Source organism: Azospirillum sp. HJ39 (assembly GCF_041507355.1).
Taxonomy (GTDB): Bacteria; Pseudomonadota; Alphaproteobacteria; order Azospirillales; family Azospirillaceae; genus Azospirillum; species Azospirillum thiophilum.
Genome location: NZ_CP167913.1, coordinates 451,569 through 505,992, shown reverse-complemented (window position 1 = coordinate 505,992; position 54,424 = coordinate 451,569). Strand labels below are relative to the sequence as shown.

The window sequence follows — 54,424 nt, the reverse complement described above, 5'->3', positions numbered from 1 at the left end:
CGGAGGACCTTGCCCGGGAACTCCTGGCATTCCTGGCTACGGAAAGTGGACCATGAGTTGACAGGTTCGACCGAGGACGACGCAACCCACCTTGTCAGGCCCAAGCAGCTGATGAGTTGCGCCTCGATAGACCGCCAACAAGGCACTCAGGCAGTTTGGCGTCGGATAAAGCGCCTGGGAGTCCAATGGAACACAACGAAGCGGTCGGAACCCGGTGGCCTTGGCGCAAACTCCCAGGGAAAACGGCGAAAATCTGCGTTTTTGAGCGCATTTAGGTCGAATGCATACAGGCATACTCACACAATCCATCACCCAGCCCCCGTCGTTTTGCATGCCGAGGGGGCTTTGACACGATAGATGGTTCACGTATCTGCCTAGCCGTCCTTCGCCTCATGGTGCCGCGCCGGTGAATCGGCGGGAAGGGTGCGCCAAGAGGCGATGGCCCTGACCGCCTGCAAGGCGCTGGCGTTGTCAGCGATGTGGACGTGGCGGCGCAGTTCCGCTACGGCGGGCCATTCACCCTGCTCATGGAAGGCCCGCTGCACGGCTTCCGCCATCTCCTTGCTCACGACGAACACCAGCAGACCCCGCGAAAATGCACGTCTGGACAATGAACAGGCCCCGGCAGCCAAGCAAGCGACCTTTCGTCGGGCGCTTGGCGGGAAGGGGAAATTCCTGCATGACGAAGACGTGGCTGTTCGGTAGCATTAAGCATCAGCCGTTCCCTCATGAGTAGGCGCATGAACCTGCCATCCGCAGCGCTCCGCGGATTTCACCGGATGGCCCTGGTGGCCCTGCTGATGCCCTTGGGCGGTCATGGAGCCATGGCCGCGGAGGTCTCCGTAGTCGCCGGAGACCGGATCGAAGTGCAAGGAAGGGAAATCCATCTCTGGGGTGTCCGGGCACCGGAGGCCGATGCCCTGTGCAATGGGAATGGCCAAGGGGAGCCGTGCGCCAGGGTGTCCCACCGCCTGCTCGAGACATTGATCGGCAAGGACGAGGTCATCTGCATCGTGAAGGATGGCAGGCCGGACAAGCCGGTCAGCGCCCAATGCTCGGTCGATGGCGCCGACCTCGGCCACCTGATGATCACCTCGGGATGGGCGACGGACGACCGGGCCGAGAGCGCCGGGTTCTACGAACTCCAGGAACAGGCCGCGCGGGCCGAACGGGTAGGGATGTGGAAGTACCGGTGAGGCCAGCACTCGGTCAGCCGTCGATTGGGATCCTGGTCTCGTACTTGACCCGGCTGATCACCGTCAGGGTGATGAACCGCTTGACCAACGGGCTGGCATAGAGCGTTGCCCGGGCGAATTTCTCGAACTCACTCATGTTCCTGACGCAGACCACCAGCACATAGTCGGTAGACCCGGTGACCAGATAGCACTGCATCACGCACTCCTGGGCGTGGATGGTCTTCTCGAAGGCATCCATCAGCACCCGGTCGTCGCCCTTGAGCTCGACGGTCACGATCAGCTGGATGTGGCTGCCGAGCTTGCTGGGATCGACGATCGCGACATCCTTGGCGATCACCCCGGCCTCGCGCAACCGGCGGACCCGGCGCAGACAGGTCGGCGGCGACACCGCAACCGCGTCGGCGAGCTCCAGATTGGTGATCTGGCTGTTCCCCTGAAGCAGGTTGATGATCTTCCGGTCGATTTGGTCGATTTCGATGTCAGGCATGGGGCGACTGCTCGTTTAAGGCGATTTCACACTTATGAGTGTCGCGCCCTGCGCCGTCAATTTTTCCATCGTGACAAACCGGGTGGCAGAATTAGAAATTTCATACCGTCCAGATGGCGCTACAGTCTGCTCATCACGACGCAATGAACTGCGCCGCGGCGCAAACAGCTTCCCAATAATAAACGATTATCCCCGTTAGGCCGGGGACACCCACCTAAACACTAACAATAGAAACTGACTCATTCAGCGAAGAGGATTCGAATGCCCGGAGATGTGATCTCTCGGTTTGCCTCCGTGCGCCTTGGCACCAGGGGAAATCAGCGAAAAGAGCACGGTTTCGGCCACGTCAACGGCCATCACGGCGAGATCCTCCAGGGGGTCTTCCCGGACGATGCAGGCCGCCTGCACCGCGGTCTCGTCACGCTCCCGTGCAACATCGTTTCATCCACCGCCGTCTTCCGCCCGGCACCGGGAAATCTGGTCACCGTCCCGGACGACAAGCTCAAGGCGGCCGAGGCCGCGCGGCTGACGCTGGACAGCCTGGGCCTGCATGACCAGGGCGGTCACCTGACGGTGGAGAGCACCATCCCCGTCGGCCTCGGCATGGGATCCTCGACCGCCGACGTGGTGGCCGCCATCCGCGCCGTCGCCGACGCCCACGGCGCGGCCCTCGGCGCCGACAAGGTAGCCCGGCTGGCGGTTCGAGCGGAGACGGCCAGCGACAGCATCATGCATGGAGACCTCGCCGTGCTCTTCGCCCAGCGCGAGGGCATTGTGCTGGAGCATCTCGGCCCTGCCCTGCCGCCGCTGGAGGTCCTCAGCGTCAACACGGCTCCCGGCGCCCTTGTGGACACCGTGAAGGAGCCTCCGGCCGACTACGACGAGTGGGAGGTCCAGGCCTTCCGGCCACTGCGCGGCATGCTGCGGCGGGCAATCCGCACCGGCGACGCGGCTCTGCTCGGCCGGGTTGCCACGGCCAGCGCTCGCATCTCCCAGCGCCATCTGCCAAAGCCCGCCTTCGAGGAGATCAACGCCATCGCGGCCTCCGCCGGGGCGCTCGGCATCCAGGTCGCCCACAGCGGCACCGTCGTCGGCCTGCTCTTCGACCCCCGCAACCCGGCCACGGTCCGCCGGGTCGCCGAAGCGGCCACCCGCCTCGACACCCTTGGTCTGCCCCCCGCTCTCCATTTCCGCACCGATGTCGCCGAGGTCCGCCATGTCGCTTGAGATGACGATGTCCCAGCCCCTGTCCCGCGAGTCCCGCGGCTTTCCCGACTATGAACTCCCCCGCTTGGTGCGGCTGACGGACAACCTGCACGGCGCCGCCTTCTTCCTGATGAAGCTGCTTCCGGCCCGGCACATGCTGGACCGTGCGGCGGCCGACGGCCGCCTGAAACCCGGCGGCACCATCTGCGAGACGACGTCGGGGACCTTCGGGCTGGCACTCGCCATGCTGGCAGCGGTGCGCGGCTACCGCCTGATCCTGGTCAGCGACCCGGCCATTGACGAGCACCTGCACAAGCGCCTGCTGGAACTGGGCGTTACGCTGGAGATCGTCGAGAAGCCTTATGAGATCGGCGGCTTCCAGACCGCCCGCCTCGACCGGCTGCGCGCCGCGCTGGAGGCCAACCCGGGCAGCTTCTGCCCCTCGCAGTACGGCAACGCCGACAACCCGCGCGCTTATGCCGAAGTCGCCGAGCAGATCGCCGAGCGCCTCGGACACGTCGACTGCCTGGTTGGCACCGTCGGGTCCGGCGGCTCGATGTCGGGCATTGCCCGCTTCCTGCGTCACCTCAACCCGGATCTCCACGTCATCGGCGTCGACACTCCCAACAGCGTCGTCTTCGGCCAGCCCGACGGCAAGCGGCTGTTGCGCGGCCTCGGCAACAGCCTGGTGCCGCCAAACGTCGACCACCGCCAGTTCGACGAGGTCCACTGGGTGGGGGCAGCCGAGGCGTTCCTGGCCACCCGCCGCCTGCACCAGCACCATGCGCTCTATCAGGGTGGCACCAGCGGAGCAGCATACCTGGTGGCCGACTGGTGGGCGCGCACCCATCCCGACCGCAAGGTGGTGACGCTGTTCCCCGACGAAGGCCACCGCTACGTCACCACCATCTACAATGACGACTGGCTCACCACGCTGCCGGGCTGGACCGGCATGCTGCCCGAGGCCCCACAGCCGGTGGCGCATCCCAGCGACGTCCGGCCTAGCTGGAGCAGCTACCACTGGGACCGCCGGACGCTGGACGAGGTGCTGGCGGCGTCCGACCCGGCGGCGCGCGAGCTCGCGGAGGCCGCGTGATGCCGCGTCTCCTGCTATTCATCGAGAGCAATACGTCCGGCACCGGCCGCTTGTTCGTCCAAACTGCCCGTGCCCTCGGCTTCGAGCCGGTGCTGATCAGCCGCCAGCCCGGCCGCTATCCTTATGTCGCCGAGGACGCCGTCCGCAGCATCGAGGCCAATACCGCCGACTTGAACGTCATGCGCTCGCTTGTGCGGCAACTGGCGCACAGCGAGGGGGTGGCCGGGATCACCTCCAGTTCGGAGTATTTCATCGCCACCGCCGCTCGCCTGGCCGCCGAACTCAGCCTGCCGGGGCCGGATGCTGACGCAGTGGCCGCCTGCCGCAACAAGGCGACCCAGCGCCGCCGCCTGGACGAAGCCGGTATCGACCGCGTGCGCCATGCCGAGGTCACTGAGGCCGCCGATGCCGTCCAGGTCGCCATCGGCATCGGATTGCCCGTTGTCCTGAAACCGGTGGCCGGATCGGGCAGTGTCGGCGTCCGGCTCTGCGCCACGATGGCCGAGGTGGCGGCCCACGCCAGAGTGCTGCTCACCGACCCGACCTGTGGCGCACTGCTGGTCGAGGAGGTCGTCCGGGGTGACGAGTATTCGGTGGAGCTCTTCCACGACACCGTCATCGGCGTGACCCGCAAGCACCTGGGCGCCCTGCCACACTTCGTCGAGATGGGCCACGATTTCCCGGCGCCTCTCGCCTCGACAGAGGCAGATCGGATCGCGGGCTTCGCGCTGGCCGCGACGCGGGCGCTCGGCCTCACCTGGGGGCCACTGCATGTCGAGCTTCGCCTCGCCGAGGACGGCCCCCACCTGATGGAGGTCAACCCTCGGCTGGCCGGGGGATTTATCCCCGAGCTTGTCCGCCAAGCCACCGGCATCGACCTCATTCGGGCAACCGTCGAACTGGCCGTCGCCCGGACGCCGGTGGTGACGCCGACCCGGCAGGACCATGCGGCGATCCGCTTCCTCACGCCCCCCGACGACGGGCTGTGGTTCGCCACCGAGGGTCTGGAGGCCGCGCGTGGTGCGCCCTTCCTGCGCGACCTGCGGCTCTACCGTTCATCCCCGCTGCTGATCGCCCGCCGCGGCGATTTCCAGGACCGCCTCGGCCACGCGCTCACCAGCGCCCCCACCCTGGAGGGCGCAGTAGCCGCCGCCGAACTGGCGCGCCGCGCCATCCGCTTCCGTGTCGCGACGGACGGCACCGGATCCCTTGCCACCGTCGCCTGACCGGAACAGCAGCAGGAGCCCCCTTCCATGTCCTCAACCTCCATTGCGGCTGCCGGACCGTCGCGCGCCGGGGCGAACCCGGCGCTGCTCTCCCTGCTGGCGGGCGCGCTCGCCATCGCGCTCGCCCCCATCCTGGTCAGGGTCAGCGAACTGGAGCCGATCGCCACCGCCTTCTACCGGCTGGTCATCGCGCTGCCCTTCTTCTGGCTCGGCATGCTCGCCGAACGGAAGGCCCCCCGGTCCGCCAGCGCGCGTGTCACCGCCGCCGACATGGCGCTGATGGGGGTGGCAGGACTGATGCTGGCGGGGGACCTTGCACTCTGGCATCTCAGCATCACCATGACCTCGGTGGCCAAGGCGACGCTGTTCAACAACTGCGCCCCAGTCTTCGTCGCCCTGCTCGGCTGGTTGCTGTTCGGCGAGCGGATCGGCCTCGGCCTGATCGTCGCCCTGGCGGTCTCGCTGTCGGGCATGGCGCTGCTGATTGGCGACGGGCTGTTCGCGTCGGTGGGAAGCACGGCAGAGGGGCAATGGCAGGGTGACGCCATCGCTGTCAGCACAGCTGCCTTCTACGCGGTCTATTTGATGGCGGTGAAGCGTCTGCGGGCCCGCCATTCGACCAGCGTCATCATGGCGGGATCGAGCGCTGCCGCCGCCCTGGTGCTGGCGGTGGCCGCCTGGATTGAGGGCGGCCCGCTGCTGCCCGCAACCGCCTGGGGCTGGGCCGTGGTGCTGGCGCTGGGCGTTGCCTGCCATGTCATCGGCCAGGGCCTCATCACCCATGCGTTGGCTCACCTGCCCGTCACCTTCTCGTCCATCGGCCTGCTCATCCAGCCGGTCGCGGCGGCGGCACTGGCCTGGATGCTGTTCGGCGAGGCCCTGGGCCCGCTTCAGTGGCTCGGCGGCGCGCTGGCGCTGGTAGGCATCACGCTGGCCCGCCGGACCTCCAGCCGCTGACCCGGCGACCAGCCACGCTCCGACCAGCCATACACCCGAAACCCCTTCTCACCGGGAGCCACCGTCATGGTGATCAGCAACGCCCAGATCCTGGCCCACCTCGGCGACACCGGCCGGGTGGCTGGGACGCTCAACCCGACGGCCCAGTCCATCCTGTTCGGCGACGTCGCCGACGACGCCATCGACCGTGACCTGCCCTGGATCACCCAAGTGGACCGGGCGCACCTGGTGATGATGGCCGAGACCGGCCTGCTGCCGGTGGCACAGGTCTCGCCCCTGCTGCGGCGCATCGACGAGATGGAAGGATCGGGCTTCGCCGTCCTGCGCGGACGTTCGGCCCCGCGCGGCGTGTACCTGCTCTACGAGACCTATCTCATCGCCGACCTCGGCGAGGGAATCGGCGGCGTCCTCCAGACGGCACGCTCGCGCAACGATCTGGGGGCGACCGTGCTACGCCTGCGGTTGCGCAACGTCGTCGCCGACCTGCTGACCGGCCTGTCCAGGCTCCAGACCACGCTCCTGCGCCGCGCTGAGGCCTGCACGGACGCCGTGTTCCCGATCTACACCCACTACCAGCCCGCCCAGCCGGTGACCCTCGCCCACTATTACGCCGGAGTTGCCGCGGCGCTGGACCGCGACGCCGAGTCCCTGCACTCCGTGCTGACCGATCTCGATCGTTGCCCGCTCGGCGCCGGTGCGGTGGGTGGCACGGGACTTCCAATCGACACCCGACGGACGGCCGCCCTGCTCGGCTTCTCGGCGCCCTGGACGCACTCCATCGACGCCGTGGCCTCGCGCGACGCTGTCCTGCGCCTGCTGGCGGCCCTGGGCATCCTCGGCGTGACGCTCAGCCGCCTTGCCCATGACCTTCAACTGTGGACCACCGGCGAGTTCGGTTTCCTGACGGTGGCCGACGATCTGGTCGGCACCAGTTCGATGATGCCGCAGAAGCGCAATGTCTACATGCTGGAGCACGTCAAGGGCTTGGCGGCCGCGCCCATGGGCGCGCTGACGTCGGCCGCGATGGCGATGCATGCCACCCCCTTCTCCAACTCCATCGCCGTCGGCACCGAAGGCGTCAAGTCGGTGTGGTCTGCGGCCTCGGGAATGCTGGACGCGCTGACGCTGGTCCGGCTGATCGTGGCCGGGGCGGAGCCGAACCAGGGCGCCATGCGCCTCAGGGCGGTGTCCGGCCAGACCAACGCCACCGCGCTGGCCGATTGGCTTGTCCAGGCACATGGTATGCCCTTCCGCCGCGCCCACCATGAGGTCGGAGACATCATCCGCTCGATGATGGTCCAGGGAGTGGTCGATCTGGAGACCGCCGCGCGAGAAGCCCGGCCTGAGTGGTTCCGTGGCACCCGGTCGCCCTTGCTGCGGCCGGTCGACATCGCCGCTGCCCAGGAGCATGGCGGCGGCCCCGGGCGCGAATCCACCGCCAGCGAGATCGAACGGGTGCGGGACTCGCTTCGCAGCCGCCGTGGCGCGCTGGTGGAGCAGCGGCGGCGCTGGCGTCAGGCACGCCGGTCGCTGCGTGGAGCGGTCGACGGCGTCCTCGGCATCGCCGTCCTCGACCGGACGGGCCGCGGCCGCTCCGGCCAATCGTAAGCGGGAACGAGAGGTCGATCATGCCAAGCACGGCCAAGGTTGCGTCAAGGGCGAGGGCCGGGAGACCGGCGGCCGCCAACAGCCCCCGGCCGTTTCCGGTGATGAGGACCCCGAGGGTCGGCGGCAGCCTGGAGGGGATGCCGGACGAAGCCCTGCTGTCCTCATTGCTGGCGATGGCTGCGCCGGATGCCGACGGCGATCTCCTGGCCCTGCGTCTGCTGGCCGGACATGGTTCGCTGGAGACGGCGATTGCCGCGGCATCAGCGGGAAAGCTGCCTGGCGGCATGCCGTGGGACGATCATGCCGCCCTCCGCTTCCGGGCCGTCATCGAACTGGCGGCACGGTTGGTGCGCCCTACGCTGGAGCAACGCCCGCTCCTGTCCTCCCACGAGGATTTGGTGACCTATGCCCGCCTCCGTGCCGCCTGCTCGGCCGTCCAGACGCTGCGCCTGCTGTTCCTCGACCGCCAGCGCCACCTGATCGCAGATGAACTCCACAGGACCGGCTCCGTCGGCGATGTCGCCTTGTATGTTCGCGAGATCATGGGCCGCGCGCTGACCATGGACGCCAGCGGCCTGGTGATCGTCCACAGCTGCCCCGGCGATGAACCGGCGAACCCGGCCAGCGTCAGGGTGTCCTGCGCGGACATACAGAAAGCCGGGAGCTTGCTCGGGGTTGAATTGGTTGAGTACCTGCTCATCGGCAGGCGCTCTTACGTCACCCTGCTGGGCGAACCTGTCGTGAAGCGGCTGGCCCGCCTCGTCGCAGCGGAGCGGGACGGTGCCACGGCGTCGCCCGAAGGCGCCGTTGGCTAGGCATCGGAGGCGGCCAGAAAGGCGTCTGCCGGGGCGTCCGCTGCGGCAACAGCGCGGATCAGGTCCAGCAGTCGTCTGCGCAGGCCTCGGTCCTCGATGCGGTAGTAGGCTCGGACGAGCTCGAGCGTCTCCCGCCTTGCCATCGGATCCGGCTCTCCCGGTGTGCAGAGGTCGGGCTCGAGGATCACGTCCGGCAGATGGCCCTGGTCGGCAAGGCCGTCGAAGAAGAAGGACACAGGCACATCCAGCGCCGCCCCGAACTGCCACAGGCGGGATGCCGAGACCCGGTTGGCTCCCTTCTCGTATTTCTGGATCTGCTGGAACGTCAGGCCGACGGCCTGCCCCAGCACCGTCTGGGTCATGCCGAGAAGCGTACGACGCAGCCGGATGCGGCTTCCGACATACCGGTCGACCGCTGTGGTTGCTTCAATCTCGCCCTTGGCTTGGGTTTCATCCCTTACACGTGCCATGCCGCCATAACCAATCTGTTTACATGAGCGAATTCGGATCTTATACAACCGCTTCGCCCGTGCATCCAATTGTACTTTCCTGGAACCTGGATTGAATCTGCTGGGAAAGGAACGTTGCCATAGCTCATGCTGAGGACCGCACGGATGTGCCGGTGGGCTTTGCCTCCTTCTGCTCACCGATCACTGAAACGGGTTCTCGACCGTATCCGTCGGCTTCGGCGGAGGGATCTGATCGGGAAGGTCGGTCTCGTTCTCCAGGGATTTCACGACAGCAGCCAGCAGGTCACGCAGCTTGCGGGCATGCTCCAGTCCCTTCTTATCGCGCGTGAGATCGATCGACCCATAGAGCGCCACCCGATCGGTGCCGTTCTCGACCTCGATGTCCCCGATCTTCATGGCTCCGGCGTCGTCGGCATAAGGCTTGATCATCGCACCAACTCCTTCAGGAACTTCAGGACGTCGCGTTCAGAGAAACCGGGCTCATCCTTCTGCCGCCCCCGCCCCGGCGCCCGGGGTTCCGGCAGGGCCATCGCCGTCGTCCTGGCTGCGGCCGGGATACCCGGAAAGATCGAGATGCCGGTGACCTCCTCTAGCTGTGCAATGGGGATCCGCTGGTAATCGTTCCCTGGCGCGTTGGGCACGAGATAGGCGGCAGCCTCACGGCGGCGCGGATCGTAGATAGCCTTGAAGACATGGGTCGGCACGAGAACCCGGCCGCCGATGCGCTGGAGATTGGCACCCTGGAAGACGGGGCCGGTCACGACGTAGACCTCGCCGCGGGTGTTGGCGAGATGCCGGGTTGCCCCTTCAATGGCGCTCCATATCCCGCGGTTGCTCTCGCCCACCTGGGGAATCATGTTGGCCAAGCTGAAGCTCTCCTGCTGGGCATTCGGAGTTGGTTCGTTAGCTGATGGAACAAGATGGCCGCGGTCGAATCCAGAGCGCTTATAGTCCGCCAACTCGGCACGCTCGTCCGGCGGCAGCCTGGGTTCGGCATGGAATGCGCTGGCTTCCGGACGCTGGAGGCCCTTGGCGGCCGCGACGCTGTCCCGGGTCAGGTGCTCGACCGCATAGAGCGGGGTGCGCGTCACGCCAGAGTGCAGAACAGCGAACGCCGAGTAGCAAAGCTCCCGGGTCTTTGCTGCCAGCTTCGGGTTGATCAGGTCCGGCGCCATGGCCCCGGCATAGTGGGCCGGACAATCGGTCGGCGCGGCATCGACCGTAACTGGAAGGGCGAACAGAACGAGCGCCGGAAGCGCGCAGGCGACCGCCCATCGGGCAACGGCATGTGGTCCGCGAGGCATGTTTTCTCCATTCCCAAGGCAGGCCAAAGCTACGACAGCTTGCGGACGGATGTCATCATCGCCCGCACGCTGAGCGCGCGGCGGGGCGCGCTGGCTCGCGAGGCCGTCTGGATCTGATTCACCCCGAATCCCGGCCGCATGCGGCAGTCCCGCTACGCGCTGGCGGCGCAGTGCCCCGGCCACCGAGCGCGGCAACGTGCCGCTCTCCAACCTGCGCATCGCGCAGCAGGCGCAGATGGCCTTCCGGTTCAACGAGAGCATCGACGACCGCGACCTCAAGCCCGCCCTGCTGGAGCGGCTGCGCCGGGAACTCGACGATCGCGGCCACGCGGTCCCCGGCGAGCGCGACCTGCGGCGCGCGGTCGACCTGGCAATGGCCCGCCCCGATCTGCTGCACGACGCCTGCCGCGCGTGTCTGGCGCAGGTGGTGGAGATCCGGCAGGACGAGGAGATCCCCGCCTTCTACGACGGCCCCGACCTGCTCGATCGCGCCGACAAGGGACTCTACGGCGTCTTTCCGGCTGACCTGAACGAGGAGGAGCTCGCCTTCGCGCGCCTGCTCGACCAGGACCAGACCGGGACGGTGCTCTGGTGGCTGCGCAACGTGGAAAACGCCCGGTGGGCGGTCACCATCGTGCTGCCGAACGGGCGTCGGCACTTTCCCGACTTCGTCGTCGGCATCGACGCCCGGCGGAAGTCCAGGGACGGCATCGCCCTGGCCGAGGTGAAGGACGACGGCCGGACCGGGCGCCTGTTCAGCACGGTGAACACCGACAAGGTGCGCACCGAACACACGAACCGATCCCGAGAGACACGGCCGTGCGGCAGACCTGCCGTCTCTGGGGAATCCTTGGGGTGCTGTCCGCAGCACGAGCAGGTCTGGCTGGTGTAGGCCGGGTTGACCGCCACCAGCTTCCCGCCGTGCCGCTTCACCTTGTACTCGAGCATCCGCCGCACGGTTCCCGGCGCGACGTCGAGCATTGCCCTGTTCAGCCCGGCCTTGGCCTTCACGTTCACGCCGGGTTCCTCGACGGTCCCCGCAGCGGAGGCCGTCATGTTCCTCACCTTCAGATCCTCGACCACGACCAGCCGGTACGACCGGGCGATCATGGCCGTCGCCTTGTGCAGGCCGTCCTGGCGTCTCCACCGCAGCTTCGCCTCGAAGCGGGCCAGCGCCTGTCGGGCCTTGGCCCGGTTGCGGGAGCCCTTCTTCTTCCGGGCCAGGCTCTTCTGGAGGCGGGCCTTGCGGCGCATCTCCTCCGGCGTGACGCGCGGCAGGTCATGCGCGACCCCGTCGGACTGGACGATCGGTTGGGCCACGCCCAGGTCCAGGCCGACGGCGGTGCCGGTCGGCGCCTGCCGGACCCGGCGACGGAGGGAGACGCAGATCGAGGCGTACCAGCAGTCGCCGTCACGGCTGACGGTGATGTTGCGCACCTGCCCCTGGACGGGCCGATGGGCTCGCATGTCGACCTTTCCAACCTTGGGCAGGTCGACGAAGTCCGGGCCGACTTCGAACTGGTTGTAATCGGGGAAGCGGAAGGAGTCCTCGCCGCGATGCTTGGACTTGAACCTGGGGAAGCCCGCCTGGCCGGAGAAGAACCTGGCGAACGCCTTGTCCAGATCGCGCAGGGTCTGCTGGAGGCAGTGGCTGGGTGCCTCGGCCAGCCACTCCACCTCGCGGCGCAGGTCCTTCAGTTCGGCCGCCTGGGCCTTGAAAGAGATGAACCGTCCGCGGCGCCCGTAGGTCTGGCGCTGTTCCAGCGCCAGGTTCCAGACGACCCGGCAGCAGCCCGCCGTAGGCCGGAAGAATTCCTCCTGCGCCGGGGTGGGGTAGAGCCGGAAACGGTGTGCCTGGATGAGCCGCATGTCCTGAGCATGCGGTCGCCGCTTGCAAGGGACGCGCTTTGCGCGGTCTGCCTTACTCCGTCCTGAAGGACCGAGCTTGCGGCGGGCGGCATCGGATCAATTATATCCTCCCTGACTGGGCCTTGTGTTCCGCGACAATCAACCCCCAGACAAAGGATCCTTCAGCCGGAAGCGGACCATAGCACGCTGCCGGTAACAACCCTTTCCAAACGGTCTCCAGTGCCCCGAACTCGGGTTAACTTCCGCGAACGCCAAGGGAACAAATACGGCCAAGCCTGAGCCAGAAAAACAACCAATGGATATGTTGACTTGAACTCATAAGAGTGAGTCACCACCGTGTGGTGCAGCTCGTTAACCCGAGTTCGGAGCCCTGAAACGGTCTCTGAGTGTTATGGCAACACGGAATCCGACTTCTGGTCCAGGCAGATAGGTTCTCATATCGCGACTCGCCGAGCGGAGGTTCCAAGGGGAGCTGTTCCAAGAACCTCCCCGCGCGACGTGGTTCATCGTGTTATCGTCCACCGTGTGGGCAGAGCCGTCCGACGGAGCGCCGTCGTAGTTCCCCCCCTGCCAAGCGTCCTCGCACGCTTCCCTGACATTGCCGTGAACTTGGTACAAACCATAGGGGTTCGGCGAGAAGTTCCGGACCGGCACCGTCCGCTGCCGAAATTCTCCCGTCGACTCACCGTTATAGTACGCGTAGCTCCCATTGTAGTTTGCCTGCGACGACGTGATGGTCCCACCCCACCAGAAGGGTGTGTCCGTCCCGCCGCGGCACCCGTACTCCCATTCCGCTTCCGATGGCAGGCGGTATCGGTCCGAACGGCCGCTTAACCCAAGCCGACCGTTAAGCCAGTCCAGGTATTTCTTAGCGTCAGTCCAGGACACGTTGATAACGGGCCGATCTCCGCGGCCCCATCCCTCGTCATACGGTCGACGCCCGCCGTCCGCTGCGTACGCGTCCCATTCCGAGAAGCTCACTGCACACTCTCCAAGTGCCAGATCGTATCCGATCCGTACCTGGTGGCGGGGACCCTCAGTGGGATCCCGCCCCGGCTCGCGCTCCTCGGAACCCATCCAGAATCCGCCCCGTGGCAACACTACCATCCGGGGCGCAATCTCCGCGTCCTGAAACACACACCCCGGACGCATCCATTTCCCAGAATGAACCCGCCAGGGAACTGGGGAGTTTGGGGAAGACTGAACGACGGCGGCCACGGCCGCCGTTATTCCCGCTCCCGCCAAGCCCGACACCCCTGCCACGATCAGGTCACGGCGACGAAGGCCAGTCGGTGGCGTCACATGGAAAGGAGTCGCCTCTGAGGACTGAGGTTGCGCTTCCTCCGTCACCAGTCGCGCCGTCCAACGCTGCTCCGGGTCCTTCTCCAGGCATCCTCGGACGATTCGCTCGACCGCAGGGGGAAGCGGCGGCAAGGGCAGTGGCTGTGGGCCGTGCAGGGCTTTCGCTCGATCACGAGCATTGAGCCCTGCCATGGGATGCGTGCCGACGGACGCCCACGCCAGGACAATCCCAAGCGCCCACATGTCCCACGCCGGGACCGGCTCGTTCTCGTACGAGCATTCGGGAGGCACGATGTCGGGCGGTTTGATCAGAGCCTCGTAGGGCCCCGACGAGAACGGGTGGGCAATGCTGAAGTCGGACAGCTTCCACTTACCGCCCACGCGAAGAACATTGGGCGGTCGGATGTCACGATGCACGATCTTCTTCTCGTCGTGCAGGTAGGCCAGCCCCAAGGCAAGGGAACGCGCTAGGTCTATGATTTCCGCCTTCGTGATTGCCTCCTTGCCGAGCACGTCTTCGAGCGACGATTCCGCGAGTTCCATCGCGAAGAAGATCGCCTGATGGTTGTAGCCTTTCCAGGCCAGGGTTAGCTTCTCGGGAACGCCCACCATGCGGACGATGCTCTCGTGCGACACCTCGGCAATGCGCCGGACCTCCCGCATCGCGTAGCCGCCGTCATCACCCTCGACGATTAGAATCTTCACCGCCACCGAGGCACCAAAGACCTCATTGTCCATAACAGGCATCGCTCGGTATACAGAGCCGAACGATCCCGAGCCTAGGAACCCGACCAGTTGGTAGTTGCCAGCGTTCGTCCCGACGAGCGACCGCCAGAAATCACTGTCGTCCTGGATGCGGACTTCCTTCATTTCGCTCATCGATCCACTCTCCGCTTGCTGTCCGCTGCTCCGATGCCCACCGCGCAGTGGGCGTTCAAGCTCTACCCCGAGACGCCGAAATCACCGTCCCAGCAGATCCTCGGTCCCGCGCAGGACCGGGGCGGCCGCCGCGGTTTCCGCTGACACCGCCCGCAGCAGAGCGTCCACCCCGGCCTGGATTTTGGCGTAGTCGGCCAGCGCGGCGTCGGCCTCGCGCCGGGCCGCTAGGACTGGCAGGAGTGCACGCTGCGCCTCAGCCTCCGCCCGCCGCGCCCCGGCCGCCCTGAGACGGTCCGACAGATCGCCGCGCACCGCTCGGGTCTGCTCCACCCCTTCGGCCAAACTCAGCCGCTCGGCCTCCATCGCCAGCAGCCGTCCGTCCAGGACCGCCGCCAACGGGAAGGTCTCCCCCGCCACTAGGACCGGGTAGCGCGCCGCCGTCCGCGCCGCTCGCAAGGCCGCGAGCCGCACGTCATGCGCGGTCAGTCGCTGTTCGCGTTCGGCCACCGCCGCGTCCGTGCGCCGCAGCGCGCCGGACAGGCGGGCCGACAGATCGCCGAGCTCGGCCATCCGGACCGACAGGCGGTCCGCCATCGACCGCCCGCAGGCGTCGGGGAAAGCCTCGCACCCGGCTGGCGTCCAGTTGCCGGTCACGAGGTCCGGCACCCCCGGCATGGCGGCCGCCCCCGCCACCGAGGCGGCGATCACCCCGATTGCCGTCAGCACCCGCCACGAGGGCTTGCGCATGGGCGAACGGGCCTGCTCGGGCGTGGGCGAAGGCGCTGACGGCGAGGACGCGGCGGGTGCCTGGCTGTCGGCCCGCCCCGGCTCGGAAACGTTCAGGACGACGCGCCCGATGCGCAGCTCGTCGCCGTCTCGCAGGAGCCGTGGCGGCTCGGTGGGGTCGGGAAGGGCCGTCCCGTTGACCGACGAACCGTTTGCACTGCCGAGATCGCGAGCCGCGTAGCCCGAGGGTACCAGTGCTATCTCGACGTGACGGCGCGACAGGCTGGGCTTGGCGCCGATATCGGACGCAGACAGGTCGATGTCAGGGAAGATGCGGTTCATGGGGTCGGTTCGGCCGATCACGACGACGGCCTGCCGGATCGTGTACTGGGCACCCTTGGTCAGTCCCTCTGCGACCGTCAGCCGGAGCGGGGGTGGGCCATCGGTGCGCGCATCATCTTCACTGCGGGGCATCATCGCGGGCGTCCTTTCGCGCTTTGGCATCGGGTCAGGGAAAGCCGCCCGCTGGGGGCGAACGGCCGAGGGCGATCAGAGGCTAGCGGTTTTGGAAAGCCGGGTGAACGCTGCGCTGATGGCTGCGATCGCGGCCGGGTTCGCCAGGACCGCGCGCGTCGGGTTCCTGGTCGTCTCCGCCAGAGATTTCAGGGCCACTGCCCCATAGTCGCGTTCATCGCCGTCTCCTGCTCGAGGCTTCGGGCCGCTGCCTGGCCCGTCACTCCTATTCCCGTGGGGAAATCGAAAGAGGAGGCGGAGAAAAAATGGGGCGTCGTGGCGCTTGGCGTTGGACACCCCGCCGACTCGAAATCCCGAGCAGGCTTAGATTAGCCTACTGTAGTTCGTGCTGGCGCTGATGCGTGTCTCGCTGGTTAGGATGGCAGTGTTCGGGCAACACGAAATCCACACACCTCAAAGCCGCCATTGGAGCCGGTATCGGGGTGTTCCTGAAAGCGGTACGCTGAATCTACGCTGTGATCAAAGCAGTAAGCTCCTCCACGATAAACCCCAAAGCCGTCAGTGCTTTCGTCTGGAACCATCCACGCCGAACCATCAATCGGCGCTCCATAATAAAAGTCGTGCCAAACATCCTCACACCATTCGCCTATATTTCCAAGAGTCTGGTATAGACCAAAATAGTTTGGCGCATATCTGCGCACGGATACTGTCTTTCTCTCCGACATCGACCCACTAATATTCAATAAATTCGTGTCAAGTCTATTACCCCACCAATATTTAGTATTCGTGCCACTACGACTAGAATATTCCCACTCCGCCTCAGAAGGCAGGCGATAACGATAAGATGATTCCATCATTCCGAGGCGATCATTTAGCCAATCAAGGTAATGTTGCGCATCGGATTTGCTAATATTAATAACTGGCATGTCGCCGCGACCCCAGCCGCTATCATCCCGCTCTGGGCCGCCATCGCTGACAAAAGCGTCCCACTCAGCGAATGTCACTGCGCATTCACCCATCGCTATATTATAGTCGATGTTAACATAATGGTAGGGTATTGCGTCATCACCTAAATAAGATCGTTCGCTTTCAGGCATTCCCATCCAGAATCCGCCGCGTGGCAAGACAACCATCCGAGGCGCGATTTCCGCATCTTGGAAAACACAACCAGGACGCATCCAAATTCCTGCATGAACACGCCATGGCGTAACAGGAGCCTCAGCCTTCATGTGGTGCGGACTTGGCGGGCTGGCCCCCGTTTCCACGGCCCCGTTGGCATCGACCAAGCGTCGGGTCGTCCACCGCCGCCCCGGTTCCTTGTCCAGGCATCCCTGGATCGCGGCCTCCACCCCCGCCGGAAGTGACGGCAGCGGCAGCGGTTCGTCTCCGCCCAGCAGAACGTACAGCTTGCGCTCGGTCAGATTCCGCCAGGGATGCGCGCCCACAACCGCCTCCAACGCCGTCATTCCCAACGCCCATGCGTCCCAGCTCGCCTTCGGAGCCGGATCGTCCAGGCTTTCGGGCGACAGGTATAGCGTCGTGCCCTTCAGCTGCGCGTAGTACCCTTCCACCGTCCGCCTCGTCAGGCCGAGATCGCCCAGCTTCCACACCTCGCCGACCTTCAGGATGTTGCTTGGCTTCACGTCCCGGTGCACCAGATCACGTTCGTGCAACCACGCCAGCGCGGCCCCGATCTGCCGGAGCAGCGTCCGGGTCTCGGCCTCGCTCAGCGGACCCCGAGTCAGGCGGGTATGCAGCGTTTCCGTCCCCAGCTCCATCGCGAACCAATAGACGCGCCCCGATCGGCCGTCGGCATCACGCACCTCCACCTCGCCGGGGTGGCCCAGAACCTCGACCAGATGCGGATGACGCAGGGCGGCCGCGTTCTCCAGCTCCCGCACCGGCTCCTTCGTGTCCAGCTTCACCGGATCGATCACCTTCACCGCCACCGGCTTGGCGATCACCCGATCGCCCACCACCACCTCCGCCCGGTAGACCGCACCGAAGCCGCCCTGACCCAGCAAGGCGCCCAGATGGTAGCTCCCGATCTTCGACCCTGACAGCTTGCCGACATTCACCATCGCCACGAGTCCTCAGACTTATTCGCCGCCGTCGCCCACGCGAACCACCACGATCCCGATGTTGTCAGGCCCGCCGCCGTCGATCGCGGCCTGGAGCCAGCGATCGCGCGCGGCCGTGGCGTCCTCCGAGACGCCGTCATCCGGTTCATCGAGCGCCACCACGCCCCACAGGCCGTCGCTGCACAGGAGCACGGTGTCGCCGGAGGCGAGGCGGCGGAACGCGGGCTGCTCCCCGATGGGGGCGGACACCTTGCCGTCATCGTCCTCCACGGTCTCCCATTCCGGCTCGACCGTGATCTGGCCGTCCTCGCCGCCCAGCGTAGAAAACAGGGTGTTGCGCTGGCGCTGGGTCGCCTCGGCCTCGGACTTGATGCGGCCGGTCTCGAGGTAGATCTGCGCGAGGCTCTGATCGCGGGTCCGGTAGAAGCCCCCGCCAGCCTGGAGATGGTACAGGCGGCTGTCGCCGGTGTAGGCGTGGATGAAGCCGTCCGGCGCCAGCACCGCCGCCACCAGCGTGGTGGCGCCGGGGCGGTGGCCCGCGGCCTGCGCCTCCGCCCGGATGCGGTCGTCGATGGCGCCGAAAGCCGCAACCAAGGCCCGGTGCGCCGCGTCCCAGTCGGCCGGGGCGCCCCTGTCGGCCCAGGTCTCCGCCAGCTCCCGGATACCCGCCGCGGCGACGACCGAGGCAGCACCGCCGTGGCCGTCGCCGCCCAAGCCGTCGGCGACGGCAGCCACCACCGCCTCCGTCCCGTCCCACCACGGCACGATGTGGACCGCCACCGAATCCTCGTTCGCCTCGCGTACCGTCCCCTGGTCCACCACCCAGGCGAAGGACAGGGGACCGCAGGCCCCCTCGTCGATGCGTCGTCCGCTCTCCGCCATCGTCATCAACCCTTCCGTCTGGATGTTTTCCGGCTCCGGGCCGCCTGATAGACGCGGCTCAGCCGATCGTCCGCTGCGAAGCCTCTCGCCTTCAGATCCCCGCTAATCCGGGCCGCGTCCTCCGCAAGGTCCAGGCGTCCGACGCGGCGTGCCAGCTGCTCGATCTCGCTGGCCAGGACCACCGACCGCATCGGATCGTTGCTGCGGCGCAGGTCGTGGGTCATCTCGTTGAGGAGCCACTCCGTATGAGCATCATCCACCTCGCTGTCCTTCTGCTCAATCAGGCTGAACTCGCGGGTGAAGTTGACGGTCGCCGATGCCTCAAAGCGCTTTCCGCAGGCATCGACGGACACGTGGGCGACCTCCCTCGCTTCCTGCCGCCAGCTGTCGCCGGGGGCCGGTACGAACAGGCGCACCAGGAAGTCGTTGTCGCACGCCTCCAGCTCGCCGAGCAGCGCGCTCCATTCGTCGCCGCTGCCGCTGAGCGTCAGCTTCCTGTAGAGCGGCTTGATGCGGCAGGCGCTGTCGATGCGCACATTCTTGTGGACCTCCTTCCGCCCATCCTTGGCCAGGCGGAGCCGTATGGTCGCGCCCGTGTCGACGACGGCCTGCGCCGGAGCCAGGAGCTCCAGGAGCCGCCCGGCCAGCGCGTCGCCGGTCTCCGCCTGGAGGAACGCCCCGCCGCCGAGCTCGCACAGGTCGAACAGCAAGCCGGAGTGGAACGCCGAGGCCGGGCCCAGCCCGATCGCGGCCAGGGTGATGCCGCGCGCCGCCAGCGCGTCGGCTTGCCGCCACAGGCCGGAGAAGTCCGTGACCTGGCGCCGGGCGGCATCGTAAGGATAGCCGTCGGTGACGAGCACCGCCAGGCGCGCCGACGCGGCATGTCCGTCGGTTATCGCCGCCAGGCGGTCAAGGGCCAGGTCGATCCGGGTGCCGTAGCCGGTCGTGATATCGCGCAGCGCGCGGTCGAGCACCGCGGCCACCTCGCTGCCCGGCACCCGGTTCACGATCGGCAGGGTCTCGCCGTGAAAGATGCCGAGGCTCAGGCGGTCCTCCGGCCGCAGGGAGCGGGCGACGATGCCGCAGGCTTCCTTCGCCCGCTCGAACATCGTGCCGCGCATCGAGGAACTGGCGTCGAGCATTACCGCCACCTCCAGCGGCCGACGCGCGCGGGCCGACTCCGGCGTCAGCCGGATGCGCAGGACGCGGGTTTCGTCGGACAGGATGTTCTGGTGGGGGCGGTCGAAGGAGAGCTTCAGCATGGCCTGCCGTCCGTTGGTTTCCGCGGTCTCGCGTTGATTCGCCGGGCTTGCGTAGGTGGAAGGAGGGCCGCCCGCCAGGGGCGAGCGGCCATGTACCATCACAGATTACCGGTTTCGAGGAAGCGGGTGAACGCCGAGTTTTCGGTGAGGGATGCCGCCTGGTTCGCCTGGGACGAGCGCATCAGGTCCTCGGTGGTCCCCATCAAAGTCTTGAGGTCGTTGACCTGGCGCTCGCTCGACAGCAGCGTGTCGTCGATGCTGGAGATCGCCCCGGAGACGTCGGCCAGGACGCCGTTGGCGCTCACCAGGACCAGCTTCGCCGGGATAATGGCCAGGGCAGAGGTCACCTCCCCGCGGCTGATCAGCAGCTCATCAAGGCGCTTGCGCAGGTTCTCGTGCTGGCTGCGGGCCTGGCCGAGGACCGCCGTGAGCGACTCGCGCTCGCGGAACAGCAGGTTCAACTGCGTCAGCAGCGCTTCCTTGTTTGGGTACGTCCGGCCGACGAAGGGGATGGGCTTCGCCGGGTCGGTTGCCTGCTGAACCAGGTTGCGGCCCTCCTTGAGCAGCAAGTCGTTCTGGGCGACCACCACCTGGCGTTCGCTGATGATCGCCGCCACCCGCTCGGTCTGGCCGCGTACAGCCTCGACCGCCGTTCCGATGGCGCCCTTGGCCTTCTCCAGGCTGGCCGCCCGCGCCTTCAGGCAGGGCTCGGGCGAGGCGCGGCAGGCATCCTCCGTCCAGCCACCGGTGGCATCGCGCACCCACGACCCCACCGTCCCCACCACGCCACCGGCGCCGCCCGCCGGGAACACCGCCGCCATGCCCAGCACCGCCGCCGCGGCGACCAGCGCAGGCTTGGCGAAGCGGAGCAGCGCCCCACTCAGCGCGACGCCCGCGACAGCCACGGCCGCCACCAACAAAATCACGTCCATCGTCGTCATCGCCCGTCTCCGTTAGAGGCTCCGGGCCGCCGCTCGGCCCGTTACCCCCTTCCCGTGGGGAATTCGGAGGAGGGAGACGAAAAAAATTCAAAAGCCGCTACGAGCGGCGGTACCGGGTACGGGAGGTGCTTCCTGACGGCCGGTTTAGCTAAGAGATAGAACGGGTTCACGGCAGTTGAAGGCTTACGAGGAAAGTGTTCTGGCAACGCGGAGGCCGTTGACGTAGGCCCGGGGACCGGGTTCACTGGCCCGCCGGAATGCGGACCGTAGGCTCTTTGGATTGCTGTACCAGGAGCCTCCGCGCAGGACGCGGTGGCCGTGCTCGCCACCTGCGACCCAGGCCGAGCCGTCCGCCGGGGCGCCGTTGTAGTGTCCGTGCCAGACATCCTCGCACCACTCGAGGACATTCCCGTGGACCTGGTACAGCCCGTAGGGATTCGGCGAGAAGCTCCGGACCGGGACGGTCTGCTGCCGGTACCTCGCCTTCAGTCCACCGCCAGCATACAGATAGTTCCCATCGTAGTTCGCCTGGGACGGCGTGATTTCCCCACCCCACCAGAACGCTGTTTCCGTTCCGGCCCTCCCTGCATATTCCCACTCGGCCTCCGACGGCAGGCGATACCGATCTGGCCGCCCCTTCAATCCGAGTCGAAGGTTCAGCCAGTCCAGGTACTTCTGAGTGTCGGCCCAGGAAACGTTGATGACCGGCCGATCCTCGCGGCCCCAGCCCTGGTCGCCCGGGCGGTAGCCACCGTCGCGCGCGTAAGCGTCCCATTCCGAAAAACTGACTGCGCACTCGCCTAGAGCCAAGTCGTAACCAATCCGCACCCGGTGACGCGGGGCTTCGTCGGCATAGTGCGATATCTCATCTGCCTTCGACCCCATCCAGAACTCCCCCCGCGGCAGCACCACCATCCGCGGGGCAACGTCACCGTCCTGGAACACGCAGCCGGGGAGCTTCCAGGCTCCGGAGTGAACGCGCCACGGCGAACCGGGCTCTGGGCTCGCCGCCGTTGCCGCTATTGAAGCATGCGGGCCCGACACGCTGGCTCTGTCGGCTGACGTCCCCTCAGCGAGACGCTGCGCCGTCCACCGCCGTCTCGGCTCCTTGTCCAGGCATCCCCGAACCACGTCCTCCACGCCCTTTGGCAGCTTCGGCAGCGGCAGCGGCTCGTCGTCGCCCAGCAGCACGAACAGCTTGCGCTCGGTCAGATGACGCCACGGATGGCTCCCAGTAACCGCCTCCAAAGCGGTCATGCCCAACGCCCACACGTCCCAGCATGCCTTGGGCGCCGGATCGTCGAAGCTCTCCGGGGACAGATACAGCGTCGTACCCTTCAGCTGCGCGTAGTACCCGTCCACCGTGCGGCGCGTCAGACCGAGGTCGCCCAGCTTCCACACATCGCCGACCTTCAGGATGTTGCCCGGCTTCACGTCCCGGTGCACCAGATGGCGGCCGTGCAGCCAAGCCAGCGCGGCCCCTATCTGCCGGAGCAGCGTATGAGTCTCGGCGTCGCTCAGCGCTCCCCGCGCCAGGCGGGCGTGCAGCGTCTCCGTACCCAGTTCCATCGCAAACCAGTAGACATGCCCCGATTGGCCATCGGCATCCCGCACCTCCGCCTCACCGGGATGGCCGAGAACCTCTACCAAGTGTGGATGGCGCAGTTCCGCGGCGTTCTCGAGCTCTCGCAGCGGTGATTTCGAGTCGAGCTTCGCCGGATTGATTACCTTCACCGCTACCGGCTTGGCGATCGCCCGGTTACCTACGACCACGTCCGCCCGGTAGACGGCCCCGAAGCCACCCCGGCCCAGCAGGGTGCTCAGGTGGTAGCTCCCGATTCGCACGCCCGACAGCTTCTCCACATCCACCATTGCGAAATGCCACCCCATCGATCGTTGCAATTTTTTCGCGTCATGCCGCTCCGCTTCCCCACGGTATACGGATGGGTATGCCACCCGGAAGGAGGATTTTGCGATGAATAAGAGAGAGGATGAACGCTTCTGGCTGCATCACTCGCGGGGCTGGAAGACCCTCGGCAGGAAGCTGAGGCGCGCCGCAGAGGACGCGATCGACATCCTGCGCAGCTATTGCAGCCTGTCCAATGACGATACAGCGGGGAAGTGGGTGATTGCTGACCGGTACGTGAAGTCGGTGATGGCGGAAATCGACACCCGCGCGGCGCGGAGCGGGGCCGAGCGTGAACTCGACGGCAAGGCCGGGGAAGCCGCTGACCATGGTCTCGCCAACGAGACGGCCAGGGATGCGGCCGAGCGAGAGAGGTTGCGCAGGCCGTGGGTCTGGGCGCTCCGCCTGTTCGAACGGCCCGGGAAGCTCGTCGAGGCGCTGACGGAAAGCCAGCCCGCGATCTGCGGCCGCAAGGATGGGGTCAAGCCGGAGGCGGCCCTGGCAACCACGTTGCGGACGTGGTCCGAAGATGTGCGCGCGCAGCTTATCTCCCCGAATGCGCCGAACCGGCTGCGGGTATGGAAGGAAATCCTCAAGTCCGACCAACAGGTGGAGGCGCTGTACGGGCCTTCGGAGCATCCGCTCGATGACGGACACCTCTTGCTCGTCCACGATATCAATATGGTCAAGGTCAAGGCGGGCAACAACAACCTGCCGCGGACGATTGAGACGCTGAGTGATTACTACTACGAGTTCGACGAGCGCTGCCGCGCGGCATCCATGACCATGGAAGACGGAAACGGCATCGACGACCCTGAATGGTCGTTCGACGAGGTCCAGGCCACCATCCGCGCCAGCGACATCACCGTCCGGCTGCGGGAAGCGCTGATGAAGTTGCCGACGAAGGTACGCCCTGCCTTCGAGCATTGGATGTCGCTCCAGCTCCGGGACATCAGCAGCGGAGAGTGTACCGATGAAATCGATCGCTTCTGCAAGGAACACGGCTTGAAGAAGGCCGAATACCGCCGACGCGTCGACGAAGCCAAGAACCGGCTGCGCGACGCGCTCGAAGACTTGATCTGAACGGAAGGCAACAGCCATGAACACCGACAAGCAGAACCTGCTCCTCATCGCCGCCGCGTTCGACGCGCAGCCGTGGGACTCCTTCGCCTCGGTCCCGGACGTCGACCGTTACGCCCGCGCCCTGTCTGGCGAGGCCCCGCTGTCGGACGCCGAGAAGCGCCAGCTGATGCGCTCCCCGGCCGCCCGGACGAACTTCCTCGAGGCACGCCAGGAGCGGATCGACGCGACCGCCGCCCACTGGGCCGCCTCCCGCTTCACCACCGAGGGCTGGCGCCAGGCCGCCGCCTCGTCCGGCGCGACGACGGCGATGGTCCAGGCCACCGATTTCACCTTGACCGTCCAGCGCGACGATTCCGACCCCGACGAGCCGGACTGGATCCTCGTGCTCACCCTCAGCGAGCGGCTGCGGACAGCGCTGCCCGCCGGGTCGCGTGTTCGCGCCGTCGATACCGGCGGCGTGACCTGGCTCGAGGGCGAGCCGGACGCCACCCGCATCGTCTCCGGGCTCTGGTCCCACGACGGCACACCAATCGAACGCCTGAAAACGTTCGGCATCCGCATCGAACCCGCGTAATCGGAGGCAGGGCCATGGTGAAGGTGTTCTTCCCGATGACCGGGGACGAGGATCTGGCGACAGTGACTTGCGTGCCCAACGACACGCCCCAGCCGACGGACCCGGTCGCCCAGGTCATCGGACACCTGGACTGGACGAAGGGCGTGCTCACGACGTTGACGGCGGCGCGTTCGGGCACCGGCCACGACATCGGCCGCAAGGTCAAGGTCAAGTTCCGGCAGGCGGAGAACTGCGGCGGTAACAGCTACCAGCTCGCCCTGGCCGTGTCCGACCGCATGCTCCTGGAGGGCGCACCGCCGCCGGGCAATGGCCGCGTGTTCGCGACGGGAGAGATCGACCCGGCGGGCGAAGGCGCCGTCCTGGCGATCGATGGACTCGACGCCAAGATCGAGCTGCTCCTCGAACGGGCCGACCCCGGCGATGTCTTCGCCTTCCCCCTGAAGAATCTCCAGAAGCCCCAGGAGGTCACGCAGAAGACATTGGACGGCTTGGCCGCCCTGCGCGAGCGCGGCCTCATTGTCTGCCCGGTGGGGCACATCGAGGAGCTCGGTTTCCTCTGGGCGGCCGAGAAGTCCGTGGCGTCCGGCGGGTCGGTCGCCACGGGGCCGGTGTGAGCGATGGAGCCCACCGCGGGAGCAGGCGGCCTCGCGGTGGACATCCCGGATGAGAGGAGCCTCCTCGTGGATTCACGGCAAGTTTTCGACACCAGGATGGAAAGCCCGACCGGGCCGGTTCCCGAGCTCACGGCGGGTTCTCATGATGCACAAGAGGGGGCGGGGAAGATGATTGATGTGAAATGGCTCCAGGGCGTGCGGCTGGGGAGCTACGTCCTCGGCGACCGGCTGGGGCATGGGTACTTCGGTGCGGTCTACACGGCCGAAGTGGTGGTCGGCGGCGAGGTCGTCGCGAAACCGGTCGCGGTGAAGGTGCTCAATCCAGCCCTGCTCGACCCCGGCGACCCGATGCGCGAGCTGCGCAACGCCATGCATCTGCGACATCCCCACCTGATCGCGGTGGAAGGGCACCCCGGCGAGACAGTGGTGACCGTGCACGGCGTCACGGGTTCGGTGTTCTGGTTCGCGATGGAACGGGCCGAGAGCACGCTCGCCGCCCGCCTCGAGCGGGAACCGCTTACCGATATGGAGATCGATGCCCTGATCCGGCAGGTCGGCGGCGCCCTGGCGTGGCTGCATCGCGAAGGGTGGGTGCACCGGGACGTGAAACCCGGCAACATCCTGCGGGTCGGCGGCGTATGGAAGCTGGGCGACCTCGGGTTGGCGCGGATGGCGGTCGACGGTCCCTATACCCAGGCCAAGGGCACGACGGTCTACCTCGCCCCCGAGAGCTTCGAGAACCCGGCGCCGCAGCCGTCCTGGGACGTCTGGGCGTTCGGCTTGACTTTGCTCGTCGCCTTTGGCGGACAGCACCCCGCCGACGGGAAGTCGGACCGGGAATGGGTCGAGACGCTGTTCGCGGCGGCCCCGCTGCCGTCGCTCCCCCTCCCCTTCAAGCTGGAGGAAATCGTGGCGGGCTGCCTGGAGAAGGCACCCAGACGCCGATGGACGGCGCAGAGGCTAGCGGCACTGCCATACCACGCGCTGCGCCACCCAAAGCTGGCAGCCTGGGCGTACGAGCGGGGCGGCATCGATCACCCGGACTGGCACGGCAGCCACCTGGCCACCGCCGCGTCACGGTCGCCGGAAGACACCCAGGGTTTCGCCGAGTGGCAGGCGGACGTCGAAGCCCCCACGGGCGCGGCCCTCACCCGTGGCATGTGGATCAAGCAGTCCGACACCGGGCGCCTGTTCGCCGTCCGCTTCCGCCCCGATGGCACCTTCCACGAGGTCGATGTCACTTCCGATGGCCCGACCATCACCGGCCGCTGGTCACGGATCAGCGACCAGCTGCTCACCTACGTCATCTTTCAAGACGTCCACTACCATCTCCACTGGCTCGTCCGGACCTCCGGCACTGGCCATCACGGCATCGAATATCTCGACGACTCCTGCGCCCCGGCCGCTCACTTCACCATCCGCCACTATGAGGACTTCCCCGGCTGACCGGCGCGGCCTCGTTGCGCCCCAGGCAGGAGGGGAAGCGCAGGCGGATGCCGTGCACAAGGCACGCGGTCTGCGTGAGTGCCCTTGCTGGATTGTACGGCAGCGTGGCCCGCGGCGAGGACCGCCCAGACAGCGACCTGGACGTCGCCGTGGTCGCAGTGGAAGAGGGCCTGGAGAAGGCTGTCGGCGCGGTCCGCGACGCCCTCCATCCGGCCGGAGAGACACTCGGCTTCTCGCCCTCGGTCGTCGGCCTCGGAACCGGGGACGTCGAGCGGCTGGCCTGGGAGAATGACCCCTGGTGGACCGGCGTGGCCGCCGACGCCCTCGCTGTCTTCGGGCCGCGCCCCGACGAGATCGAGCGTCCCAGCGGCACCCGCGACGGGAGGGCCGCGGCATGACCATGACGGGGACAGGAAAGAACGTAGACGCCTCCTTCTCCAGCGGGCGGTTGCAGATGGGGCGTGCCTACCTGAAGTGAGGGGGCAGCGTCCCAGCCATCCCAGCCACCATTGAGATCCTGGACGGCCGTCCCAACGCCGTCGCCAAGGTCGTCCGCAACATGCGCGAGGCGTTCCGGGGCGTCCCCGGCAGCACGCCGGTGCGCCAGATGGACGAGGTGCTCGCCACCCTGTTCCCCGAGGCCGCGGAGGCCATCAGGCAGCCCTGGCCGCCGCAGGTGGCCCTGGAGCGCATGCGCGCGCAGGCGGAGGCGTCGGGCTCGGAGCGATAGGGCCGGGGGCGGGCCGACGGTCTATCGCCATCATGCAGGCCGCCAGCGACAGGGGCGTTGCCATGAACAGCGGGGCTTCCGTCGGTTCCGAACGGCGCGCCATCACCAACCGGATGACGGCCGGACTCGCGCGCCGACTGCCCTTGGCCATCAGCTGAACGGATGTCGCAGCGGATCGCCGCCCCATTGCCGCCGCTCACGGGAGTACCCGCCCGGCCGCGAGCATCCTGAGCCACTGGGACAGGTCGAACACAGGCGCCGCGGCGTCGGCCAACCCGTCTCGCAGGGCTTGAAGATGGCGGCTGTCGCGGGGGCAGGCCAGGAGCCGCCAGCAGGTGGGGATCTTATCATTCGGTGCCGTCCTGGACCACGTCTCCAGTACCAGCTGGCAACGGTCCGCCCGGAGCCGCCTCAGGGCACATTCGAGCTTGGCCGCCTCGGCGGCAGGAACCAGGACCGCCCACCATTGCCGGGTGAGCGTGTCGAGCGCCTCAGGGTCGAGGCCGTATCGGGTAATGCGAGCGGGGAGCACGGTCTGCACCAAGCCTCCATGAACATGGAGCCATGCGATCCGGCGTGCCGTCGCATCGTTCCGTGCGATCAGGCGGCCGCTCCAGCCCTCCTCCCAAAGGTCGAACCGACCGTTTCGCATGCAGCCGGAATGTTGCATCACATTATTGAGGATGACCTGATGCTGCTCCTGGAGGGACGACGTCGCCAGGGATTCCGGCGTCGTGTCGATGGTCTTCAGGAGCCTCGGCAGGTTGCCGATGAGCCGCCCCTTGGATATGGCAACCCCGGTTACCTTGCGGATGTCCACCTCCTCGTCCCGTTCACTCCCCTTCACGAGCAGGCCGCCAACGGCCTTGGAGACCGGATGGGAAAGGGTCATCCCCCACCGCAGGGAGAACAGGATGTCCATGGCCGTGGTGAAGTCGGCATCTCCGATGAAGCGGGCAGACTTAGGGTGATCCTCCCCGCCGTAAACGGCGGGGCTTCCGTCAGTTACGCGGCTTTTGGAAGGCCGCTTGGCTGACGCTTCTTTGATTCCTGCTTCATGGCCCGGCCAGTGCCGAGGGCTCCGCAGGCTGCCACCGGCGATCCACCGGCGGTGACGACCAGATCGTCAACATTGTCGTTGATGGCCAGCTTGCCCCTGGCCAGGATGTTGCGCGCCGCGTTCACGTCCGCGTCGCACGCGAAGCTGCATAGCGGGCACACGAACCGATCCCGAAATACACGGCCGTGCGGCAGGTGAGCCGTCTCCGGGGAATCCTTGGGATGCCGCCCGCAGCATGAGCAGGTCTGGCTGGTGTAGGCCGGGTTGACCGCAACCAGCTTCCCGCCGTGCCGCTTCACCTTGTACTCGAGCATCCGCCGCACGGTTCCCGGCGCAACGTCGAGCATCGCCCTGTTCAACCCGGCCTTGGCGCTGACGTTCCGGCCGGGTTCCTCGACGGTCCCCGAAGCGGAGGCCGTCATGTTCCTCACCTTCAGATCCTCGACCACGACCAGCCGGTACGACCGGGCGATCACGGCCGTCGCCTTGTGCAGGCCGTCCTGGCGGCGGCGGCGCAGCTTCGCCTCGAAACGGGCCAGCGCCTGTCGGGCCTTGGCCCGGTTGCGGGAGCCCTTCTTCTTCCGGGCCAGGCTCTTCTGGAGGCGGGCCTTGCGGCGCATCTCCTCCGGCGTGACGCGCGGCAGGTCATGCGCGACCCCGTCGGACTGGACGATCGGTTGGGCCACGCCCAGGTCCAGGCCGACGGCGGTGCCGGTCGGCGCCTGCCGGACCCGGCGACGGAGGGAGACGCAGATCGAGGCGTACCAGCAGTCGCCGTCACGGCTGACGGTGATGTTGCGCACCTGCCCCTGGACGGGCCGATGGGCTCGCATGTCGACCTTTCCAACCTTGGGCAGGTCGACGAAGTCCGGGCCGACTTCGAACTGGTTGTAATCGGGGAAGCGGAAGGAGTCCTCGCCGCGATGCTTGGACTTGAACCTGGGGAAGCCCGCCTGGCCGGAGAAGAACCTGGCGAACGCCTTGTCCAGATCGCGCAGGGTCTGCTGGAGGCAGTGGCTGGGTGCCTCGGCCAGCCACTCCACCTCGCGGCGCAGGTCCTTCAGTTCGGCCGCCTGTGCCTTGAAGGAGATGGACCGCCCGCGGCGTCCGTAGGTCTGGCGCTGTTCCAGCGCCAGGTTCCAGACGACCCGGCAGCAGCCCGCCGTGCGCCGGAAGAATTCCTCCTGCGCCGGGGTGGGGTAGAGCCGGAATCGGTGTGCCTGGATGAGCCGCATGTCATGAGCATGCGGTCGGCGTTTGCAAGGGACGCGCTTTGCGCGGTCCGCCTTACTCCGTCCTGAAGGACCGAGCTTGCGGCGGACGGCATCGGGTCAGTCGAAGCCCCATGTCGGCCTTTCCGATGCTCATCGATCCCTTCCAATCGTTGAATGGTTCGCCAAGTCTCGCGCTTGCCCGTTAGGTCACGGTGCGGCGACAACCTCTCCCAGTCGCATTCGTCCATCCCTGGGGTCCGGAAGGACCTCCACGAGCTTCGCGGGGCCGTGATAGCCGTCGAGGAGCATGAGGGCCCCGTCCGCGGTGCGATACCGCACATCCCGGAGGTCGAGGGCCGAGGGGTCGATCACCACGGCCACCGTGGCGTGCTTGCCCACGTTCCGGACCCAATCGCCCCGCGTCGGGAACCCCGCGAAGGCGTACGCCGCCTTCCTTCCCTTGAGACCGACCGCGCTGAGCCTACCCGACGACGGCCGGATAAGAACCCAGCCCGGCATGCCGCCCGCCATGCTGGAGCCGCCGCGGGCCATCTCCGCTGCCCGCTCGGGTGTCGTGAAATGGACGACCGGCCCCCGCAGCACCTCATCCCACTTCTCAGAGGTCATCCGTCTCGGCCAGTTTCCCGGAATCTGGATCGCGGTCAAAACCAGGAGCGACAGGACCGCAGGGACCATAAAGTATTCTGGAGGCAGGCCGAGCAGGAGCCACGCCAGCGTCATCGGCACGGCAACACACAGATCCCGTGCGTACGACGCACGCAAGATGGCATGCCATTTGGATACTCGCATCCTTGCTCACCTCGGCATCATCGAAGGTTGATTGCTTGCCATGCCCCGGCGGCCCCCGCTCGCGGCCGCCTACCCATCGGGGCGAGAGACGACCGCGCTCGGAAGTGATTTTCATCAGCTTTCCATTCAGAACAATGACTTATCTGACTTTCAAGCGCCAGAATAAAAGAGATAACGGAACCCCGGGGCGCCGCACGCGCAGGCTTCACCTACGCCCATCCCGGTCTGCGATGTTCCCTGCCATGGGGCGCGTCCGGGCGTTCCCCTCGTCCATGATGGCCACGTACCAGTCGGCCGGGCTGGCTACGAATGGCCCCAGCATCCCATAGGCAATGACGGATGCGGACTCGACGGCGGCTTTGCGCGGCATGACGGCGTTCTCCCAGCCGAGGTGTCCTTGGCAGAACTGGCTTTAAGGATTCCACCCCCGCGAGCAAGGGGTAAGGTGACCGCTCGGTTTAGTGCGCTTGCTTGATGATGCCAAAGCCGGTAGGGATTCCCGCCGCAGCCGACGGAGCACAGGCATGGACATTGTCGAGAAGTTCGAGCGCTACAAGCATCAAGGCTACGTACCAGACGGTAGCAAGCAGGCGTGGGAAGCCGTCCTCAAGGCAGCGGAGGCGGTCATGGCCGCGGTACAAGCCAAGCAGGCACTGGAACGGTCTGGAGCCTCTGATCCCGTGATGAACTACACGCCTTCGGGCGCCGTGGGACAGACTCGCTCAATGCCAGACGTCGATGGCGAGCGCCTCGTACATGCGAAGCTCAGCTTCGAGCTCATTCGTGATTTTCCTGCCGCCGCTGGCGAGAAGACCACGGCCGGTGCCGCCGCCAACTACATCCGTGCACGCTGGAACGACGCCAATGGAGTTGAGAAGAAACTCATGCACAACACAGCGGTCCAAGCCAGCCTCGGCGGACTTGAAGAGCTTCCCGGATGGAAGGATTAACGGGACCAGACCGAGCCGGTTCGCTCCCAGTCTGTGAACCCGCCATCCCAGGTCTCTTTATCCCACACATACTGCGGCCGGTGGAGTGAGGCCACCAGCCGCAGTTCTAGCTCGTCGAGCGCGTACGTGCTCTTTCCCGCCTGCACCAGCGCAGCGTGCAACCCCCTGATGGCGCGATCCAGGTCCCCATCAAACGAAATTTGGCATCTCTCAGACGTGTCGCCGCCCCTCCAGCCAAGGAGGGCGCCATCATCTTCGATGAAGCCTTCCGGAAGGCCCCCAGCATCTGCCGCCAAGAGCGCGGGCAGCAGGCACGACGGGTGCTGAAGCCACTCTTCAGGCACTTTGATGCCGCGTAGAAAGCACCCACCGTGCACGCGGTCCAGACCGTCAACAGTCTTGGTCAGCACGTCCGCTCTCCTCCGAAGTTGTCCTTTATAATCTTGGATCGGCCGCTTGGCTGTTGGGAAGGTTCTCATACTCCTTGTTTTTTGGGCCAAGGTTCGTTCTGGCACGCGCCAAAGGTTCGTTAAATTTCGCGCAGCCTGTCGTTGAATGCGAACCTGCTGTTCGGGCTTCCGGCTGCATGCTTCCGCCGTCGCTCGCGGTCGCCTCTGCGGGAACGGGCCGCCGGGCCCGCCTCAGGGCGCCGTAGAGAAGCTCGAAGATCGCGTCGGCCTGGGCATGCGCGTCCTCCGGCAGAAGCCTCTCGACGTGCCCGGCGAAGGCGGAGGCGTCGAACTTCGCCTTCGGCGACGAGGCCGCGTTCGCCCGGATGGCCCCGACGATCCGGTCGAGGAGCTTGCTCTCGCCGTCGTCCGACGGAACCCCATCGAAGGCCGGGTTCACGGTGATCCAGTCCCAGTCCACGCGGGCATGCTGGCGGCCGGTCGTCACGTAGACGTAGGGGATGCCTCGCCGTTGGCACTCACCGTGCCAAGCGTTGAGGGCCGGGCGGTCGCCGTCCTTGAACACCGCCCATATCCGGTCCGGGAGATCGGGCGAGCGGGCGAGATCATCGAGCGCCGGGAGCGTCGCGACCCGATGCCCGAGGTGGGCCAGCCGCGCGGCGAAGGCGGCCTGGTCGACGGCGGCGAGGGACGGCATCTCGGCGCCGTCCTCCCGCAAGCGGGTGGCGAGCGTGATGCCCGTGCGGCAGCCAAGGGCGGCGGCCAGCGCCTCGGAGAGGTGCGAGGAGCCCACGCCGGGAAGGTCCGCCCGCAAGGAGCGCTTGAAAAAGGCGAGGTTGTCGTTCGTGAGGGCAAGCAGGGCCATCTCGGATCCTAACGCTCGGTCGATGTCCGCCGATTACGCATCGACCGCGTGGGGATCGCGGCGGCTCACGAACCGTCCTCTTTAACCCGGCGGCAGGTCTGATGGGACAACCGTACGCACGGTAGCAAACAGACCCGGCCAATGCAATCGCAATGGCCGATCGCCAGCAACCGCTGCATGAATTCAATGGGCCGCATCATCCGGCGGAGCGCGGTGGACAACAGGCTTTCACGAAGGCGCCCATAGGAGACGACATGTGGAGTGCAGGCTCTGGAGCGGCCTCGCAGGCCAGCGCCACAACGGACACTCGGGCAGGTCGAGTTCCGCCTGACCACGGCTGCCGTCGTGGGCCACCGCGCGGCTCGACTCCGCCAACAAAAATCTGCTACTCAGAGGTCATGCCGCAGGAACTTACACTCGCATAGGCCATCAACACCGTGTCGCCCACAATCTCCACCTCGATGGCTGCCCGCGATGTCTCTGGTCAGGTGGTGCAAATCCGCATCAACCGGTACGATGCGGAGTATGATAGCTCCCTAGACGCCGCGATGCTCGATGCCTTGGTTGGCCAGATTGAGAAATTCTGGAAGCCGAAGCTGGATCTGGGAGCCCTGATCGAACGCGATGCAGATCTGAATTGGGACTGGCGCGGGCAGGTGCTCACCCCAGCCTTCACAGAGGTGGGAACCCTCGAACCGCGCGGCGGAACGTTGCTTGTTCTGGAAAGCGAGCGGGATCCTCACCAGCCTGAAGCCGTCGCTCGGGTCATCTACGACTGGAAGACACGCCATCTGCCCCGACAGACCAAGCAGCGCGGTCGACCGCCGGTCAAGCCACTCGCCGCCTATGTGGATACCCTTGCGGTAGCACCTTGGAATCGGGCAGAGGCACCGCCTCCCGCACGGGTTCGAGAATTGGGCAGACTGCTGCTGTTTGGCGCGATCCTGCTTTCGCACGAGAATGGACATGGCGGACGGATTGCGCTTCATGCGGCGCCACTCGCCGAAAGCTGGTACCAAGCGGCCCTGCCTGGGGCCAAGTTTGAATATGACCGCCAAGAAATCGGGGATCTCCAGGACGCATCCGGCAACCACGCTCCCTATGTAGAGGTTGATGACTCTGTAGCCTGGACGTACTGTACCAACACCCTGGCGTCCATCCAGGATGCTCGCGGTATCGCTTCTGTCGTCAATGGAAACGTGGTGAACACCTTGGCCCGGCTCGGTATGAACTTGCAGGGATTGCCTTGAGGAGCTCATCGAATGACCACCGTTGAACGGCCGCTTCGTTGCGGAAGCGATGATTCGGATATCCCGGTCGGGCTCGGTCGGGACCGGTTCCCGACGAGCAGCGCTCCCATCGAGGTTGGCGACCAGGAGGACTTTGTCCTCAGCCTGGATCAACCGCGAAACCAACGCCGCCTGCCGGGCGCCGTGGAAGTGGCCGTACGCTATCGCGGCGAGACGTTGCTCAAGGGCCAAGTGGATCCAGAGGCGTTTCTCGACGACTTGGCGAAGAAATGGCGCAACCTGCTGAAGGACCCCTCTCCAGAGGTCAAAATCGGCAGTCTCATGGGCAATCTATATGCCACGGTACTCGTCCTCCGTCGGTCCGGAGTAACGCTCACCTTGTGGGCGACCCAGAACGGTGTCTTGAAGCTCGTCTGCGTCCCGTTCGAGGCCGCTCTGGAGACACTGGAGGAGTTCGGCCATGCCATCGCCGTGCGCCTTCCGGCCGATTGCTCCGCCGTCCATGCCTGGCGCGAGCGTCTGCCACGGGACCGCAACGGGCTGGCGACCGTGGACGCCCAGTTGCTCGAGTTGCCGCTGAGTCTGGTCGGCAGGCTGAACTTCGAGCCGGTGACCGACCCTCGCGACCTGGCATTCCCAGGCGACCTGCGCATGGCCGCGCGCCTCGCCTATGTTTCCGAAATCAATGTCGAAGTCCTGCGGGTTGCGCTCGACGCGATCCGCGCCCACGCCCCGGTCGATACCCCGGCACTGGATGCCCTCGGCAACGAGGCCCTGGCGGCAAAGGCATCGGACCTCGATGAACTCCGCAAGCCGTATGAGCAGGGCCACACCGTCGCGAAGTGGGTGCGGAACAGACTGGCCCTGCCCGAAGGCCGGATAGACATCGAGGGGATGCTCAGGGGCTGGGGTGTGGCGATAGAGGACATCGACCTCGGCACGTCACTCATCGACGCCATCGCGGCCTGGGGCGACCATGGGCCGGTGGTGATCGTGAACCGTGCGGGCAAGCGGTCGGGCAGCCCCCGCGGGCGCCGCGCCACGATGGCGCACGAACTGTGCCACCTGCTGATCGATCGCACCGGGGCACTACCGGTGGCGGAGGTCCAAGGGAACAGGGTGCGAACCGATCAAACCGTCGAGGCCCGCGCGAACGCTTTCGGCGCCGAACTGCTGCTGCCCACCGAGGTCGCCGCGCGGACGCTTCGCCAGACAGGCGATATCGAGATGGCAGTCGAGGAACTCATGGATCGCTTTGACGTCAGCCGCCTGTTGGCATTGCGGCAGATGGACAACTACGACGGTGACACTGGGGGTCCGCTTCCAGAGCAGAAGATGGAGATCGCGCGCTTGATCGAGCAGTCCAAGGCGGGTGGCACCGATTTGAGCCGATCCTGGCGATGACATAGCGCGCCCCGCGTGCTTGTCATTCCCGGTTCGTAGCTCGTGGGCCTATCCGCCGCGCGCCGCGGGCGTGGAGAGGCCGGGGGCGGCGCTTCACTCCGCCCTCAGCCTCGGCCCCGGTGGAAACATGGGCGGTGACCTCCATTAGGCCATCCCAGTCGACGCCCGCCTGATCGAGAACATCTCATCAGCCCGCAACCCGCGCCTCCCCACCTGCATCTGATACTTCGACGGCGGGTGTACCATCGGCGCAGATCCGGAAGCTCGTCCACCGGGGCGAGAGACGACCGCGCTCGGAAGCGTTTTTCAACGGCTTTCCATTAAGAACAATGGCTTAGCGTACTTTCAAGCGCCAGAATAAAAGAGATATAACGGAACCCCGGAGCGCCGCACGCGCAGGCTTCGCCTACGCCCATCCCGGTCTGCGATGTTACCTGCCATGCCGAGCCAGTGGCTCACTCCTGTTCCAGGCCGATCGCCCTCCAGATTGCGGAAGCTGGAGTCCCTTGTCGGCGCGGGAGGCAGGCACTGCCGAATAGTCTTTTATTCTGGCGCTCGTTTTTCCTGTAAGCCTTTGATAAACATGAATTCACAAAAAAAATCTACTCTCTGGCCCGGCCTGAGAGCGACGGCCTGCCGACCTGCACCAGCAGGCTGCCGGACGCCTCAGGGCGGCCGACCGTATCGCACGCGGCTTGGCTTCGCGCCTGCCACGGCGGAGACACCGATCCACCGGCCGAGCCGGAGCCCAGCCTGCGGGGGCGCCGACGCGCGAGCATTTCCCCGGCCGAACCGGTTGCGCTTCATGCCGCCGTTCACACCCGCCGCGCGCCTGGAAACCGCGTAGCCGCCGGTTACCGTTCACTCCCGACCCGCCCCTGGCGCAGGTGGGCGTCCTTCTCGACGACGCGCAGCTTCGCCCTGGCGCGGTGGTACGCCTGCCAATCCGCTGCCAGTGCGGCGTCCACCAGCTTCGGCACGAACTGGTTGTCCGCCGGTGCCGTCACGTGGCTGCCGTCTGGGGAGATCCTGCGCTCGGCCAGGAAGGCCGTCGCCAGTGCCACGAAGGTGTGCGGCGGCGCATGGTCGACATGGCATTCGGAAGGCGACACCGGCACGCCGGTGAGCGCGCACGGCACCCGGCCATCGGTGTCGGCGTGCTCCTCGAAGAAGCGCCTCCTGAACGCCATGGCGTCCCCGTTGATCGCCTCCCTCATCGCCTGCCGCATCTCCATAAGCCTGCTCGGCCCCTTGCCGTCGATGGCCCACCTGAACGAGAAGTCGGTGGCCGACCCGTCCACGCGATCGATCCAGAAGCAGGGGTGCTTCCCCTTAGGTGGCTTGTCGACACGGAACCGGGCAACGCCAGCCCCACGCTTATCCGCGGCTTCGGGATGTCGGTCGAGCAGCCAGAGCAGCTGGCTGGCGTGCGGTTCCGGGATAACGGCGCCCACCGGATACGCATGCAGGATGGCGCGGTAGTGATCCTTCGCTGCCGCATTCGAGCGGAACGCGAGCGGGCCGATGTCGATGGCGGGCATATTCGTTACTCCTCCACGGTTTCGCTTTGCAGGGGAATGTCGACGTCGTCGAAGCAGCCGGTCCTCATCCGATCCGGCGCATCGCGGAAATCCTGGATTGCCTGCTGAGCGCGGTCGTCGGCCAACTCCATCTGGCGCGCCATGAACGCCTTGAAGGTGGCGAGGTGGTGGACGGCGCTGTCCTCGAGCGCACCTCGGACTGTGAACGCCTTCTCCGGTGGATGCGCGTACCCGAACACCAGGCCCGCTTCGACATGCGCGGCGGCCGTGCCCGGCGGGGCTTCGGTGAAACCCGGCTCCGGGCGGTCGGCCCGATCACCCCATGCCCCCATGACATGGAAGACCGAGCCGCCCAACGCGCGCTCGATGCCACTCAGGGACAGCCTCTCGACGAACCCGGCGTCCTCGAAGCCGAAGGGGTCGTCCTCGGGAAAGCGGCCGTAGGGGCCTGTCGGCAGCGACTTCCCCGCCGGGACGCGAACGGTCACGCGAACCCATGGTCCGCCCTCACTGGTCTGAAAGTCGTCCATGATCTCGTCGTCCCGCACTGACGGGATGCCGTAACGGAGCAGGCATCTGGCGTCGTCGAGCGACCGGCCGCGCTCGACGACGCCGTACCAAGGCGCGAGCATGAAGTAGCCGGTCGGCACCTGGTCACCCTTCAGTTTGGCGATGCCGAAATGGACGCGCTCCAGCATCACCAGATCCACCTCGCGCCAGCCTCCGCTCTCGTCCCTGGCCTCACAGGCCATGCGGTCGATCTCGTTGAACAGCAGCGGCACCGAGGGAGCGTTGTCCAGCTGGTCGGCGGACGGATGCCCGAGGCACCAGCCATCGTCCTCCGGCCCACCGCCGCTCCGGTATGCTTCCCGCCGCCGGGTCTCGTCCAGGTACCAGTCGAGCTTTGCCCGCGCCGAGATGGCAGCGACGACCCCCCGCAACTGCTCCAGGAGGCGATGGTAGCCACCGGTCGTGTTCTCGTCGAACGACGGCACTCCCGTTTGGGACGGGCTCCAAGGCGTGTTCACGACCAGATCCAGGACAGCTCGGTCAACGTCGAGGTCAGCCATCTCGGCGGCGGTCTCGGCCAGTGCCAGATACTGCTTCGGATCCCGGGCCAGCCGCTTCATCGCCGCCTCATTGCCGTCCTTCGGCGGGCGGAACCGGCTCAGCCGCTTCTCATCCCCGTCCGCGCTCACCCCGGCCCTTCTGGTGAGGTCCTGGAGCGGCTTGAGATGGCGCGGCCGCGCTTTCTTCAACGCCCCGATCAACGGCTTCAGGTTTCTGGCCAGCTGCATCGCGGCCTTCGGCGCAATCGGTGTCGGGGCGCTCCTAAGCGCAGCCCTCGCCCTTTCCGCCTTCGAAGCCAGCTTTCTTGCCATGCGCTCCGGATCGGAACGGTCGCTTCGCGCTTTCCCGGCTGGATCATGGTCGGTAACGGGCCGCCCGGTCCTCAAGGCGTCTTCTTCGTCGATGCCTTCCGCCATCTCGTCCTCCGTCATGCCGCCACCGTCGGCGACATCGGAGATGCTGCCCGAACATGGACGAGCATACCTGTTGGATGGACAGATTATCGGCATAAAATTGAACAGGTTATTTGGCTATAGTTGAACAGGTTTAAGGGGCAGGTTCCTTGCTGGCCGCCGCCAGGCAGTGGAAGGGACGTCCCGCAAGGCCAAGCGGCCATCCTGGCCGGGAAGAAGAAGGGCTCCCGCAACCGGGCCAAGGCCCGGCAGGCGCTGGCCCGCTTCGAGGCGAGGCTGCGCCGCCGCCAGGACGGCCTGCACAAGGCGACGGCCGCGATTGCCCGGTCGTACCGGCTGGTCGTGGTCGAGGATCTGAAGGTGAGGAACATGACGGCCTCCGCCGTGGGGACCGTCGAGGACTCCGGCCGGAACGTCAGCGCCAAGGCCGGGCTGAACAGGGCGATGCTCGATGTCGCGCCGGGAACCGTGCGGCGGATGCTCGAGTACAAGGTGAAGCGGCACGGCGGGAAGCTGGTTGCGGTCAACCCGGCCTACACCAGCCAGACCTGCTCATGCTGCGGACGGCATCCCAAGGATGCCCCGGAGACGGCTCACCTGCCGCACGGCCGTGTCTCCCAGGATCGGTTCGTGTGCCCGCTGTGCAGCTTCGCATGCGACGCGGACGTGAACGCGGCACGCAACATCCTGGCCAGGGGCAAGCTGGCCATCAACGACAACGTCGACGACCTGGTCGTCACCGCCGGTGGATCGCCGGTGGCAGCCTGCGGAGCCCTCGGCATAGGCCGGGCCATGAGGCAGGAATCAAAGAAACGTCAGCCAAGCGGCCTTCCAAAAGCCACGTAACCGACGGAAGCCCCGCCGTTCTCGGCTGGGAGGATCACGTAGTCGCGGACGATGGCCTTGGCCGTCTCGAAGTCATTGTTAAGAAGGCACTCACATGCCTCCTCCACCAGTGCCTTGCGGAATTCCGGATCACGATCGGCACGCGCCTTGATCGTTTCCTTGAAGTCACGGGTTTGTGCCATCGTATCCTTTTCGTCTTCTCTCAAGCCGCCTCGGTGAGTTCGACCTTATGCCCTTCAGGATCCTGGACCACAGCCCTCCTGCCCCATGAGGTCATCTTCGGGGGACTCAGCAGAATCCCATCCGCCGACACGGCCGCCTGAACGGCATCGCTGAGCGATTCCACAACGAACCCAAGACGGGTGTCGCGGGTTCCACCGGCACCCTGCTGGAGCGGGTAGATCTCGAAGACCGATCCACCGACTTCGCAGGCATGATGCTCCGGCCCACTACCGTGCCGCTCCTTGTGAAAGCGCATGCCCAGGGATCCATAGAACCGAGCGAGCCTATCCGGTTCGCTGGCCCGGAGAACGACGAGGTTGATGCTGATCATGCGCTCTCCGCCTCTTCGGGAAGGGCCATGTTGACGGCGAAATCGTCGAAGACGGCGCGAAGCTCGACCCTGCCCCCCAATGCCTCGACGTAGGATGTGACGGTGCTCAGCTTCATGTCGCGACGCGACTCCAGCTTCGAAACCGCTGCTTGGTTGACGCGCATGCGATCAGCCACTACGGCCTGTTGCGTGCCGACCAGAGCCCGGACATCCCGAAGGTGAAGGGGATGTATCCCCGTGTCGCGGGTGTGGGATTCCACCAGCTGGCTGAAGCGCCGGAATAGTCGTTCGTGGTTTCGGTAACACTCATCAGGACGGTCGCCGTACCCCGGTTCCGAGGTGAACACGCCGAAGCCATGGTCCATGGTCCAGAGCAGCGTCGTTCGGAAGCCGTCGGCGGATACATCTATCCACCATTCGCCGGTCTCGGTGCCGGGGGCGTCTAAGTCCACCGTGACATCATGGTAGGTGCCACGTACCAACTCCACGAAACCGAGGACGTCGGACGGGGTCGTTACAGCTGCTACGGCTTCTGTCCGCCGGGTTTGCTGAGTAAGCATTTTCCACCTACCTCCGATATTTCGATGCTTCCATCGGTTCCAACGACAGTGTTGTGTGCGCGGTTCCGGTAGCGAACAAGATCGGGCCGTCCGGGAACCGGCCGCGCGCTGTCCGGCTGCGGAGGATACATCCGCCCGTCCGTCATCCACTTCGCCGGTACATAAGGAATAGTGGTAAACTCGTCCTCCACACCGTTGAGCGTCGAAGCCAGCAACTCAATGGCTTCCTCTGCTGACGTGGCGGCAGGTGCCGCGGCCAACCTCCTCAGGAACTCCTCCACCCTCTCAGCTTTGGACGTCAAGCTCAACATTCCTTCTGGGTTATATTCCTTTGAGGGAAAGCGGTCAACGGTGACGCAAGACCGAAGCACTTCGGTTCATATCGGATCCAGAGCATCACGTCCGGCATGACATGCATCCCATCGTTGCAAGTGATACTCCCAGGTCACCATTGATCACCAGCCCATTCGCCGCTGGTGGATCGACCGTGGTGGGATGACTCAAATCTCGGGTTCCTTTGGGCAAGTTTCGCGGCCGGTGCCATCCTAACGGGTTATCCCATGATGTGTGCGCCCGAGCGCCCCTTGACGATGCGGTCGCCCTGCGAATACCGTTCACGCCAGCGGCCATTCCGGGGCCGCGCCGCCCGCGCTGGCGAAGCCTTCGGGTTCGGGTATCAAGAGCATAGGTCGAGTTTCCGGTCGGGGTGCGTCGCGCCACCGAACCGGGCGAGCGGGCAGTTCGGTTCACCAGGCGACGCAGCGTTCCCAACCCGGAGATCTGCATCATGCCCAAGCCCATCGAAGCCCCCCATGTCGCCCGCGCCAAGCGCGTGGCGAAGAAGCTCCAGCGCGCCCTGGAGGAGATCGGAGAGCAAGCTGCGTTGTCCGACTGCCAGGAGGCCGCCGCCCGCATGATGGGATACGGCAACTGGCATGACCTGTCCAAGGCGGGCGGCTTCGCGCTCGTGCCACCCGATGAGGAACTGGCGCCCGACGACCTCGCGCAGCGCCGAGGGCGGCAATTCGACGCCCTGGTCGATGCGCTTCCGATTCTCCAGTCGCTGGGCGACGATGCGGTCATGGGCATCGTCGTGGCGGTGAAGCCCTCGGCGGCCGCCCCGCCGCGCTCCGTGCTCGAGGCGGCCGAGCGGCGCGAGCTTGCCGCCGACGCGATCATGGAGGGGTTCGAGAGCCTGGGTCCTGAAGGCCCCGCATGCGCGTTCGCCGACCTCGCCCACGAGGCTCTTGGACGCGATCCAGCCGATGCGTGGAGGCTGGCTCGCCTCGCCCTGGCCATCGACCCTGAGTGCATCGACGCCCACGAGGTTCTGGGCCTGGTCGTCGATGACCCCGTCGACGCGGTCGCGAGCCATCGGCGTTCTTCCGGGCGCGCCAAGGTCGTCTACGCCGAGGCCCATCGCACGTGGTGCGCCCGGAACCCCTCGGACGACCCGAAGCTCTTCTGGGAGTTCATCGGGGCGCGGCCCTACATCCGCGCCCACATGAACCTGGGCCGGGCTCTGGTCCGGGCTGCGGATTGCGGGGCGTTGGAGCGCGGGGCGGCGCTGAAGGAGGCCGAGGCCGTGTTCGGGCATCTCCTGAAGGTGCTGCCGCCGAGGATGTCTCAGGACGCCCTCAACCGCCGCATGATGGTGCGCATGCAGCGCGGGAACGCGCCGGGCGCCGCCAGGGATGCCGACGCGCAGAAGCGCAGCTGCCAGCGCCATGATGCCGAGGTGGATTGCTGGACGGCCTGGACGCTCGCCTGGGCGGCACTCGCCGAGCGCAAGCCGGTGACGGCCGTCATCGCCGAGGCGATCGAGGCGTGCCCCTTCGCCCTCCCGCTGCTGCTCGACGGGGGCGAGGAGGTCGACATGCTCGGCCACGACAGGACGGGTCCGAAGGCCGCAGCCAGCTATGTCGCGGAGGCCAGGGCGGCTTGGCAGCGCACGCCGGGAGCGCTGGCTGCGCTCGAACCGTTCCGCGCGGTCGCCATGAGCGCGATCATCGAAGCCAAGCGCCGGTTCGCCGCGAACTGGGGAGCCGCCCTTGCGCCGGACCGTCGGCGGCCGATTCCCCAGGAGTGGCGGATGTAGCCGGGGGTGGTGCAAAGCGGGTGAGAGCGGCCTTCAATGCCATTGATGGCGAGGGGGCACCGTGTCGTTCAGGCACGCCCACGCGCAGACCCGCCAATGCGCCGTTGTGAACATATAGATTGACAAATTGGTCGATTTGTGCATTTATATGTTCATGAGCAAGCCTGCAACCGCGACCAAGACCTTGCCGACCAACGCTGCCCTGGCCCTCAAGTCGCTGGGGGAGCGGCTGCGGATTGCCCGTGAGCGCCGTGGGGAAAGCCTGCGGGCCTGGGCGGTCCGCCTCGATGTGTCGGTCCCGACGCTTCAGAGAATGGAGGGCGGCGATCCGACGGTCGGCATGGGGGTGTATGCGACGGCCATCTGGCTGTGCGGGCGACATGAGGCGCTTGCCAATGTCATGGAACCGGCTGCCGACGCCGAGGCTCAGGAAATCGAGGTCATGCGAGCGTCCCGGAGGCGGAAATGAGCGTGCGCGATCCTGGCGGAACACCGGTTTCTCTCTGTCGCCGGACATGCCTCCTCCGATGGAAATGTAACCGATAGGGCGCTTGCCGAGAAGGCACCTATAAGGTACATGTGCTCATGTCACCTATAGGCGCCATGTCGATATGTAACCCATAGGTGACAAACCTTAACGTAACCCATGGGTTACAAAGCAGGGCGAGCATGCAGCTGATCAGGTCACCCATCGAAATCGGTCAGCTGATCCGGAGCCGCCGCGAGGCCCGCGGGCTGTCGCAAGCCGACCTCGCGGAGAAGCTGGGGTCCAGCCGGAAGTGGGTAATCGAGGCGGAGGGCGGGAAACCGACCGCCGAGATCGGGCGCATCCTCAGGGCGCTGAAGGTTCTTGATGTCGAACTTTCCGTCACCGAGGAAACGAAGGACAAACCCGTGGCCAGCGGCGATGCCATCCCGGACATCCACGACGTACTGGCTGCTTACGGGAGAAAGAAATGAGGCTGTTCGTTGTTGCCGACGGTCGAACGATGGGGACATTGGAGGCCAAATCCGACGGCCGGGTCTCATTCATCTACGACGAGGATTGGCGCACGGATCGGTCCACCTATCCCTTGTCCCTTTCCATGCCGAAGACCGCCAACCGCTACGGCGGGGGCACGGTTTCCAACTGGCTTTGGAACCTGTTGCCCGAGAACGGCTTGGCCCTGAAGAGCATCGCCGACGATACCAGCCATGGCTGGCCGCGTGTCTCCGCCAGAAATCCCCTCGCACTGCTCGCCAAAATCGGCGAGGACTGCGCGGGAGCGATCCAACTGGTTCGCCCGGAACGCCTCGAAAACGCTGCCGATGGCGGGATTGCCTGGTTGGACGAGGCGGAAATAGCCTCGCGGCTGAGGGAACTGCGCGAGAACCGAGGCGCAACGGGGCGCCAAGCAGGCGACAACGGGCAATTCAGCCTTGCAGGAGCCCAGGCCAAGACAGCGCTTCACCTTGCTCCCGACGGACGGTGGGGGTTGCCCTGGGGCCGCGTGCCGACCACCCACATCTTGAAGCCGCCCATTCCAGGTCTGCAAGGACAGGTCGAGAACGAGCACTTCTGCTTGCGTCTCGCAAAGGCGCTCGATGTACCGACGGTGAATTCGGAAGTCGTGACCTTTGCCGATGAGCGGGCCATTGCGGTGGAGCGATACGATCGCCTGCGCTTCGAAGACGGAGCCGTCAGACGGGTGCATCAGGAGGACATGTGCCAGGCCTTGAAGATCCCGCCAAATCGCAAGTATCAGTCGGAGCAAGGCCCTGGCATCCATGCCGTCATCACAAAGGTCCTCGCCTCATCCGCGAAGCCAGAGGCGGACTGCCAGGCGTTCGTGCGTGCCGTCGCGTTGAACTATGTCATCGCGGGAACGGACGCGCACGCCAAGAACTTCTCGATCGTCTTCGGTCGCGGCGGTGCATACGGATTGGCACCCATCTACGATATCAACAGTTTTCTTCCATACGCAGAACGGCTTGATCGCTGCCAGCTTTCAATGTCCGTGGATGGACGCGCCTCTCTCGGAGAAATCCTTCCCCGTCACTGGCGAGCGCAAGCCAAGTCATGCGGGATGCCAGATGAGCCTTGGATTGCAGCGGTCCAAGACATTCTGTCTCAAGCCCCGGATCTGGCGCAGGATACTCTGCGCGAATGTCGTGCCAACGGCCTTGAGAACCCGGTGTTGCTTGGGCTAAGTGATGCAATCGCAGATCGGTGTCGTAAGCTCGCACCGATCTACAAAGCCTCGAATTAGGTGAGCACCAAGGCAACGGCCCTATCGGTCCTTGAACTCGGTGGAAGGGAGGACAAGCCCGGCTCCCGTGACCATCGGGCGTTATTGAGGGGACAACTCAGATGTGGCCACCGCGCTTCCAAGACTTGAATTCCCGCTGGGGCTTCCTGTTTGCCCTCCTCATGCTCCCTGTGATTTTTGGCATGGCACGCCTCCTCGCTCAGCAGGGGGAAGGTTCCCAGACGGCCGCGGCCATCGCCTCCCTGTCCATCTCGGCAGCTTGGCTCGCGGGATGGAAGTCCCGATCAATGGCGTTCGTCGCCGGGGAGCATGGCGGCCTCTGGCGCTGGTTTGCGAGCTTGGTCCGACGCTGGCTGGTGGCCTCCGGAGTCCTGTTCGCCCTGTTCATGCTCACCGCAGGGGCGTGGCAGGCGTATCTCCTGGCCTACGAGGGAGAGTCGTTCACGCACTTGGCGATCACGACGGTAACCGGTCTGTTCCTTGCGGGTGGCTGCGGAACGCTGGTGACCGGGACGCGGATCGCGGACAGTCATCATTTGCGGACCCTGGCGGCCAGCCGCAAGGAGTCGGTCGCCGCGATGCCATGGCCCGGCAAGCTGCTGGCACCGTTGTTCAGCGTGAGCGCCGGGATGCTCGACTGGTACCTTTGGCACATCGACATGGCCAAGCCGTTCCTGGGCCGTCGGTGGGCACATGCTGGCGCGACAATCACCTTTGCGGTCCTGCTTGGAACGCCTGCCGTCATCCTGATTCCGTCTCTCGTGACAGCAATCGCGAGCCGGTTCTGAACGCATTCATCCGGCACTCTAGCTTCCCGGGGGAGCGTCTGTCTGGCGATCGCAGGCCAGCGTGATCCATGCTTGAGGACGGCGGCCAGAAGCTGCCCGGTTCCAGCAGAATGGAGACCATGATGGCAGAAGGCGCTTCGCCCATACCAAACGCAGAGATGACGGACGAGGAGTGGGCTGCCCTTCCGCCCGTCCACGAAGTCCCGCAAACGGTCGAACGGGCGTTGAACTCGTTGCGCCACTCAAGGCACGAAACCCGCAACTGCCGGACACTGTCGCGGACGCTGGAAGTCTTTGGGGAACTCGTCGAAAGGGACGGCACCGCTGAGCAGGTCGCCGAGATGGGCGAAATGAGGCAATGGCTTGCGGAAGCCGTCGCCTACGAGGAACTGAATGGACCTTTCAGCCTCCTCAATTGGGACCACCCCACCGAGACCTGGGTCGAGAAGGCGCTTGCCTATCGCGGGGAGGCAACTCGCAGAGAGGAGCTAGCCGCTTGGCGGACGGCGCATGGTCTTGCTTGAGGCCGCCTGTCGAGCGGGAAGAAAGCGCCTCGACACGCCCCCCGTATTCCTCGGGAGCAGATACATCTCTGCTGAGGAGATTCGGGTTCGCCAAGAGGGCGGGGCAAGCCGCGATTGAGCACCGCATATCCTGCCCGTTGGCCCTCAGACGCGGCCTTGACGGGAGCGGGATGGCGGCTTGATATGGCATGACAACGATCGTGCAGGGGTTGCCAAGGGTTCCTTCCCCACGGGAAAGGAACAAGCGCTTACACTGGATAATGGAGCAGTTGCCTGCCATTACCCCTTGCTGAACATAGTGAAAGCAGGCACCATCGCCGCCCCTTCACCGGAGACAGTGATGAGCGTCGGCATTGGAAACTTCGTGCATGAAGGGAATCCCTACTTCTTTGCCGTGGTCGAAGGAGTTGTGAGCAGGGCATGCGCGAGCGAGCAAGAGGCGCAGGGCCTCCGCATTGCCTTGGAAATCGCTTTCAGAAACGTCGCCGTTTATGACGGCGATGATGTGTCCGACGTGGTCGATGTCGAGGGCATGCCAGATGGCTGGAAGGTTTGGGATGTCCGCGACCAGGAAGGCATGCTGGCTGTCCAGCGCCCAGACGGCTCGCTGCTGGATCGTTGTTTCAAACCTGATGAACTCATTGAACAACTTGCGCGCATCGTTCCAGGTTTCCACGCCTCTAGTGGATTTCGTCGGGGCTGAGGTAATCCTCGATGGTACTGGCGAACGGACCATCAAGGATTACCTCAGATCGTGAAAGGCGAATATTCATAGGATGATCCGGCTTCATCAAACTTCCGATACCGTGTAGTCGCTCGAAAGCTCTGGCATCGGCTAGACAGGAACGTAGCCTTTGGATCTCTGAAAGGCTCTCTGTATCGCCTTTGTCCTTACAAAGAATTTCCAGCTTGGGGCCGCTGACGCGGAGAATGTTGAAGACAATGCCCCAGTTGCCAGCCTCTTCAGCTTCCAACAGGGTCGCCATGAACATCGCAAGCCCGTCCAGCTTGCGCACCGGTCGGACACACCCGCCCGCTTCTCGACTGATCGGCTCGGTCTGCATCACCCTCTCCAGCAACACCCCGGCCGCAGCGGCAAGGTCTCTCTTTCCATCATGGATCGGCTGACCTGCCGCGGAGAAGATCTTTGGCTTCGCCATTCTTTGCCCAGGCTGGATGCTCATCCGGCCGCATGCTTCCGACTTCATCATCCACGACGGATAGAGCGATGTCTGGAACCGTGCGGCGGATGCTCGACTACGCGATAGCAGTCCTCTTGGTCCACCTCCCGCTGCTACATGCCCCTCGAGGCCGCCCGGCGCAGCGGCGCCTCCTCGGTGAAGATGTTGTGGTGCCTGAACTCCGCCGGAGACGACACTGCGAGGTATTCCCTCATTCCCGGTGTATCGACACCCGTCGTGAACCAGGGTTCGTCCAGGATCCGTTCCATGTTGCCGACCCAGGACGGCACGCACGCCAAGCGATGCTGCTTCGCAAGGTACTCGGCAACAGCCCCGAGCAGGGCATCGATCCTGGCGCTGCCGGTCGGCGGCGGATCGACGGCGATCATGGCCAAGCGCAATTCCCGCGACCCCGCAGCGAGGAATTCGTCCACGAACTCCGGGATGGCGACGCTCGCCTTGGTGCCTGAGCGGATGCGCTCAGCGACCGAGGACAGGGTACTCGGGCGCGTCATCTGATGACTCCTCGGGCCAGATGTGGCGGAGCAGGAAGCGCTGCTTGGCAGCGTCCGCCCCCGATTTGGGGAAGAATTTCGCCAGCACGGCGACCGCTTCTTCCACGTCGCCAATGCCAGCGGCCCGGATGAGGTTCTGGATGTCCAGCGTCTCCTGCGGCCCCTTGGCAGGATCGTTGATCCGGCTCGCCTTGAGCTTCAGGGCCAGCATGTACTCTGCGGTCGGCACGAACACGCGCAGTCCCGGCCTGCCACCGGCCGGGAAACTGGAGAACTCCATGTGATCCACCGCATGGTCGGCGATCTGGCTCAGGTGGAACTGCACGTCCTCGTTCAGCCAATCGGACGACCAATCGTTTTCCCGCGCGATGTCGCCGATGACCCCTGTGAGCCAATCCGGCCAAGGCGACGGGAGTTCCCCGATGTCGGCGTCCTCCGTCGCAAAACGGAAGCGGCTGGCAAGCATCAGGGCGGCCCCGCCGTAAACGGCGAATTCCAGAACGGTTTCATTGGCCAAAGCTGCCTCGCCAATCCGATCGAAGGCCGCCAGCAGCTGGTCGCGGTCGAATGCTCGTCCCGAACTCATGTCCCTATCCCATAAGCCGACTTTGCAGAGGATATGGGGAAGCCCGGCCTTGGACAAGGCGCCCCTCTGATCCGATGCTGCCCGCCGCAAACTCGGTCCTTCAGGACGGAGTAAGGCGGACCGCGCAAAGCGCGTCCCTTGCAAGCGCCGACCGCATGCTCGGGACATGCGGGTCATCGAGGCACACCGTTTCCGGCTCTACCCAACCCCGGTGCAGGAAGAGTTCTTCCGGCGCACGGCGGGCTGCTGCCGGGTCGTCTGGAACCTGGCGCTGGAACAGCGCCAGACCTACGGACGCCGCGGGCGGTCCATCTCCTTCAAGGCACAGGCGGCCGAACTGAAGGACCTGCGCCGCGAGGTGGAGTGGTTGGCCGAGGCGCCCAGCCACTGCCTCCAGCAGACGCTGCGCGATCTGGACAAGGCGTTCGCCAGGTTCTTCTCCGGCCAAGCGGGCTACCCCCGCTTCAAGTCCAAGCACCGAGGCGAGGACTCCTTCCGTTTCCCCGATCGCAACAAGTTCGAGGTCGGCCCGGACTTCGTCGACCTGCCCAAGATTGGGAAGGTCCGCATGCGGGCGCACCGCCCCGTCCAGGGGCAGGTGCGCAACGTCACCGTCAGCCGTGACGGCGACTGCTGGTACGCCTCGATCTGTGTCTCGCTCCGCCGCCGTGTCCGGCAGGCGCCGATCGGCACCGCCGTCGGCCTGGACCTGGGCGTGGCCCAGCCGATCGTCCAGTCCGACGGGGGCGCGCATGACCTGCCGCGGGTCACGCCGGAGGAGATGCGACGCAAGGCCCGCCTCCAGAAGAGCCTGGTCAGGAAGAAGAAGGGCTCCCGCAACCGGGCCAAGGCCCGGCAGGCGCTGGCCCGCTTCGAGGCGAGGCTGCGCCGCCGCCGCCAGGACGGCCTGCACAAGGCGACGGCCGCGATCGCCCGGTCGTATCGGCTGGTCGTGGTCGAGGATCTGAAGGTGAGGAACATGACGGCCTCCGCTGCGGGGACCGTCGACCAGCCCGGCGTGAACGTCAGCGCCAAGGCCGGACTGAACAGGGCGATGCTCGATGTCGCGCCGGGAACCGTGCGGCGGATGCTCGAGTACAAGGTGAAGCGGCACGGTGGGAAGCTGGTGGCGGTCGACCCGCGTTACACCAGCCAGACCTGCTCATGCTGCGGACGGCACCCCAAGGATGCCCCGGAGACGGCTCACCTGCCGCACGGCCGTGTCTCTCGGGATCGGTTCGTATGCCCGCTGTGCAGCTTCGCATGCGACGCGGACGTGAACGCTGCGCGCAACATCCTGGCCAGGGGCAAGCTGGCCATCAACGACAACGTCGACGACCTGGTCGTCACCGCCGGTGGATCGCCGGTGGCAGCCTGCGGAGCCCTCGGCATAGGCCGGGCCATGAGGCAGGAATCAAAGAAACGTCAGCCAAGCGGCCTTCCAAAAGCTGCGTAACCGACGGAAGCCCCGCCGTTCTCGGCGGGGAGGATCACGGCACCATGAGCGATCAGGCAGGCTACGACCGGGATAGCCTTGCACGCATCCGCCAGTTATCTGACGATAACGCCAGATAACTGTCATTCCCTTCGATGTCCGAACCGTGCCGGGGTAGATTGGCCGGGTCCGTGGTGGAGGATGCCAATGGCCCGATCGGCAACCCAGAGCGCTCAACGCTATCCCCTTACGCTGATCCTGGGGACCGACACGAATGTGAGGCTCCTGCGCGAGTTGTCCCGGCATGGCGGGTTCTTGTCCGGCCCGGGCTTGGTCTCGCGTACCGGCTTGGCGCGTGCCGGGGTCATGAACGGATTGTCGTCGCTCGAGCGGCTCGGCGTAATCACCACCATGGGAAGCGGTCGTGCCCGTCTCTACGCCCTTCGGGACGATCATCCCCTGCGCGCTGTCCTGGACGCTCTGTTCGAAGCCGAGGAGCGCCGTTTCGACGCCATCCTTGACGCCGTCAGAACCGCCGCGCGAGCCGCCGGGCCGGACGTGGTCGCCGTGTGGCTGTACGGCAGCGTGGCCCGCGGCGAGGACCGCCCCGACAGCGACCTGGACGTCGCCGTGGTCGCAATGGAAGAGGGCTTGGAGAAGGCTGTCGGCGCGGTCCGCGACGCCCTCCATCCGGCTGGAGAGACAGTCGGCTTCTCGCCCTCGGTCGTCGGCCTCGGAACCGGGGACATCGAGCGTCTGGCCCGGGAGAATGACCCCTGGTGGACCGTCGTCGCCGCCGACGCCCTTGCTGTCTTCGGGCCGCGCCCCGACGAGATCGAGCGTCCCAGCGGAGCCCGAGGCGGGAGGGCCGCGGCATGACCAGGACGGGGGCAGGAAAGAACGTGGACGCCTCCTTCTCCAGCGGGCGGTTGCAGATGGGGCGCGCCTACTTGAAGTGAAGGGGCAGCATCCCAGCCATCATTGAGACCCCGGACGGCCGCCCCAACGTCGTTGCCAAGGCCCGCCGCAACATGCGGGAAGCGTTCCGGGGCGTCCCGGAGAGCACGCCGGTGCGCCTGCTGGACGAGGTGCTCACCACCCTGTTCCCCGGCGGCGGAGGCAATCAGTCAGCCCTGGCCTCCGCAGGTGCCGTTGGAGCAGCTGCGCATGCAGGCGGAGGCGTCGGGCTCGAAGCGATAGGGCCGGGAGCTCTGAATCAAAAGGCTCGCCACACATCTAAGGTAAAATATTTTATCTTAGATGCTATTGCGCTCTAAATCACTGTTTTTAAACAATAATATCTATTATCTCCGCATTCCTGCGAACAACGAATGCAGTCGTCGTAAATGCAGATCGCCCGCGATGAGGGGTGCTATTCGCTAGCGGGTAGACGCTAGGACAGGCCCCTTGCTCCTCACTGTCAGCGGGGCAGGAGAGCTTGGCAAGCGGTTCGGTGCCACCATGTCCAACTTCATCGAGACCATCGTCGCCGAATGGTATGAGTTCTCCGGCTACTTGGTCCGCCGGAAAGTGCTCGTGGGGGCAACCGAACGGCGGCCACGACTGCGAGTTCGCCTTCCTCGCGTACCACCCCGGCGAGCGGAGGCTCGTCCACATCGAGCCGTCCATGGAAACCGACAACTGGGCCAGTCCCATCCAGCGTGACCTCTGGCGGCACGCCTCCTTGGATCCCAAACAGACTTGAACCCCGCGCGCCCGTTCGACACCCTGGCGCTCCTCCATCCAGTGCACGCGAGAATTGCAGGCTTCTGGAAAATCCGATAGGGGTGACTCGGCCTGATCAAGCTCGTGGAAACTGCGCCACCGCCCCGATTCTGGGTGCGTCGGACCGCACACCGAGCGACAACCAGATTAAGGTTACCCCGGAAGGGTCTCGCACATTTATGTGCGATTTTTGTTGTGCAACACGCCTGGATGAGATTATATGACTGGAGCGGATTTCATCGCCAAGATCGAGCAGCTTGGCAAGTTACGCGGGATAGATGTTCGATTTGACTCTCGCGAAGGCAAAGGCAGCCACGGACGGCTTTACTACGGCACAGCCTTCACGACCGTGAAGGACCGCAAGAAAGAGACGGGTCCGGGGCTGCTGATTTCCATGCTTGACGATCTTGGCCTGACGAAGGCGGACATAAGGGGGCTGTGAAATGCGGTTTGAATATCCCTATACCCTGACGAAGGACGAAGAGGGATTCTGGCTGGCAAAGTGCCCGGATATTCGCGGCGCGGCAACAGACGACAAGGATCCTGCCGTAGCGGTGGTCGAACTGAGGGACGCGCTGGTGGCTGCGCTCGGTGCGTACATTGAGGATGACCTTGATCTGCCATCGCCGTCCACCCCCAGCATTCCCGGTCAGACTATCGCTCTGGAACCGCTACACGCGGCAAAACTGGCGCTCTATATGGCTAAGCGTCGACATGGCATCACGAACACAGAGATGTCACGCCGCTTGGGGAACATTGGGGAAAATTCAGTTCGTCGCATGCTCGACTTGGACCACAAGTCCCATATCGGGGCAATCCAAAACGCTCTGAAGACGCTGGGGCGACGGCTCGTGATTGAGGAAGTTCCTGACGAGCAACGAGTTTACGCCTGATCGGCATGAACCATCATCTGTTGTGATGGCATAATTCGGGTCGGTATCTTGCCCCTCCCCGCTGCTCACCGCGGGGAGGATCGCCTCGATGTAGCTGTGGTCACAGTGGAAGAGGGGTTGGAGAAGGCTATCGACGCGGTCTATCCGATCAGAGAGAAGCTCGGTTGCTCGCCCTCAATCGTTATCCTCGAAAGCAGAGACGTCGAGCGCTTGCCCCGGGAGAATGACCCCTGGTGAACTGGCGCGGCCGCCGAGGCCCTCGCTGTCTTCGGGCTACGGCATGAGCAGGACTGAGACAGGAAGCAAACACCTCCTTCTCCAGCGGGCGGTTGCAGATGGGGCGCGCCTACTTGAAGGCGGTCCGGGTCGAAGCAACGATGGCCGATGACAGCGACATCGGGCAAGCGTGACCTCCGGCGGCACGCCTCCTCGGATCCCAGGCGGGTGTGAAGCCCGCGCGCCCGTCCGACACCCTGGCGCTCCTCCATCCGGTGCACGCGAGAATTGCAGGCTTCTAAAAAATCCGATAGGGGTATCCGGACCGCAATCCGAGAGTGAGTATCGGTTTTGGCTGCTTCCCGTGACGTCGCTTCCGCCCAGGCCACGCTGAATTACTGGATGGACGTCGAGGCGCTCACGCCACCGCTGATCGAGAAGGAGGACGGCCAGGACCGCAACGTCCGGACGCACGGCGTTTCCGACAGGTCGGCCCCGGTCGACTGGACCATGGGGCACCAGGATCCCCGCAAGCTCCAAAGGATCTCCAACGTGGCGCGGGTCTGCCTGTTCAACACGGGCTCGACCGCCGCTGCCATCGCGGAAGCCATGGGCGTCGAGCCGGACGCGATCGTCGACGGCAACGGCCAGGGCCGCGACGCCTTCCTCGCCGCCTTCTCCGTCGGGACGGACGGTAGGCCGCTCAAGGGCAGCCTGAACGTCACGCACTTCGCCATGCGCTTCGAGGCGCTGGACAGCGGTCCGCAGCCGCAGAGCCACTACAGCCAACGGCAGGACGAGCTCGGCGAGGCTTTCGACGCCGCCTGGGCCGCGGAAGGAAGCGCGCCGTTGGACAACGCCGGGCTGCGCGCGGTCGGCGAGTGGGTCGCCGGGATGCTGAAGCGGACACCGCCGCTCTCCATGGCCAGGGCGGCGGCGACCCACGCCTCGGTGACCCAGCGCCTGCGCCGCGACGGCGACGATTCCGGCGGCGTCATCGACAGCTTCGTCTACCCCGACCTGCACCGCGTCTCCGAGGCCGTGCGGGACGGGCGCTGGTCCGCCGCGCTGGCCGAGTACCTCGACCCCCGCGACCTCGACGAGGCCGACCGGCGCGACGCCGACCGCCACGAGACCATCGCCGCCGTCACCGGCGTCGACGCCCTGCCCATCGGCAAGTGGCCGTCGCGCGGCCACGGCGGCCATCCGCTGGTGCTGCGCCAGCAGATGGCCGTGAACGGCGCGCTCGCCATGGCCGACGGCGGCCTGTTCAGCGTGAACGGCCCGCCGGGGACCGGCAAGAGCACCCTGTTGCGCGACGTCATCGGCGCCGTCTTCGTCGACCGCGCAGCCGCCATGTGCGGCTTCGCCAAGCCCACCGACGCCTTCCGCAAGATGCAGCCCATCGTCGTCGGGCGCCGGGCCGCGCCGGTCTGGGAGCTCGACGCCAAGCTGTCCGACCACGGCATCCTGGTTTGCTCCAGCAACAACACGGCGGTGGAAAACATCACCAAGGAACTCCCCGACGTCGCCTCGATAGCCGAATCCCATCGGAGCGACCCGCAGGCGCTGGCCCGCCTCGCGTTCTTCAAGGAGGTGGCGCAGGACCTTGCCCCAAAGGGACAGGAAGTCTGGGGCCTTGCCTCGGCGGCGCTGGGCAACGCCACCAACCGCTCCGCCTTCGTCGGCCGGTACTGGCCCTCCGACGACACCTCGCGCACCGAGACCATGAAGGACGCCCGCATCACCTGGATGTCCGAGCCGAAGCCGATGAAGAACGGCGGCAGGTGGGTGTTCGCCTACGCGATGGCCGAGGGCGAGAAGCACTCCGTGAAGGCGTTCGGCAAGACCGCCGAGGAGCTCGCCGCCCTGTGGGCCGAGCGCGGAGAAAGCCGCAGCATCACCGTGACGCTGGTCGGGACGCGCGAGGAGTCCGAGTTCATCCGCAAGGGCTCCGACGAGGTGGAGACCGAGCGCTTCCTCCAGGTGGTCGCCGTCAACCCGCCGCCCGAGGTGCGGGCCAACGTGCGCGACACCATCCAGGGGCCGTGCGCCCGCATGGACTGGGACCGCACGGTCGCGGCCTTCCGGGCGGCGGAGGAACGGGTCGCCCGCCTGGTGGAGGCGACCCGC

At 65.9% G+C, this 54,424-nt stretch carries 57 protein-coding genes (2 of these 57 only partly in view); 30 read left to right on the top strand and 27 right to left on the bottom strand.

Features of this window, described 5'->3' with window-relative positions:
* Positions 1–56 carry the 3' portion of an alpha/beta fold hydrolase gene (locus ABMY26_RS33725; protein ID WP_372399811.1) on the top strand. 814 nt of this gene lie to the left of the window's left edge, so the window shows 56 of its 870 coding nt (coding positions 815–870); its start codon lies off the left edge, out of view; its stop codon occupies positions 54–56.
* A 318-nt stretch (positions 57–374) separates the two neighbouring features.
* Here ABMY26_RS33725 and ABMY26_RS33720 read toward each other — a convergent pair whose 3' ends face one another.
* Positions 375–578 carry a hypothetical protein gene (locus ABMY26_RS33720; RefSeq protein ID WP_372399810.1) on the bottom strand — a complete coding sequence of 68 codons (204 nt, stop codon included), beginning with the start codon at positions 576–578 and terminating at the stop codon, positions 375–377.
* Between the two features lie 162 nt (positions 579–740).
* On the opposite strand from ABMY26_RS33720, the gene ABMY26_RS33715 reads away from it, so the two are divergent.
* Entirely contained in the window at positions 741–1,196 is a 456-nt protein-coding gene (locus tag ABMY26_RS33715) for a thermonuclease family protein (protein WP_372399809.1), read from the top strand.
* Between the two features lie 13 nt (positions 1,197–1,209).
* Here ABMY26_RS33715 and ABMY26_RS33710 read toward each other — a convergent pair whose 3' ends face one another.
* On the bottom strand, positions 1,210–1,683 hold the full coding sequence (locus ABMY26_RS33710) for an Lrp/AsnC family transcriptional regulator (protein WP_372399808.1): 474 nt from the start codon (positions 1,681–1,683) through the stop codon (positions 1,210–1,212).
* Between the two features lie 294 nt (positions 1,684–1,977).
* On the opposite strand from ABMY26_RS33710, the gene ABMY26_RS33705 reads away from it, so the two are divergent.
* From ABMY26_RS33705 to ABMY26_RS33680, 6 genes are all read left to right on the top strand, one after another.
* The gene (locus ABMY26_RS33705) at positions 1,978–2,910 is read left to right on the top strand and encodes a hypothetical protein (RefSeq protein WP_372399807.1); all 933 of its coding nucleotides are present in this window, start codon (positions 1,978–1,980) and stop codon (positions 2,908–2,910) included.
* Between the two features lie 7 nt (positions 2,911–2,917).
* Complete coding sequence (locus ABMY26_RS33700) at positions 2,918–3,985, top strand: cysteine synthase family protein (RefSeq protein ID WP_372399806.1); 1,068 nt, start codon at positions 2,918–2,920, stop codon at positions 3,983–3,985.
* Positions 3,985–5,211, top strand: a complete 1,227-nt coding sequence (locus ABMY26_RS33695; protein WP_372399805.1) for an ATP-grasp domain-containing protein — start codon at positions 3,985–3,987, stop codon at positions 5,209–5,211. The genes ABMY26_RS33700 and ABMY26_RS33695 overlap by 1 nt, the downstream gene beginning before the upstream one ends.
* 27 nt (positions 5,212–5,238) lie before the next feature.
* Complete coding sequence (locus tag ABMY26_RS33690; RefSeq protein ID WP_372399804.1) at positions 5,239–6,168, top strand: DMT family transporter; 930 nt, start codon at positions 5,239–5,241, stop codon at positions 6,166–6,168.
* 66 nt (positions 6,169–6,234) lie between these two features.
* Positions 6,235–7,776: an argininosuccinate lyase gene (argH, locus tag ABMY26_RS33685; RefSeq protein WP_372399803.1), complete on the top strand. Its 1,542-nt coding sequence runs from the start codon at positions 6,235–6,237 to the stop codon at positions 7,774–7,776.
* Between the two features lie 101 nt (positions 7,777–7,877).
* Positions 7,878–8,591, top strand: coding sequence for a JAB domain-containing protein (locus tag ABMY26_RS33680; RefSeq protein ID WP_372399802.1), 714 nt, complete (start codon positions 7,878–7,880; stop codon positions 8,589–8,591).
* On the opposite strand, the gene ABMY26_RS33675 is transcribed toward ABMY26_RS33680, so the two are convergent.
* The 12 genes from ABMY26_RS33675 to ABMY26_RS33620 all read right to left on the bottom strand — a co-directional run bounded on the left by ABMY26_RS33675 (position 8,588) and on the right by ABMY26_RS33620 (position 22,653).
* Positions 8,588–9,061, bottom strand: coding sequence for a helix-turn-helix domain-containing protein (locus ABMY26_RS33675; protein WP_372400518.1), 474 nt, complete (start codon positions 9,059–9,061; stop codon positions 8,588–8,590). The genes ABMY26_RS33680 and ABMY26_RS33675 overlap by 4 nt on opposite strands.
* 180 nt (positions 9,062–9,241) lie before the next feature.
* Positions 9,242–9,490 carry a hypothetical protein gene (locus ABMY26_RS33670; protein WP_372399801.1) on the bottom strand — a complete coding sequence of 83 codons (249 nt, stop codon included), beginning with the start codon at positions 9,488–9,490 and terminating at the stop codon, positions 9,242–9,244.
* Positions 9,487–10,236 carry a DNA/RNA non-specific endonuclease gene (locus ABMY26_RS33665; protein ID WP_372399800.1) on the bottom strand — a complete coding sequence of 250 codons (750 nt, stop codon included), beginning with the start codon at positions 10,234–10,236 and terminating at the stop codon, positions 9,487–9,489. Before ABMY26_RS33665 ends, ABMY26_RS33670 begins: the two co-directional genes overlap by 4 nt.
* A gap of 247 nt (positions 10,237–10,483) precedes the next feature.
* Positions 10,484–10,762 carry a hypothetical protein gene (locus ABMY26_RS33660; RefSeq protein WP_372399799.1) on the bottom strand — a complete coding sequence of 93 codons (279 nt, stop codon included), beginning with the start codon at positions 10,760–10,762 and terminating at the stop codon, positions 10,484–10,486.
* A gap of 107 nt (positions 10,763–10,869) precedes the next feature.
* A complete protein-coding gene (locus tag ABMY26_RS33655; protein ID WP_372399798.1) occupies positions 10,870–12,234 on the bottom strand; it encodes an RNA-guided endonuclease InsQ/TnpB family protein in 1,365 nt (454 codons plus the stop codon).
* A 351-nt stretch (positions 12,235–12,585) separates the two neighbouring features.
* A complete protein-coding gene (locus ABMY26_RS33650; protein WP_372399797.1) occupies positions 12,586–14,415 on the bottom strand; it encodes a bifunctional serine/threonine-protein kinase/formylglycine-generating enzyme family protein in 1,830 nt (609 codons plus the stop codon).
* 81 nt (positions 14,416–14,496) lie between these two features.
* Positions 14,497–15,615, bottom strand: coding sequence for an FHA domain-containing protein (locus tag ABMY26_RS33645; protein ID WP_372400517.1), 1,119 nt, complete (start codon positions 15,613–15,615; stop codon positions 14,497–14,499).
* Positions 15,616–16,028: 413 nt separating this feature from the next.
* Positions 16,029–17,696, bottom strand: a complete 1,668-nt coding sequence (locus tag ABMY26_RS33640) for a bifunctional serine/threonine-protein kinase/formylglycine-generating enzyme family protein (RefSeq protein ID WP_372399796.1) — start codon at positions 17,694–17,696, stop codon at positions 16,029–16,031.
* Between the two features lie 18 nt (positions 17,697–17,714).
* Positions 17,715–18,584, bottom strand: coding sequence for a PP2C family serine/threonine-protein phosphatase (locus tag ABMY26_RS33635; RefSeq protein WP_372399795.1), 870 nt, complete (start codon positions 18,582–18,584; stop codon positions 17,715–17,717).
* Positions 18,584–19,840, bottom strand: coding sequence for a VWA domain-containing protein (locus tag ABMY26_RS33630; protein ID WP_372399794.1), 1,257 nt, complete (start codon positions 19,838–19,840; stop codon positions 18,584–18,586). Before ABMY26_RS33630 ends, ABMY26_RS33635 begins: the two co-directional genes overlap by 1 nt.
* Positions 19,841–19,938: 98 nt before the next feature.
* A complete protein-coding gene (locus ABMY26_RS33625) occupies positions 19,939–20,781 on the bottom strand; it encodes a hypothetical protein (protein ID WP_372399793.1) in 843 nt (280 codons plus the stop codon).
* Between the two features lie 183 nt (positions 20,782–20,964).
* A complete protein-coding gene (locus tag ABMY26_RS33620) occupies positions 20,965–22,653 on the bottom strand; it encodes a bifunctional serine/threonine-protein kinase/formylglycine-generating enzyme family protein (RefSeq protein ID WP_372399792.1) in 1,689 nt (562 codons plus the stop codon).
* 103 nt (positions 22,654–22,756) lie between these two features.
* Here ABMY26_RS33620 and ABMY26_RS33615 point away from each other — a divergent pair, with 103 nt between their 5' ends.
* The 6 genes from ABMY26_RS33615 (at position 22,757) to ABMY26_RS33590 (ending at position 27,134) form a co-directional block, all read left to right on the top strand.
* Positions 22,757–23,770 (top strand): hypothetical protein, encoded by a 1,014-nt coding sequence (locus ABMY26_RS33615; protein WP_372399791.1) that lies wholly within the window; start codon positions 22,757–22,759, stop codon positions 23,768–23,770.
* A 16-nt stretch (positions 23,771–23,786) separates the two neighbouring features.
* Positions 23,787–24,344 carry a hypothetical protein gene (locus tag ABMY26_RS33610; RefSeq protein ID WP_372399789.1) on the top strand — a complete coding sequence of 186 codons (558 nt, stop codon included), beginning with the start codon at positions 23,787–23,789 and terminating at the stop codon, positions 24,342–24,344.
* Positions 24,345–24,358: 14 nt separating this feature from the next.
* The gene (locus tag ABMY26_RS33605) at positions 24,359–24,958 is read left to right on the top strand and encodes a hypothetical protein (protein WP_372399788.1); all 600 of its coding nucleotides are present in this window, start codon (positions 24,359–24,361) and stop codon (positions 24,956–24,958) included.
* 3 nt (positions 24,959–24,961) lie between these two features.
* Positions 24,962–26,404, top strand: coding sequence for a serine/threonine-protein kinase (locus ABMY26_RS33600; protein WP_372399787.1), 1,443 nt, complete (start codon positions 24,962–24,964; stop codon positions 26,402–26,404).
* Between the two features lie 74 nt (positions 26,405–26,478).
* The gene (locus ABMY26_RS33595) at positions 26,479–26,802 is read left to right on the top strand and encodes a nucleotidyltransferase family protein (RefSeq protein ID WP_372399786.1); all 324 of its coding nucleotides are present in this window, start codon (positions 26,479–26,481) and stop codon (positions 26,800–26,802) included.
* Between the two features lie 161 nt (positions 26,803–26,963).
* Positions 26,964–27,134, top strand: coding sequence for a hypothetical protein (locus ABMY26_RS33590; RefSeq protein WP_372399784.1), 171 nt, complete (start codon positions 26,964–26,966; stop codon positions 27,132–27,134).
* A 196-nt stretch (positions 27,135–27,330) separates the two neighbouring features.
* Here ABMY26_RS33590 and ABMY26_RS33585 read toward each other — a convergent pair whose 3' ends face one another.
* From ABMY26_RS33585 to ABMY26_RS33575, 3 genes are all read right to left on the bottom strand, one after another.
* A complete protein-coding gene (locus ABMY26_RS33585; protein ID WP_372399783.1) occupies positions 27,331–28,056 on the bottom strand; it encodes a hypothetical protein in 726 nt (241 codons plus the stop codon).
* Positions 28,057–28,139: 83 nt separating this feature from the next.
* Entirely contained in the window at positions 28,140–29,429 is a 1,290-nt protein-coding gene (locus tag ABMY26_RS33580; RefSeq protein ID WP_372399782.1) for an RNA-guided endonuclease InsQ/TnpB family protein, read from the bottom strand.
* A 186-nt stretch (positions 29,430–29,615) separates the two neighbouring features.
* Entirely contained in the window at positions 29,616–30,155 is a 540-nt protein-coding gene (locus ABMY26_RS33575) for a hypothetical protein (RefSeq protein ID WP_372399781.1), read from the bottom strand.
* Between the two features lie 587 nt (positions 30,156–30,742).
* Between ABMY26_RS33575 and ABMY26_RS33570 the strand changes: the two genes are divergently transcribed.
* Positions 30,743–31,168: a hypothetical protein gene (locus ABMY26_RS33570; protein WP_372399780.1), complete on the top strand. Its 426-nt coding sequence runs from the start codon at positions 30,743–30,745 to the stop codon at positions 31,166–31,168.
* Here the strand turns inward: ABMY26_RS33570 and ABMY26_RS33565 are convergent.
* The gene (locus ABMY26_RS33565; RefSeq protein ID WP_372399778.1) at positions 31,165–31,578 is read right to left on the bottom strand and encodes a hypothetical protein; all 414 of its coding nucleotides are present in this window, start codon (positions 31,576–31,578) and stop codon (positions 31,165–31,167) included. The genes ABMY26_RS33570 and ABMY26_RS33565 overlap by 4 nt on opposite strands.
* Before the next feature lie 25 nt (positions 31,579–31,603).
* On the bottom strand, positions 31,604–32,443 hold the full coding sequence (locus tag ABMY26_RS33560; RefSeq protein ID WP_372399777.1) for a hypothetical protein: 840 nt from the start codon (positions 32,441–32,443) through the stop codon (positions 31,604–31,606).
* A 461-nt stretch (positions 32,444–32,904) separates the two neighbouring features.
* On the opposite strand from ABMY26_RS33560, the gene ABMY26_RS33555 reads away from it, so the two are divergent.
* On the top strand, positions 32,905–33,693 hold the full coding sequence (locus ABMY26_RS33555) for a hypothetical protein (RefSeq protein WP_162630073.1): 789 nt from the start codon (positions 32,905–32,907) through the stop codon (positions 33,691–33,693).
* 12 nt (positions 33,694–33,705) lie between these two features.
* Positions 33,706–35,097 carry an ImmA/IrrE family metallo-endopeptidase gene (locus tag ABMY26_RS33550; RefSeq protein ID WP_372399776.1) on the top strand — a complete coding sequence of 464 codons (1,392 nt, stop codon included), beginning with the start codon at positions 33,706–33,708 and terminating at the stop codon, positions 35,095–35,097.
* Between the two features lie 854 nt (positions 35,098–35,951).
* Here the strand turns inward: ABMY26_RS33550 and ABMY26_RS33545 are convergent.
* Together ABMY26_RS33545 and ABMY26_RS33540 are read right to left on the bottom strand one after the other, a co-directional pair.
* Positions 35,952–36,638, bottom strand: coding sequence for a DCL family protein (locus ABMY26_RS33545; protein WP_372399775.1), 687 nt, complete (start codon positions 36,636–36,638; stop codon positions 35,952–35,954).
* Positions 36,639–36,643: 5 nt separating this feature from the next.
* Positions 36,644–38,140 carry a hypothetical protein gene (locus ABMY26_RS33540; protein WP_372399774.1) on the bottom strand — a complete coding sequence of 499 codons (1,497 nt, stop codon included), beginning with the start codon at positions 38,138–38,140 and terminating at the stop codon, positions 36,644–36,646.
* Positions 38,141–38,245: 105 nt separating this feature from the next.
* On the opposite strand from ABMY26_RS33540, the gene ABMY26_RS33535 reads away from it, so the two are divergent.
* Positions 38,246–38,968 carry an RNA-guided endonuclease InsQ/TnpB family protein gene (locus tag ABMY26_RS33535; protein ID WP_372399773.1) on the top strand — a complete coding sequence of 241 codons (723 nt, stop codon included), beginning with the start codon at positions 38,246–38,248 and terminating at the stop codon, positions 38,966–38,968.
* On the opposite strand, the gene ABMY26_RS33530 is transcribed toward ABMY26_RS33535, so the two are convergent.
* Genes ABMY26_RS33530 through ABMY26_RS33520 form a run of 3 tightly spaced genes read right to left on the bottom strand, consistent with a single transcriptional unit; the run spans position 38,938 to position 40,081 of the window.
* Positions 38,938–39,150, bottom strand: coding sequence for a hypothetical protein (locus ABMY26_RS33530; RefSeq protein WP_372399772.1), 213 nt, complete (start codon positions 39,148–39,150; stop codon positions 38,938–38,940). The two genes, ABMY26_RS33535 and ABMY26_RS33530, sit on opposite strands and share 31 nt — an antisense overlap.
* 20 nt (positions 39,151–39,170) lie before the next feature.
* On the bottom strand, positions 39,171–39,521 hold the full coding sequence (locus ABMY26_RS33525) for a VOC family protein (RefSeq protein ID WP_372399771.1): 351 nt from the start codon (positions 39,519–39,521) through the stop codon (positions 39,171–39,173).
* Positions 39,518–40,081, bottom strand: coding sequence for a helix-turn-helix domain-containing protein (locus ABMY26_RS33520; protein ID WP_372399770.1), 564 nt, complete (start codon positions 40,079–40,081; stop codon positions 39,518–39,520). Before ABMY26_RS33520 ends, ABMY26_RS33525 begins: the two co-directional genes overlap by 4 nt.
* 787 nt (positions 40,082–40,868) lie before the next feature.
* Here ABMY26_RS33520 and ABMY26_RS33515 point away from each other — a divergent pair.
* The 7 genes from ABMY26_RS33515 to ABMY26_RS33485 all read left to right on the top strand — a co-directional run bounded on the left by ABMY26_RS33515 (position 40,869) and on the right by ABMY26_RS33485 (position 46,443).
* Positions 40,869–42,179: a hypothetical protein gene (locus ABMY26_RS33515; RefSeq protein ID WP_372399769.1), complete on the top strand. Its 1,311-nt coding sequence runs from the start codon at positions 40,869–40,871 to the stop codon at positions 42,177–42,179.
* A 154-nt stretch (positions 42,180–42,333) separates the two neighbouring features.
* The gene (locus ABMY26_RS33510) at positions 42,334–42,648 is read left to right on the top strand and encodes a helix-turn-helix domain-containing protein (protein WP_372399768.1); all 315 of its coding nucleotides are present in this window, start codon (positions 42,334–42,336) and stop codon (positions 42,646–42,648) included.
* A 200-nt stretch (positions 42,649–42,848) separates the two neighbouring features.
* Positions 42,849–43,139, top strand: a complete 291-nt coding sequence (locus ABMY26_RS33505; protein WP_372399767.1) for a helix-turn-helix domain-containing protein — start codon at positions 42,849–42,851, stop codon at positions 43,137–43,139.
* Positions 43,136–44,428, top strand: a complete 1,293-nt coding sequence (locus ABMY26_RS33500; protein ID WP_372399766.1) for a type II toxin-antitoxin system HipA family toxin — start codon at positions 43,136–43,138, stop codon at positions 44,426–44,428. Before ABMY26_RS33505 ends, ABMY26_RS33500 begins: the two co-directional genes overlap by 4 nt.
* 287 nt (positions 44,429–44,715) lie before the next feature.
* A complete protein-coding gene (locus ABMY26_RS33495; RefSeq protein WP_372399765.1) occupies positions 44,716–45,216 on the top strand; it encodes a hypothetical protein in 501 nt (166 codons plus the stop codon).
* A gap of 68 nt (positions 45,217–45,284) precedes the next feature.
* Positions 45,285–45,740 carry a hypothetical protein gene (locus ABMY26_RS33490; RefSeq protein ID WP_372399764.1) on the top strand — a complete coding sequence of 152 codons (456 nt, stop codon included), beginning with the start codon at positions 45,285–45,287 and terminating at the stop codon, positions 45,738–45,740.
* 340 nt (positions 45,741–46,080) lie between these two features.
* Entirely contained in the window at positions 46,081–46,443 is a 363-nt protein-coding gene (locus ABMY26_RS33485) for a hypothetical protein (RefSeq protein ID WP_372399763.1), read from the top strand.
* Here the strand turns inward: ABMY26_RS33485 and ABMY26_RS33480 are convergent.
* The 3 genes from ABMY26_RS33480 to ABMY26_RS33470 all read right to left on the bottom strand — a co-directional run bounded on the left by ABMY26_RS33480 (position 46,421) and on the right by ABMY26_RS33470 (position 48,022).
* Positions 46,421–46,924 (bottom strand): hypothetical protein, encoded by a 504-nt coding sequence (locus ABMY26_RS33480; protein WP_372399762.1) that lies wholly within the window; start codon positions 46,922–46,924, stop codon positions 46,421–46,423. The two genes, ABMY26_RS33485 and ABMY26_RS33480, sit on opposite strands and share 23 nt — an antisense overlap.
* A gap of 110 nt (positions 46,925–47,034) precedes the next feature.
* Positions 47,035–47,436 (bottom strand): hypothetical protein, encoded by a 402-nt coding sequence (locus ABMY26_RS33475; RefSeq protein ID WP_372399761.1) that lies wholly within the window; start codon positions 47,434–47,436, stop codon positions 47,035–47,037.
* Positions 47,402–48,022, bottom strand: a complete 621-nt coding sequence (locus tag ABMY26_RS33470; RefSeq protein ID WP_372399760.1) for a hypothetical protein — start codon at positions 48,020–48,022, stop codon at positions 47,402–47,404. Before ABMY26_RS33470 ends, ABMY26_RS33475 begins: the two co-directional genes overlap by 35 nt.
* A gap of 166 nt (positions 48,023–48,188) precedes the next feature.
* Here ABMY26_RS33470 and ABMY26_RS33465 point away from each other — a divergent pair, with 166 nt between their 5' ends.
* From ABMY26_RS33465 to ABMY26_RS33445, 5 genes are all read left to right on the top strand, one after another.
* On the top strand, positions 48,189–49,478 hold the full coding sequence (locus ABMY26_RS33465; RefSeq protein WP_372399759.1) for an RNA-guided endonuclease InsQ/TnpB family protein: 1,290 nt from the start codon (positions 48,189–48,191) through the stop codon (positions 49,476–49,478).
* 186 nt (positions 49,479–49,664) lie between these two features.
* Positions 49,665–50,336, top strand: a complete 672-nt coding sequence (locus tag ABMY26_RS33460) for a nucleotidyltransferase domain-containing protein (protein WP_372399758.1) — start codon at positions 49,665–49,667, stop codon at positions 50,334–50,336.
* A 1,066-nt stretch (positions 50,337–51,402) separates the two neighbouring features.
* Positions 51,403–51,624 carry a hypothetical protein gene (locus tag ABMY26_RS33455; RefSeq protein WP_372399757.1) on the top strand — a complete coding sequence of 74 codons (222 nt, stop codon included), beginning with the start codon at positions 51,403–51,405 and terminating at the stop codon, positions 51,622–51,624.
* A 1-nt stretch (position 51,625) separates the two neighbouring features.
* Positions 51,626–52,075: a type II toxin-antitoxin system HicB family antitoxin gene (locus ABMY26_RS33450; RefSeq protein WP_372399756.1), complete on the top strand. Its 450-nt coding sequence runs from the start codon at positions 51,626–51,628 to the stop codon at positions 52,073–52,075.
* A gap of 567 nt (positions 52,076–52,642) precedes the next feature.
* A protein-coding gene (locus tag ABMY26_RS33445) for an AAA domain-containing protein (protein WP_372399755.1) crosses the window boundary here: on the top strand, positions 52,643–54,424 show its 5' portion. The gene runs 2,292 nt beyond the window's last position; only the first 1,782 of its 4,074 coding nucleotides appear in the window; it begins with the start codon at positions 52,643–52,645; its stop codon lies beyond the right edge, outside the window.

What these genes read in the sequence shown, in the direction of transcription:
- ABMY26_RS33715 (WP_372399809.1), top strand. Translation starts at nt 741, where the DNA reads ATGAACCTGCCATCCGCAGCGCTCCGCGGATTTCACCGGATGGCCCTG.
- ABMY26_RS33710 (WP_372399808.1), bottom strand. Translation starts at nt 1,683, where the DNA reads ATGCCTGACATCGAAATCGACCAAATCGACCGGAAGATCATCAACCTG.
- ABMY26_RS33700 (WP_372399806.1), top strand. Translation starts at nt 2,918, where the DNA reads ATGTCCCAGCCCCTGTCCCGCGAGTCCCGCGGCTTTCCCGACTATGAA.
- ABMY26_RS33695 (WP_372399805.1), top strand. Translation starts at nt 3,985, where the DNA reads ATGCCGCGTCTCCTGCTATTCATCGAGAGCAATACGTCCGGCACCGGC.
- ABMY26_RS33690 (WP_372399804.1), top strand. Translation starts at nt 5,239, where the DNA reads ATGTCCTCAACCTCCATTGCGGCTGCCGGACCGTCGCGCGCCGGGGCG.
- argH (WP_372399803.1), top strand. Translation starts at nt 6,235, where the DNA reads ATGGTGATCAGCAACGCCCAGATCCTGGCCCACCTCGGCGACACCGGC.
- ABMY26_RS33680 (WP_372399802.1), top strand. Translation starts at nt 7,878, where the DNA reads ATGAGGACCCCGAGGGTCGGCGGCAGCCTGGAGGGGATGCCGGACGAA.
- ABMY26_RS33675 (WP_372400518.1), bottom strand. Translation starts at nt 9,061, where the DNA reads ATGGCACGTGTAAGGGATGAAACCCAAGCCAAGGGCGAGATTGAAGCA.
- ABMY26_RS33670 (WP_372399801.1), bottom strand. Translation starts at nt 9,490, where the DNA reads ATGATCAAGCCTTATGCCGACGACGCCGGAGCCATGAAGATCGGGGAC.
- ABMY26_RS33665 (WP_372399800.1), bottom strand. Translation starts at nt 10,236, where the DNA reads ATGGCGCCGGACCTGATCAACCCGAAGCTGGCAGCAAAGACCCGGGAG.
- ABMY26_RS33655 (WP_372399798.1), bottom strand. Translation starts at nt 12,234, where the DNA reads ATGCGGCTCATCCAGGCACACCGTTTCCGGCTCTACCCCACCCCGGCG.
- ABMY26_RS33650 (WP_372399797.1), bottom strand. Translation starts at nt 14,415, where the DNA reads ATGAGCGAAATGAAGGAAGTCCGCATCCAGGACGACAGTGATTTCTGG.
- ABMY26_RS33645 (WP_372400517.1), bottom strand. Translation starts at nt 15,615, where the DNA reads ATGCCCCGCAGTGAAGATGATGCGCGCACCGATGGCCCACCCCCGCTC.
- ABMY26_RS33640 (WP_372399796.1), bottom strand. Translation starts at nt 17,696, where the DNA reads ATGGTGAATGTCGGCAAGCTGTCAGGGTCGAAGATCGGGAGCTACCAT.
- ABMY26_RS33635 (WP_372399795.1), bottom strand. Translation starts at nt 18,584, where the DNA reads ATGACGATGGCGGAGAGCGGACGACGCATCGACGAGGGGGCCTGCGGT.
- ABMY26_RS33630 (WP_372399794.1), bottom strand. Translation starts at nt 19,840, where the DNA reads ATGCTGAAGCTCTCCTTCGACCGCCCCCACCAGAACATCCTGTCCGAC.
- ABMY26_RS33625 (WP_372399793.1), bottom strand. Translation starts at nt 20,781, where the DNA reads ATGACGACGATGGACGTGATTTTGTTGGTGGCGGCCGTGGCTGTCGCG.
- ABMY26_RS33620 (WP_372399792.1), bottom strand. Translation starts at nt 22,653, where the DNA reads ATGGTGGATGTGGAGAAGCTGTCGGGCGTGCGAATCGGGAGCTACCAC.
- ABMY26_RS33615 (WP_372399791.1), top strand. Translation starts at nt 22,757, where the DNA reads ATGAATAAGAGAGAGGATGAACGCTTCTGGCTGCATCACTCGCGGGGC.
- ABMY26_RS33610 (WP_372399789.1), top strand. Translation starts at nt 23,787, where the DNA reads ATGAACACCGACAAGCAGAACCTGCTCCTCATCGCCGCCGCGTTCGAC.
- ABMY26_RS33605 (WP_372399788.1), top strand. Translation starts at nt 24,359, where the DNA reads ATGGTGAAGGTGTTCTTCCCGATGACCGGGGACGAGGATCTGGCGACA.
- ABMY26_RS33600 (WP_372399787.1), top strand. Translation starts at nt 24,962, where the DNA reads ATGGAGCCCACCGCGGGAGCAGGCGGCCTCGCGGTGGACATCCCGGAT.
- ABMY26_RS33590 (WP_372399784.1), top strand. Translation starts at nt 26,964, where the DNA reads ATGCGCGAGGCGTTCCGGGGCGTCCCCGGCAGCACGCCGGTGCGCCAG.
- ABMY26_RS33585 (WP_372399783.1), bottom strand. Translation starts at nt 28,056, where the DNA reads ATGGACATCCTGTTCTCCCTGCGGTGGGGGATGACCCTTTCCCATCCG.
- ABMY26_RS33580 (WP_372399782.1), bottom strand. Translation starts at nt 29,429, where the DNA reads ATGCGGCTCATCCAGGCACACCGATTCCGGCTCTACCCCACCCCGGCG.
- ABMY26_RS33570 (WP_372399780.1), top strand. Translation starts at nt 30,743, where the DNA reads ATGGACATTGTCGAGAAGTTCGAGCGCTACAAGCATCAAGGCTACGTA.
- ABMY26_RS33560 (WP_372399777.1), bottom strand. Translation starts at nt 32,443, where the DNA reads ATGGCCCTGCTTGCCCTCACGAACGACAACCTCGCCTTTTTCAAGCGC.
- ABMY26_RS33555 (WP_162630073.1), top strand. Translation starts at nt 32,905, where the DNA reads ATGGCTGCCCGCGATGTCTCTGGTCAGGTGGTGCAAATCCGCATCAAC.
- ABMY26_RS33550 (WP_372399776.1), top strand. Translation starts at nt 33,706, where the DNA reads ATGACCACCGTTGAACGGCCGCTTCGTTGCGGAAGCGATGATTCGGAT.
- ABMY26_RS33545 (WP_372399775.1), bottom strand. Translation starts at nt 36,638, where the DNA reads ATGCCCGCCATCGACATCGGCCCGCTCGCGTTCCGCTCGAATGCGGCA.
- ABMY26_RS33540 (WP_372399774.1), bottom strand. Translation starts at nt 38,140, where the DNA reads ATGACGGAGGACGAGATGGCGGAAGGCATCGACGAAGAAGACGCCTTG.
- ABMY26_RS33530 (WP_372399772.1), bottom strand. Translation starts at nt 39,150, where the DNA reads ATGGCACAAACCCGTGACTTCAAGGAAACGATCAAGGCGCGTGCCGAT.
- ABMY26_RS33525 (WP_372399771.1), bottom strand. Translation starts at nt 39,521, where the DNA reads ATGATCAGCATCAACCTCGTCGTTCTCCGGGCCAGCGAACCGGATAGG.
- ABMY26_RS33520 (WP_372399770.1), bottom strand. Translation starts at nt 40,081, where the DNA reads ATGCTTACTCAGCAAACCCGGCGGACAGAAGCCGTAGCAGCTGTAACG.
- ABMY26_RS33515 (WP_372399769.1), top strand. Translation starts at nt 40,869, where the DNA reads ATGCCCAAGCCCATCGAAGCCCCCCATGTCGCCCGCGCCAAGCGCGTG.
- ABMY26_RS33510 (WP_372399768.1), top strand. Translation starts at nt 42,334, where the DNA reads ATGAGCAAGCCTGCAACCGCGACCAAGACCTTGCCGACCAACGCTGCC.
- ABMY26_RS33505 (WP_372399767.1), top strand. Translation starts at nt 42,849, where the DNA reads ATGCAGCTGATCAGGTCACCCATCGAAATCGGTCAGCTGATCCGGAGC.
- ABMY26_RS33500 (WP_372399766.1), top strand. Translation starts at nt 43,136, where the DNA reads ATGAGGCTGTTCGTTGTTGCCGACGGTCGAACGATGGGGACATTGGAG.
- ABMY26_RS33495 (WP_372399765.1), top strand. Translation starts at nt 44,716, where the DNA reads ATGGCGTTCGTCGCCGGGGAGCATGGCGGCCTCTGGCGCTGGTTTGCG.
- ABMY26_RS33490 (WP_372399764.1), top strand. Translation starts at nt 45,285, where the DNA reads ATGCTTGAGGACGGCGGCCAGAAGCTGCCCGGTTCCAGCAGAATGGAG.
- ABMY26_RS33485 (WP_372399763.1), top strand. Translation starts at nt 46,081, where the DNA reads ATGAGCGTCGGCATTGGAAACTTCGTGCATGAAGGGAATCCCTACTTC.
- ABMY26_RS33480 (WP_372399762.1), bottom strand. Translation starts at nt 46,924, where the DNA reads ATGAGCATCCAGCCTGGGCAAAGAATGGCGAAGCCAAAGATCTTCTCC.
- ABMY26_RS33475 (WP_372399761.1), bottom strand. Translation starts at nt 47,436, where the DNA reads ATGACGCGCCCGAGTACCCTGTCCTCGGTCGCTGAGCGCATCCGCTCA.
- ABMY26_RS33470 (WP_372399760.1), bottom strand. Translation starts at nt 48,022, where the DNA reads ATGAGTTCGGGACGAGCATTCGACCGCGACCAGCTGCTGGCGGCCTTC.
- ABMY26_RS33465 (WP_372399759.1), top strand. Translation starts at nt 48,189, where the DNA reads ATGCGGGTCATCGAGGCACACCGTTTCCGGCTCTACCCAACCCCGGTG.
- ABMY26_RS33460 (WP_372399758.1), top strand. Translation starts at nt 49,665, where the DNA reads ATGGCCCGATCGGCAACCCAGAGCGCTCAACGCTATCCCCTTACGCTG.
- ABMY26_RS33455 (WP_372399757.1), top strand. Translation starts at nt 51,403, where the DNA reads ATGACTGGAGCGGATTTCATCGCCAAGATCGAGCAGCTTGGCAAGTTA.
- ABMY26_RS33450 (WP_372399756.1), top strand. Translation starts at nt 51,626, where the DNA reads ATGCGGTTTGAATATCCCTATACCCTGACGAAGGACGAAGAGGGATTC.